The following is a 57,671-nucleotide window of genomic DNA, read 5'->3' on the forward strand; positions in this document are numbered from 1 at the left end:
CCCTGTCTCCCGGTCCGACGTACGCTTCCGTCTCCACGATCCAACCGGAGGCAATGCCGAGCTCCGTTTCCTTGACGAGCAGCATCCCGAGCAGCGATTGGGCCAATTCGAGCGTCGGCTTCTGGAAAAAAGAGAGGGATACGGGCTTGATCGTCATCGGATTCACCTCGTTTATGGTACATCTGTCTACTATACAATATAGCGTACAACGGCGCCCTTACGAAAACGGACCGAAAAGCCGTTATATGGCGAAAAATCAGCCATTCCGAGGGAGTTGCGGACTGGAGCGACGTTATCTTGCCGCTTAAGCGCCAAAGCGACCGGCTCTCCCCGCAATAGCGGCAGCTGGGTCCGCGCGCGGACCGGAATCGGCCGTCTAAGCGCAAATAGAGGCTCCTGGGTCCGCTGTCGCGCCTTTGAGGGGATGGAATGTTACTAGCGGTGGGGATGGCGGGATGGCGGGATGGCGGTTCGTGCGGGAAAGAGAGCGGGGAACGGGCCCGGAATACAACGCCAAGCCGCGCCAAGCCACTGGAAGCAGGGCATTCACGTAAAAAAACCTCCGTTCCGCCTAAGCGGATTGGAGGTCGAATGCCAAAAGATTCAAGCCGTCGCCGGAAAAAACAGACTGCACGCCAGCGCCAGCCGCACGCGTGCTGCCCCGGCTAGCTTCTCCGCAGCTCCAGCAGCACGACGCTGTGCCGCTCCGCATACACGGCGAGCGTTCCTTCCCCTTCGCCGCCAAGCGTATGCTCGGCCTGCAGCCGCAGATCGCTGTCCTTGTCCACCGTATACCGGCTGCAGACGTACGTCCCGCTCCCCGCCAAGGAGCTCAGATCCAGCCGATATTCCCGGCTCTCTGCCGCAAAATTGCTGATCAGCACCGCCGCTTCCCCCGCCGTCTTCGTTCGCGGCCGCGCAGACGTACAGCCCGGCCGTCTGCTCGACCTCCAGCTCGGCAGGCACCCGCCGGCCCAGCTCGACCAGCCGGGAGAACGCCTTGAACGCAAAATACGTCTTCTGCGGAACGCCGTAGACGTCGAACAGGCCGCAGTACATCGCCGACGGCTGGCCGTCGTAATAGTTGGCCACGTCGACGCGGCAATCCTGGAGTAGTGTCAGCGTCGCGGCGGCGAACGAAGCGCCCTCTACGCCCTTCTGCCGGTCGAAGGAATCGCGCCGGTAATATTCGGCTCCGCGCGTGAAGAAGCCGCGGTCGAGACTGGGATCGATGTTCATGTAATTCCATTCGTTGAAGTGGCTTTCCGCTTCGGAATAGCCGTACGCTTCCAGCCATTCCTCGACGAGCCCGGCGTTGGCCGCGACCTGCTCGGGATGGTCGGCATACGTGTGCCAGGAGAAAAAATCGAGCGGCAGGCTCCGTTCCCGGCAGTAGGCGAAAAAGCCGCGGGTGAAATCGTGGTTGACCATCGTCGCGGCAAATCCGCCGACCTTCAGCTGCGGGTCGAAGCGTTTGATCGCCACCGAAGCTACTTCATATAACGCATAGAACTGCTCGGGCGTACCGTCCCACATACAGCCGCGCGTCGGATTGTCGGGTTCGTTCCAAATCTCCCAGTAGCGGATATCCCATTCGTAGCCGTCCGCCCAGCCTTGATTGTAATGCTTGATAATACCGATGCAGATGCGCGCCCATTTGTCATAGTCGGCGGGCGGCGCCGTATAATATTTGATCGCCGTATGCTCAATGCTGACGCCAAGCCGGTAGATCACTTGCGCTCCGGTGTCCAGTACGGACCGGATGTAATCGTCCGTCCGGCGGAAATCGTAGCTGGCGGGATCTTCAGGGTCCCGGTCGAAGTCGGGAAAAATCGTGTTGATGTCCACCTCGCGCGGATGCGGCCAATTGGTATCGTGCAGCCGGGCATGGGGAATTCGGGCTTCCTTGAAATAGTCGCTCACGTCGATGAGCGTCCCGTAGCAGACCGGGCCGTTGTTGACTCCGTGCAGCGCCTTGACGCGTCCCGTCCCCGCCTTTTTAAAATCGAATCGGATATCCACCGCAACCACCATCGCTCGCTCCTCGCCGCTAAATCTGATATATGTTCGCTTTGCTCATCAATCCATAAGGAAGTACGGTGTACTGCGGCTCATCGCGCGTATGCTCCCGCGTGAAGAACGTCCAGTCCGTCCACGGATTGTGGCTGCCCCGCTGATGCAGGGGACCCAGCAGATTGCGGGCGCTTCCCGTCACTTCGATGTCGATGCGGTTCGTTCCCGCCCGCAAGTGCTCCGTCAAGTCGAGCCTGCCCGCCGCCTTCCACGGAATAAGCCCGGCCGACGTCCCGTTCACCCTCACTTCCACGGTCACTGCCCGGAAATCGTCCAGTTCGAGCACCCGGCGCCTGCCGGGCTCGATCGGCTCCAACGTACATTCGAAGTGATAGACGATGCCGCCGCAATAGTGATAGTAGCCTTGATGGCACCAGTCGCCGACATGAAGCAGCTCCGGCTCGGCTGCGATGCTGCGGCTGGCGTCCACGGCAAAATCGCCGATCAGATAAAAGTCCTCCAGCTCGAACGTCTGCCTGTACGCACAGCTGAGCAGCAGCTCGTTGCTTCCGGGCCGAACAACGGGCAGCCTGACCTTGACGAACGATTTGTCGAGATACCAGCCGTTCGGCTCGGCGGCCGCCGCTTCCCCGTTCAGACGGATGTCGAACGATTCCGCCTGCTCGAGGACGAGGAAAACGTCCGTTGCCGGAACTTCGTCGACCTGGAAAACGAATGCCAGCTCGACCGCCGCGCCGTCCCTTGGGTGGGGCTCGCCGATCCAGCGGTAGCGCTGGGGAATGCCGTTGTAGTGGACGGGCCGCATGCCGAGCGTCTCCCTGATCGCGCGCTGCGCCTCCCAGACGAGCATCGGCTCTGACCACCCGCCCCCGTCGAGCCGGTAGCGGCAGCGGTCCAGCACGAGCGCGTTGGGAGACGTCCGCGTGAACCGGCAGGCCGGGCCGAGCGTCGCTTCCGCCACCCGGTTGCGTTCATGGACGGGCACATAGGAGAAATCGCTCTCCGCTTCCAGCGGCGGCTCGCCCGTCCGGACGACGAACATCCGCGAGCCCGCCGGGCCGAAATCGGCCGTAAAGCGCATGCCGCCCCCGCTGCCGCTCCTGCCCGACAGAGACGCCCCCCGAACCGCAATGCCGCCCCCGAGCAGGTCCCATTCCTCCAGCTTGCCCGGCCGCTCCAGCGCGATCTCGACCTCGTGGCCGCTGTTGCGGTCGTTGTTGACGATAAACACGCCGTATCCGTCCTCCAGCTCCGTCATCAAATAGAGAAACGACGAAGCCTCGCTGCCGGCGCGGTCGCAAATGCTTATCCGGCGCGGCAGAGCCGCTTCCAGCGCGCGCACCGCGTCCCGGGGCCGGTCGACCGTCTCCGCGTTCGGATGGCTCAGCAGCGCCGACAATTCGCCGGAGCGCTCTCCTTCGATCATCGTCGGGACCGGCTCGACGACGATCACACGCCCGCCGCCGTCCAGGAAGGCAAGCAGCAGCTCGACCGTGCTTCGCCAGATGGAGGCGACGCCGGGCAGCACGACGACCTTGTAGGAAGCCAGGCCGACGGCGAGCGTCCCTTCCGCCGCCGAAGCAGTCTCGGCCATAATCGTCTCGTCGCCGAAGTCGAAGTCGTAATGCGACCCGAGCAGCGCGCGGACGACGCCGTCGCAATGCCGCTCCAGCCGGTTGGCCGCCAGCAGGCTCGGGTCGTCCCAGCCGAGATAGCGGTAAGGATCGCAGCCGACCATCGTCCATACTGTCGACGAGGGATGCAGCACAAGCACGTCGCGAACGGCCGGCCCCTGCGTCGTTACGGCGGCGATTCTCGCAAAATAGTCCTCTACCGCATGATTGTATTTCCACCAGGGCGTATTGTAGCCGAAAGCCGGCGGGAAATCGCGCTTCCGGCAACCCTTGAGCGAATATAGCGCGAGATGCTGGCAGCGGGCGTTCACGCCCATGACGTATTGCCAGTCGCCCACCCACTTCTGCCCTTCGAACGTGAATTCCCAGCCTGCGCATCCGTACATCTCGGACAGCACCCGCCGCTTCCCGTACTGATTGGCGACGCTCGTGCACTGCTTGACGGTCCAGTACTCCTCCGTCCGCTCCTCCAATATATCGATGCCGGGCACCTGCTGGTACCGGTACTGGGGCATGACCGCCCCGTTCAGCCGCGTTCCGATGCCCAGGTTATGTTCGACGAGATAATGGCCGGTCAAGGCGATGCCATTCGCCTCGCACCATGCGCCCAGCTGCCGCGAATAGGCGTCCCCGAACCGCTCCGTGATCGTTCGCCAGTAGTCGTGGCGGATTTTCGGCGCGCGCTCCCCCTTGAAAAAACAGCAGCGGAATCTCGTCCAGCAGGTCGTAGCCCCGACGTTCGCGGAAAAAAGCGGCGAATCCGTCCGTCCACGGCAGCCACGCCCTGTCCGTGCCGTGCGGCGAGCGGAAATCGGCGATATTGGGCTCGTCCGTGAAAATGCCCGGTACGGCTTGGCCGAACTCGTCGCCGACCGTACGCCGGTAAGGCTCGTACGTCGATTCGATAAAAGCGGCGACCGAAGCCGGATTCAGGTTGTCGGCCGGCGCTTCGCCGTTGAACCATTCGTCCGGTTCGGATATCTCCCTGCGAAAGAGAAGCAACAGCTCGCCTTCGCCGAGCGCGACCGTCCGGCCGTCGGCCGCGATCCGCTCGCAGCGCAGCAGCTCCGTGCCGTCCGCCTTCGCCAAAAAGACGGCGATGGCGCTCTTGTCGGCAACGACGCCCGCATCCGCCTTGCCGATCGCCTCCAGCGTGACCGCCTTCGCCCGGTACGCGTCGCCCTTCGCGGCGACCGTACCGCCGGCGCCGCCCGACGGGAACCGGTCTTCGTCGTACAGCCAGGCCTGCAGGCCGAGCCGATTTGCTTCGCGCACGCACGCTTCGATGCAGGCGAGCCATTCCTCGCCCATATATGCCGTCTCCAGCCCTTCGCGGGAATGCATGAAGAAGCCGCCCATGCCCTGCGCCTTCATTTCCCCGATCTGGCGGACCAGCTCATCGATCTCCAGCTTGTCGTTCCAGGACCAGAAGGGAACCGAACGAAGCGACGGGGAAGGGGTGGCAAACCCTTCCCGCATGTCGTCGATTTTCATTGTATTCACATCCTCGGCGTTCCCTTGTCCGGCAGCCCGGGCAAGGGACGGAGTCTCCCGTTCGGCAGGACCGACGGAGAGACTCCTTCAAATTTTTGAGCATAAAAATGAGGGGGGGCCCGTTCCGTCAGTCGGCGACGAACACGATATCGCGGAACAGATTGCTGTTCAGGTACGTGCTCGTCGGCATCGTGCCGAGCGCGGTCGTACCGACGCCGCTCGCCGCGTAGGTGACGAGGCTGCCGTTGTTGATCGGGCTGTCGAAGCCGTGCTGCGTATCGGCGTACAGCTTGTCCGTGCCGGTGGAGACGGCCACGATATAGTCCGTGTTGGCCGAGATCGCTTGCGGCGTCGGAAGCGTGAACTCCTTCCAGCCCGCCGCTCCCGTCGGCACGCTCCAGCTATAGGTCGTCGGCAGGATCATCGTGCCGGTGGCGACGTTCCAGATGCGAACCATATGGGTGCCTGTCTCCACGCCGTTGGTATAGATGCGCACCTTCGTGATTTTGCCCGCCACGCTCGTCTTGAACTTCGTGCCCAGCTCATACTGCGCGTCGTAGAAGTAATAGTCCGGCGTCTGCGTCGTGAAGATCGTCTGCGACGGCGTCGGAACGAAGACGATATCGCGGAAAAAGCTGCTGTTCAGGTAGGTGATGCTAGGCATCGTGCCGAGCGTCGTGCTGCCCACCCCGCTGGCCGCGTAGGTGATCAGATTGCCGTTGTTGATCGGACTGTCGAAGCCGTGCTGCGTGTCGGCGTAATACAGATCCGTGCTGTTCGTGACCGACACGATGTAGTCGGTATCGGCCGAGATGGCAAGCGGCACGGGAAGCGTGAATTCCTTCCAGCCGGCCGTGCCGCCCGGAATATCCCAATCGTACGCCTTCGGCAGCAGCATGGCGCCCGTCGCCGCGTTCCAGATGCGCACCGTGTGAATGCCGCTCTCCGCATCCTTCGTGTAAATGCGCACCTTCGTGATCGTGCCGGACACGTTCGCCTTGAATTTCGTGCCCAGGTCGTAGCGCGCGTCGGCGAAGAAGTTATTCGGCACTTGCGACGTATAAATCGACTGTCCCGGCTCCTGTACTTCCTCGATAACCGGATTCCATTCCGTCTTGTCGCCCGTAGCGCTCGATTTGGCGCTCGCGATAAAGGAAATTTTGTCGCCCGACTTGACCATCAGCGTGATGTCGTGGCTGAGACCGGTGGCATCGTTGTAAGCGAGCGTGCCGGACCAGAGCGGTGTCGCGTCGTTGTTTTTGACGATTTTGACGTCCACGCCGTCGCCGCCTGTGACGTCCGCTTTTTTTGGCCGTGCCGGTAATGCGGATTTTCTTGATGCCGTCGGACGTCCAGACGCGGTGAGCCGCTTGCCCGACATCCGGCAAGAGCCAGTTGTCGCCGATCTGCATGCCCCCCGTGGACGACTTCCAATAGCCTTGCCCGTACTGCCAGTTCGCGTTGGGCGCGTAATCGTACGGAATGCCGTAGCTCTGCGTCGTGCCGGCATCGTCGTAATCGTTCGGCGCAGGCGCCTCCTGCCAGACCGCGTTCGTCGAGCCGTTCACCAGATAGCTCCAGCCCGCCGCTCCCTGCGTCTTGTAAAATCCAGTGCGGCATAATGGATGATATTGCCCCCGGGCAGCTTGACGATGTTGTTCGCGTACACATGGTCGCGCGGCATCGATTCCGTGAGCCTCGGCGTCCGCTCGAAAATATGGTTGAGTGCTTGCGAGGCCGACGCTTTCACGATCGTATTGCCCGAAATCGTGCCTCCGTTGCCAAGATTCCAGCCGTGTACCATGAAGGCGGCATGCGGCTGGTTCGGGTCGATCTTGAGCCCGTTGTTGACGATGTAGTTGCCGATAATGCTCGTGTTGGAATTCTCGATCGGCATGCCGGTCACTTCGTTGCGGCCCCAGAACCCGTTGCGCGTCAGCATGAAGGCGTCGCCGTCGTTGTCGTGAATGTAGCTGTTCTGCACGGTAACGTCGGTGTTCAACCCCTCGAAGTCGACGCCGACGCCATCCGGTCCGTCCGGCGCCTTCGTCGAGCCGATCTCCACGTTGTCGACGGTGAAGTGATGCACGGCGTTGAACTGCAGGCCCGCCGATCCCCAGGCGAAGCCGTACAGATAGCCGGACCGCAAAATTCGGCTGTTCGTAAAGCTGCCGACGAACGGACCGGCGCCGTCGTAGTTGACGTGGCCGAACTGGACGCCCTCCCGATAGGAATCCTTGGCGGTGATGGAATCGATCGTAATGTTGTCGGCCCAGCCGACGTCAAGCGGCGCGTCGGTGTTGTTGATGGTCGTATTTTTGATCGTGATGTTCTGCAGGTGGCCGTACAGACCGCTGTCGAGATGCCTGCCGTGCGCATAGATGCCGATGGAATAGGCCGCGTATTGCAACTCGGCGGCGCGGGTGTCCGCGGACGGATACGGATGGATCGGCCATTTCGCGATGTTGTGCACGTAGCAGTCCTCGATCCACAGGCCGTCCTTGTTGGCGGTGTTGTCGTTCGTGTAGACGATGCCCATTTTGGTATAGGCGATCTCGATGCCGACGATTTTCCAGCCGGCGTTGTTCTGCAGGCGGATGCCGTACATGATGCCGTTGTTCGCGACATTCGTCGGGTCGGCGGCCGGTATGGCCGCTTCCGACGTATACGGCGTGATGCGGGGCCGCGCGCCGGTGCCGTACGAGGAAAGGGTGATCCAGTTGCTCGAGGTGCCGCTGCCCTTCAGGAACAGCGTCTCGCCCGTCCACGTATCGCCTTTTTTCAGCAAAATGGTATCTCCGGCGTTAAACGTCACCGAGGACACTTTCGTCAAGGTCGCCCAGGGAGCGGAGGCGCTCGTCCCGGGCCCGCTGTCGCTGCGGCCGGGGTCGGAGGAGCTGACGTAATAGGTCTGTGCGTGGGCTTCTCCTGCTGCGGCGAAGCCCGCGATCAGGAAGATCGACGCGAAAGCGAAGGCATAAATCCATTTTCTCGGAACGGATAGAAGAAAGGCCGCTTGAACCTTCATCATCAATAACCTCTTTTCCTTATCGAATGTGGATGCCGTTGATTCGCTTGCCTTAGTTCCCCGGCTTCGCGCCGGATGTGCGGGCGGGCGCGCCTGCCTGGCGCTCCGCTTCAGTGCATGATCCAGCCGCCGTCGACGTTCAGCGTCTGCCCTGTAACGAAGTCGCTGTCGGGGGGAAGCGAGAAAGACGAACGCCCCCTCTAGGTCGGCCGGCGTCTCGCGCCGGGCGAAGCTTTGCCGTTCCGCGAGCTTGCGCTCGGCCTCCTTCAGCGCTTCGGCACCGACCTTCGCCAGCTCCGTCTCCGTCAGCACGGCGCCGGGCGTCAGACAATTGACCGTAATGCCGTCGCCCGCCACCTCCCGGGCCAACGCGCGGGTGAAGCCGACGACCGCTCCCTTGGAAGCGACGTAGTGGACGAAGTTCGCCTGTCCGGTGAAGAAGGTGACCGACGAGACGTTGACGATCTTGCCGTAGCGCTGCGCCTGCATGTAAGGATGTACCGCCTTGGCGCACAGAAACTGGGAGCGGACGTTGACGCCCATCACATAATCCCAGTCGTCCGCCGTAATCTCGGTCCACCGCTTGCGGGGATCGATGCCCGCGTTGTTCACGAGAATGTGGACCGTTCCGCACCGGTCCGCAACCTCGCGCACCATTCGGCGCACCTCGTCCTCCCTGGACACGTCGGCTTGAACGAAAAACGCTTCGCCGCCGCTGCCGTTAATCTCGTCGACGACCGCTTCGGCCAGCTCCGGACGGGCGCGGTCGACGATCGCGACGACGGCCCCCTCCGCGGCGTAGCGTCTGGCGACGGCTGCGCCGATCGATTGGGCCGCGCCGGTGACGATGGCCGTTTTGCCGATCAACCGCATCTGGGCGTCCCTCCTTCGGAAGACGATCCGCCCTCCAGCGCGGGCCGCGCCAGCGCCGTATATTGGCGCAGGACGCCCTTGTGGGCGAAGGCCGGGCGGCTGCCATTGCGCCAGTCTGTCCCGCATCACCTCCTTCATGATGTCGGCTCCGCGCTCGATCCCATCCTCGCCCACAACATCGATGCGCCTGTTCGGAATATCGATGAGGATCAGGTCGCCGTTCCTCACGGCGGCGATGGGGCCGCCGTCCAGCGCCTCCGGGCCCAGATAGCCGACGCACGGTCCGCGGGTCGCACCCGAGAACCGCCCGTCGGTCACAAGCGACGTCGTGCGCGACAGGACGGGATCGGATGCAATCAGCTCGGAGATGAAGAACATCTCCGGCATGCCGACCGCCTTCGGCCCTTGGTAGCGGATGATAATGACGTCTCCGGGCCGGATCGTCTTGGCCACCAGGGCGTCCACCGCCTCCCGCTCGTTGTCGAACACGACGGCCGGACCTTGATGCCGCTGCATGTCCGCGGCGACGGCGAACTTCTTGATCGTCGCGCCCGCCGGAGCGAGGTTGCCCTTCAGTACGGCGAGAGAGCCTTCGCTCTTGAGCGGCTTTTTCAGCGGATAGATGACGTCCCGGCGGTTCAGCTTGTAATTGGCCAGGAACATCTCCGCGTAACGGGGCATCTCGCTCTTGCGGAATTCGTCCAGGTTCTCCCCGACGGTGCGGCCGGTCACGGTCAACGCGTCCGTATGGAGCAGTTCCCTGATTTCCTCCATGACAAAAGGGACGCCGCCCGCATACCAGAACAGCTCCGTCGGATAATGGCCGGCGGTTTTCGTATCGACCAGGACGGGCACCCGGCCGTGAATCTCGTCGAACCGGTCCGCCGACAGCTCGATGCCCGTCTCTCGCGCAATCGCGATCAGATGCATGACCGCGTTAAGCGAGCCGCCGATGGCGGAATGCACCATGATGGCGTTCTCGAACGACTGGCGGGTCAAAATGTCCGAAGGCTTGATGCCGGCGCGGGCGAGCCGCATCACCTGCTGGCCCGCCTCGCGGGCGGACCGGCGAATCTCGGCGTTCGTCGCCGGAATAAGCGCCGACCAGGGCAGCGCCAGGCCCAGCGCTTCGGCCATCGCCTGCATCGTCGCCGCCGTCCCCATATACTGGCAGGCGCCGCAGGTCGGACAGCAGGCGCGCTGGAAGGCGAGGAATTCCTCCTTCGTCATTTTGCCGCTCTCCGTCTCGACGCTCATATGCCACAGCTCTTCGTTGGAACGCATACAGGGCCCCGCGCCCATCGCTCCCCCCCGGAATATGGATCGCCGGTATATCCAGCCGGGCGATCGCCATCAGATGCGCCGGCACCGCCTTGTCGCCGGCCGACGAGAGCACCATCGCGTCGAACGGCGTCGCCATGGCGTGGATCTCCACCATCGAAGCGATCATATCCCGCGACGGCAGCGAATAATGCATGCCGTTATGGGCCTGCGCCACGCCGTCGCATATGTCCGTCGTCGTATACACGGCCGGCTTGCCTCCAAGCTGGTAGACGCCCTTCTCCGCCTCGGCGACGAGCTCGCCGAGATGATAGGAGCTCGGATGGCTCGAGCCCATCGTGCTCTCCACGAGCACCTGGATTTTATCCAGATCCTCTACGCTCCAATCCATCGACATGCGCAGCGCGTCGCCCTCGAAGCTGATCTTGCGCACTTTCTGGCTGGCGTACAGCGTCTCTTCGTTCGTCATCGCGCCCATCCTCCATTCGTCCGGCGCGGCGCTCGCATCCTGCGCGCCGCCGCTCGTTCGCTTTCGTTCATCATGATTGCCTCCAGTCGAAATGGTCGTCGAACGGGTACATCGGCCGGTCGATGTTGACGAAGTTCAGCGACTTGATGTTGGCCGTGCTCGCTCCCGGCGTATCCAGGATGTAGATGCGGGACGACAGCTTCTCGTATTCGGAGCGGAACTGGTTGGCGGACTTCACCAGCACGATATCCGCCTCCGCCGGCTCCAGACCGACGCTGCGGTACATGGCGGGATCGCCGGTGAAGACGGCGTTCTCCATCACGAGCAGCGACAGACCGCCGATCGCCAGCACGGCGCAGCGTCCCATATCCGCCTCCAAATTTTTGATGAAGCCGCCGCCGAAGCGGAACTTGCCGCTGCCGACGGCCGCGACCTCTGCTTCGATCTCCAGCGGCCGTCCCACCTCGGTCGATATCGAGTGGCCGACGGCCAGCTTGACCCGGCTGCCGCTTCCCGCCGCCGACGCCTTGCGCGCCGCCTCGGCGTCGACGACGGACAGCAGCGCCGTCCGGCGATGCTGCACGTTCAGCCGCAGCAGCTCGCGCAGCACGTAATTGCTGTCGCCCGGCGAGCCCGCTCCGGGGCTGTCCGCCGAATCGGAAAGGATGAACGGCCTCCCGGCGTCCCCGCCGTCCAGCAGACCGACGACCGCCTCCACCGTATGCAGCTCCACGTCGAACGCCGCCCTGCGCGCCCACATCATCGCCGCCAGTCGGTCCGCCTCGGCTTCCGCCCCGGCCCGGTCCGCCCCGACGACAACGACGGAGCAGCCCATCTCCTTCACGTCCAGCCAGGGCTGCACCGCGAACAGCGACGTGGCGATCGAAGCGCCGGCCCTCTCCCCGGCTTCCGCCTCCAGCCACAATTCCCGCATGGGCCCCCGGTACGTCTGCTGGTTTTCCGCAGGCACGATCATCGGCACTTTGCGGAAGGCGACCGCCGGGCTGCGGGAATTCCCGATGATATCGAACAGCAGGCAGGCCGCCCGATGGCCCGTTTCCATATAATCCACATGGGGGAACGTCCGGTAGCCGACGATTCCGTCCGCGAGAGCGGCGATCCGCCGAGTCACGTTCGCATGCGAATCCAGCGTGACGACGATCGGCATGTCGGGTCCGACTATCCCGCGGACATCCTCCAGCACCTCACCCGCGGCGTCGTCTTCGTCGTCGGCGCACCAGGCGCCGTGCAGCGCCAGCAGCACGCCGTCCGCCTGAGGCAGCCGGCCGATGCGGCTCAGCAGCATCCGCTTCAGCTCGTCGAACGGCGTCCGACCGATTCTTCCGGCGGAGACCGCGCCCGCATACAGCGTCGGCAGCAGCTCCACTCCCCGTTCCTGGGCCGCCAGATAGAAGCCGCTCAGCTCGTTGCGCGCCGTCCCTCCGTTCGCCAGCTCCTCGTCCACCGCCATATAATAGCGCCGGAAATCGTCCACGGTGACGGGCGCCGTACTGAACGTGTTGCTCTCCTGCACCAATCCGCCGACAATGACTCTCATGCCCGCAGCAGCTCCCTTCTTTTCTGTGTTCCGTCGATCGGCTGCGGCTTGTCCCGGACCGAAGTTCCGCCGGTATAACTCCGCCTGCTTGCAGGTTGCAATCGCGCGCAGCCACCCTCGTTTTCGTTTGCTCCTCAACGTCCGTTTACGTATGCTCCTCCGCGTCCGATCCGGCCGCTACGAAGTCGAACGAATCGCAGACCATCGCCCCGCCGCCTGCGAGCTCGACGGTGACGGCGCGATAGCCGCTAGTCAGCTCGCCGCTGTCGAAGACGACGCGGGAAGGCCCGGCGATCCCTGCAGCCAGATCGATCGTCGCGAGCAGCGTTCCGTCCAGGTTTACGCGGATTTGCCCGAGCGAGCGGTCTGTCGGACTCCACAGCCTGAACCGTCCGCCGTTATAATTCCATTTGACCCGGCTGCCGGCGCGGTCGGTCCAATACCCGAAGCCGAAGCGCAGCCGCTCGTCCGTCACCAGCGTCCAGCCTTCCGGCTCTGCGGCGCCGCCGTCTCTGGCGGGCGCATGGCCTGCGCCGATCATTCCTTCCGTCGCCAGACATGCCACCGTCAAGGGGGGCGCCCGCGCGGTCGAGCGCAAAGCGGTCGACCCGCATCGCGCTTCCCGCCCCCGCCAGCAGCCCGACCGCGCCGCGGCGAATCGCGATGCGCCCGGACCAGACGTTAACGCCGTTTATCGTCAGGCTCGTGCCTTCGGCCGCATAATGGAGCCGAATTTCGTCCGGCGCAGCCTCTGCCTCCGCCTTAGCCGATAGCGGCGCGTTCGCCCCCGCCGGCGCCGGCGGATAAACGCCCGCGGCCAGCGGCGCGACGCCTCCCGAATCGTCGTGGTCGGTCAGGCTCCAGCGGCCGTCCGACCATTGCAGCCGCAGCATGTCGCGATACATCAGCGGATGCAGCGCCGCTCCCGCCGTCGTGCTGTCGGGGCCGATCGGCGCCCGGCACGCCCAGCAGACGCTTTTTTCCCCGCCGGATCCGACCCTCGCCTCAAGCGCGAATTCGCCGAATTCAGCCGTCAGGAAGCCGAAGGCGTCGCCGTTCGGCGCGGACAGCCGGAACGTATCGCCCCTATCGATGTCCGCCCAAACGCATTCGGCGAAGTTGATTGTCCCGACATCCTCCTCCGGCGCCGTCTTGGCGGGGTAGATAACCCGGAAGCGCCCGTCCGCCTCCGGCAGACCGGCCAACGTCTGGCCCCATATGCCCTGCTTCTCGTGCGCCAGGTCCTCCGCATGCCACAGCGAGCCGTGCTTCATCATCCGCCAGGCCTCGGGCATATGAGCCCGCTCCCGCTCCGCCCGGTACAGCGCCTGAAAGCCGCGGTTCAGCGCCAGCGAAGTGAAAGGCGCGTACACATGCCGCTCGTCCTCGAAGGCGGGGAAGAACTCCACAATCGGCGGGTGGAATACTTGACTTTGCGGATGCAAAAGGAGCGCCGGCGCCGAGTAAGGCCCCTCCGGCCGTTCCGCCGTCATCGCCGCGAGCGCCCAGGTGCCGCCCCAGTTCTGCGGCGTGCTGGCCATCGCCACGATCAGCCAATCCCGCTCCCGCCGGATGAGCGACGAGGCGTACAATCGTTTGTATCGGCCGAGCAGCGGCGGCTGGTCCGACTCCCGGTGAACCGGCGCCGCCGCGATAGCGAACGGCCCCTCGGGCGTCGGGGCGACGGCGTAGCCGATCCCGCCGTCGGCATTGCCGGGCGACGCCCAGCCGAACACGGCATGGTAGCGCCGGCCGTCCCAGACGACGCACAGGTCGGCCGCGCCGCCGCGCCGGCCGTCCAGCGAGTCGTAGCCGTCCGGCGTTCCCTCCAGCACAGGGCCGACCGGCTGCCAGGATGCGCCGTCGTCCGACGAGCGCATGGCGACGACATGCAGGCTGTCGCCGGAAGTCTCCGGCGGCCAGTAGCCTTTGTAATAAAGCGATATATACACATAAAGCAGACCGGACACGGGGTCCCGGAACAACGTCCCGTTCACCGGCCACTCGAACGGAGCCGTACCCTTGTAGACCGGGTTCGCCGGAGACCGCACGAACGTGTCGAAGGACGGATCGCCGATGACGGGGTGCCGGAACCAGTCGTCCTTGCGGATATGGCGCGCATAATCGATCATGCTATGCCTTCACCGAGCCGGCCGTCAGGCCGGACACCATATACCGCTGGCCGAAGACGAAGAAGAGCAGGCTCGGCAGCGTGGCGATCAGAATGTCCGCGAACAGCAGGTCCCACTGCTGCTTGTATTTGCCGAAGAAGATGAAGACGGTCATCGGCAGGGGCCATTTGTCTCCTCCCGAGAAGTACAGGTACGTCGACACGTCGTTCCAGACGCCGATGAAGTTGAGGACGACGACCGTCACGGACACCGGGGCGAGCAGCGGCAAAATGATCGAGACGAACATCTGGTAAGGCTTGCTGCCGTCTATGATAGCGGCTTCGTCGATTTCTCTCGGTATGGTTTTCAGAAAACCGATATACAAAAAGACGCTCAAGGGCAGCGTATAGGTCGTAAAAATGGCGATCAGACCGAGATACGTGTTGTTGAGATCGAGAATGAGCATGGCGAAATAGGTCGGTATGATCGCGGTCGGAATTATGATGCCGGACAAAAAATACAGGCTGGCGAACCGGGCGAACCGCGTTCCTTTTCTCGCGATATAATAGGCGGCGGCTGCCGAGAACAGCCCGCCGATGAGCACGACCGTGATGCCGATGAACAGCCCGTTGTAGATGCCCGACAGCGCGTTGGACTTCTCGAACACCTTCGCATAGTTGTCGAGATGCAGCTGCTTCGGCCAGTTGTAGCCGAGCCGGTTGGCGTGGATCGTATCCTTCAGCGAGTTGACGACGACAATCCAGACGGGCAGCAGATAGACCGCCACGACGCCCAGCATGATCAGCTCCGCGAAAAGCTTCCACAGTTTTGCGAGTCTCGAAATCTGCATTAATATTCGACCTCCAGCTTGCGGAACAAGCCAAGCGTGATGAAGCTGACGAGGCTGATGACGACCGTGAACAGCAGTCCGGCCGCGGCGGAATAGCCGTACAAGCCCGTCGAGAACGATTTGAAGATGAAGGTGCCGTACACCTGCGTCGCATCGTTGGGCCCCCCGTTCGTCAGCCCGAACACCTGGCCGAACACTTTGGCGCCCCCGATCAGGCACAGAATGAAGTTGATTGTGATAGCAGGCATCGTCAAGGGCAACGTAATATTGAAAAATCTTCGAAAGCTGCCCGCCCCGTCGACTGTCGCGGCCTCGTAATATTCTTGCGGTACCGACTGCAGCCCCGTCAGGAAAATGACGACCGTAATGCCGATGCTGGCCCAGACGTCCATGGCGCAGATCGACAGCATGGCAAAACGCAGATCCGTCAGCCATTCCTGGGCGAGGAAACCGAGGCCGACGCTGCGCAGGAAGACGTTGATCGGCCCGAACTCCGGCTGGTACAGCGCGCTGAACACGAAGGCGATGACCAGCGGGTTGAATACGATCGGCGAGAAGATGATCGTCCTGTACAGATGCTTGAGCTTGATCTGATTGTTGAGAAGGATGGCCAGCAGGAAGCCGGCGACGATCTTGACGCTGGTGGTCAATACGGTGAAAATCAGCGTATTCTTGATCGAAATGGAGAAGATCGACGATTGGAACAGATCGACGAAGTTGGTCCAGCCGTTAAAGGCCGGCTTCAGCGGGTAATAGGAGGACCAGTCGGTAAACGCCATCGCGAACCCGGACAGGTTGGGGATGATGAAAAACAGGCTGAACAAGAGAAACGCCGGCAGGACGAACAATATCGTATACTGCTTCGATACGCCTTTTGAAAGCATGGCCTTACCGCCTTCCGTAATCGGCGAAGGCGCGCGCCGTTCGCGCGCGCCCGCGCAATCGCAAATTTTGTAGAGGCGCTCCGGCCGTTACCAGCCCGGCGTCTTGATCGTGCGGTTCAACTGGGCGTAATCCTTGTACCAGTCGTCGAACGCCTTGTCGATCGGCTTGTCGGCGAAGATGTCCCGGAACGGCTTGCCGCTGTCCGAGAAATTGAAGGTCGGGAAATGCTGTCGGAACACGTCGAGCGTGATCGGAATCTGGTTTGCGGTCGTCAGCTTGCTGCATTTCCTGCTGGAACGGATTCTGGTCGGTCGCATAGCCTTCGTACGGGCTCGCGCCTTGGTCGGGAGCGACCATGATCTTGAAGTTGTCCGGCTCCATGAGGAAGTTGATCAGCTCTTTGGCCTCTTCCTTATGCTTGCTGTTGCTGGGTACGCCGAAGGCGCGGCCCGACAGGTTGACGACGCCGCTGATATAATCGTCGCCGAGCGTGATCGGCATCATGCCGAGATCCTTGACCTTCTCGGGATCGGTCTTGGCGAGATCGGCGTACAGCCAGTCGCCCAGCACCGTCATGCCGTATTTGCCGTCCAGCAGCCCTTGATAGCCGTCGGGAATCTGCACGGTCATATGATTGTCGTTAATGTACGGCTTGAGCGCCAGCATTCGGTTGGCGAATTCGACCAGCGTTTTGACGTCGTTCGGCTTCTCCTCGTTTTTGACGATCTTCTCCACGTCTTCGTCGGGGAACGTATAGACGCCGCCGATGGCTTGCAGCATCTGGTACGTCCATCCCTCCTTGCCTGGAATGAACAGCGGCGTGGCGCCCGTCTGCTTGATTTTCTCCAGGCCCGCCGTCAGTTCCGCGTAGTTCATCATCGGCACTTTGACGCCGGCTTGCTCGAACACCTTTTTTGTTGTAAATGGCGCCGAAGTAGCCGAGCGGCGTGGCGTACGCTTCGTACACCTGACCGTCCTTGGCGGCGAACTGCCTGACGCTGTCGATCATCTTGTCCGCCCACGGACCGGAAAGCGGTTCCAGGAAAGTAAAAGGAACGTAGCCGTCGCCCACGTTGGCCTGGAACAGATCGGGCGCGTCGTCCGTCGACATTTTCGTCTTGAGGATGTTGATGAATTGATCGTCCGGATAGACGTCGAGCCTGACCTTGTTGCCCGTCGCCTTCTCGTAGGCGGCCAGCGCGTTCTTCAGGCCGACCGATTCGCCCCAGCTGTTGAAGGTGGAGAGCACCAGCTCGACCGGCTTCTTGGCTGGCGCCGGGCTGGCCGACGCGCCGGCATTGGACGCCTGCGAACCGGCGTCGCCGCCGTTGTTGTTCGCTTTATTGCCGTTTCCGCAGGCCGCCAGGATACCCATCAGGATGACGAACGCCAAGATGGCCGCCGTCGATTTGAGTCTGGAATGTCGCATGCTTCGAACGCCTCCGATAATCGTAATGTGTGCCGCCAGCTCGTTGCCCCCTTATGATAGCAAACGGCCAGAGCCGTCCGATATGGAAGATCGTTCGGGCGGTCTGGATTTTTGGACAGACATCCGGGGGAGCGGATTCGTTTGTGCTATACTGTGGGCAAGGCGGTGATCGGCATTGAAATTGAGGAATTCTTTGCAGGCAAAAGTCTTCTTCTTCTATTCCTTGGTATTCGTTGCGATTACGATCATGGCAAGCGTTCCCGCCTATCTCTATCTGAAAAAAGGCATCGAGAAAAACGCGCTGAACAATATCGACCAGACGGTGGCGACGATCAGCGGCAAGCTGGATACGAGCTGGGGCGAGTTCAACAGCATCAGCAAGCAGGCTTATCTCAGCACCGGAATCAACGGACGGACGGTCATTCAATATTTGGAGCTGCTGGCCGCCGACGGCAAATCGTACGATACGTACGAATCGGGCAAGGCGGTGGACGATTTTCTCGGCCTCATCGCGGCGATCTACAACGATATTCACCGGATCAGCATCGTCACCGCCCAGAACGCGGTCTATCTCCGCCCTTCCGTTCGCCAGCTGGCCAACCGGCCGCCGGACGATCCCGCCGAGCTTGACGCCGTGCGCCGATCGAGCGGCGAGACGCTGCTCCGTTACCGGGACAAGGACTATGCCGCCAATCCCGACGACGTGCCCGTCTTCGTGTTCAGCCGCCTGCTCAATCCGAAGCAAAACAAAATCGGCGTTATCGAGATGCAAATTGAAGTCGCCAAGCTCATCCCGCTCGAGCAGCTCGCGGCGATGCCGGGATCCCGGCTGCTCGTTACTGCGGGCGACCGCGTCGTCTACGCGCGCGCGGACGACCGGGACGGCGAGGCAACGGACGGCGAGGCCCCCGACGCTGCGGACGCCGCAGGGCAAAATGAATACGCCTTCAGGCAGACGGCGCCGAAGTCCGGCCTGTCCGTCGTGCTGACGGTGCCGCGCGCGGTCGTATTCGCGAAGCTCGACCTGTTCCGCAATGTGGCGGTCGCCACGGTCGTCGTCCTTATCCTCTTTTCGGTCGCCGTCTTTTATTACTTGTCCCGCGTGCTCACCCAACCGCTGGTGAAGCTGAAGAATGCGATCGATTCGATCGACCTGCAGGACGCGCAGCCAAAAATCGACAACAAATTCAGAATGAACGAAATTCAGAAAATCAACTTCTCGTTTCGCAACATGAACGACCGGCTGCAGCATTCGCTGGAAAAAATCGTCCGCTTCCGCACGCTTCAGCTGCAATCCCAGTTCGACACCCTGCAGGCGCAGATCAATCCGCATTTCCTGTTCAATATGCTGGGCATCATTCAAGCCTCGGCCGAGAGCGGCCAGCTCGAGCAGGTCAACATGCTGAGCCGCAATTTGTCTGAATTCATGCGATATTCCATCTCGATGGATTCCCCGACCACGACGCTCGACAAGGAAGCCTCCTTCACCGCGCAATACCTGGAATTGATGAAGACGCGCTACATGCACCTGCTGGAATACGAATTCGACCTCGATCCCGACATGCTGTTTATTTTCGTTCCGAAGCTCATCCTCCAGCCGCTTGTGGAAAATGCCATCAAGCACGGGTTCGGCGGCAACGCCCGCCCGCTGCGCATCTCCGTCGTCGGTCGGCTGGAGGGCGAATGGTGGGAGCTGCGAGTGCTCGACAACGGCGCCGGCTTCTCGGACGAGGGACTGGCCGCCGTCAACGGCAAGATCGAGTCGTCGCTGGCAAGGCTGGACGCGGACTTCGAGCAGATCCGCCTCGACCTGGGCGGCATGGGCATGGTCAGCACGATCGTGCGGATGAAGCTGCAGTTCCGGCATCAGTTCCGGTATGCGATCGGCAATCGGCCGGGCGGCGGGGCGCAAATCATGCTGCGCGGCACATTTAACGGATAGGGTGATGAAGCATGAACATCATGATCGTGGACGACGAGCCGTTCTTCATCGAACAATTCAAACGCAGAATCGAGGAACTGGGCAAGGAGCTGCAGGTCGAGCTTAACGTTGCGGCGGAATGCTACGATGGACGGGAGGCGCTGCGGCGCATCGCCGAGCGGAAGCCGGACGTCGTCTTCACCGACATTCAGATGACGGCGCTGAGCGGCATCGATCTGGCCCGGGCGATCCGCGAATTCGACGCGGAGCTGCCCGTCGTTGTCGTCAGCGCCTATCCTTCGTTCGACTATGTGCGGGAGGCGATCCGCTTCGATGTCGTCGACTATTTGCTGAAGCCGGTCGATCTGCACGCACTGCGCAGCCTGATCGAGAAGCTGCTGCTGCGCACGCGCAACAAGTCGTATCGGGCGCAGCGCGCCTCCCTGCTCGCGCTGCTCGGATCTCCCCATGCTTCCGAGGACGCAGACTCCGCCGTCCGTCCGTTGTTCGCCTTTCCGCTGTACCGCGCTTTTCTGGTGCAAAATATGGCCATCATTCAGGAGCATCCCGTGCTGGTGCCGGACGACGACGAGGAGGAGGAACGGCTGCGGGCGCTGCTCGCGGCGGAGCTGGGCGAGGACGATCGGCTATGGAGCATTCCGCTCGACGACGGCCGCTCCCAGCTGCTCGTGGCCGGCTTGCGCGAAGACGACCGGTCGAAGCTGGACCGTTTTCGCCGAGCCGTCTCCCTGCATTTCTCGAGAAACGGCGTCGCGCCTTCTGTCGGCTGCAGCGAAGCGTTCGGCGATATCCGCCGATTGGGGCAGCTGGTACCCGCGCTGCGCAACGTGCTGACCGAGCGGACCGTCATCGGCAAGCCGCAATGGCTCGACGCCTCCGCGCCGGAGCGGCCGCTCGCGCCGCAATTCACCAAGGTCGAAAAGAAGCAGCTCGAGCGGCTGCTCATTCGCGGCGATCATGCCGGAATCGCCAGTCTGATCCGCCATACGGTGCAGCTGTGGGAGACGGACGGCAGTCCGATGATCATCGTGCGGCTTCAGATCAAAGAAATCGTCGGCATTCTCGAAAACGACGAGCGCGAGACGAAAGGGTTCAAGCTCCGGAATTGGGATGCCCGGATCGAGGAGCTGCTGCAGATGGCCCGGTCGTTCGCGGAGCTGGCGGACGGCCTGATCGCCATGCTGGCCCGCAGCTTCGAATGGGAGCTCGACGAGCTGAACAGCGGAGATCTGGTTCGCTTATTTGCCAAGATCGAGCTGTACATCGCCGCCCATATCGGGCAGCCGCTGTCGCTGACGCAGTTGATGAACAAGTTCCACATTTCCAAAACGCTGCTCTGCGGCTTGTTCCGGGAAAACAGCGGCAAGTCGTTCGTGGAATACGTTACCGCCATGCGCATGCGCAAAGCCCAGGAGCTGATGGTCCATTTCCCGTCCATGCGCAACAAGGAAATCGCCGAAATGGTCGGCTATGCCGACCAAAACTATTTCAGCCGCGTATTTGCCGCCACGGCGGGCATGAGCCCGAGCGAATACCGGGCCCGTCATGCCGAATCCGGATGACGAAGTCTAATCTCTGGGGTGTTCAATACGCATGATATCCAGGAAGGGCAGCTTGGCGAGCTTCTCGAGCGTCTGAACATGAACCAATCTCGTGCGCGCGTCCAGCTTCACGATCCGGCCGCGTACCGGCTCCGGCTCGTCCCAGATCGTCAGCACGACCGTGCTTTCTTCCTGCATGGCTTCCACAAGACGCTCTCCCAATTCCTCGAGCTCGAATTCGTCGCGCGTCGGACGTTTGGCTTTATATTTTTTTACCCGGCTTTTTTTACTTCTGGCATGATGTACCTCCTTCAAAGTCAGTTCTCCTATTCTATCAAATATCGACGGCGTTATGGGAAAAAGGCGCTTGTGATATAATAAACCGAGTTTACTTAGAGAAACCTGGTGAGCGAATGGAAAGTACGGAACGAAAATATTGGGTGCCGGCGTTGGAGAGAGCGCATGAGGTGCTTCATTGCCTCGCGGCACGCCCTTCCCGGCTGCGGATGATGGACCTGGTGTCCGAGACGGGAATCAACAAAAGCACGATGTTCTCGCTTTTGCAGACGATGGAGACGCTGCATTGGGTAACGCGGGAAAAAGGCGAAACTTATGCGCTTGGCCCCGTATTCGCCACGCTGGGCCGCGCTTATTTCTCCGGCATCGATCTCGTCGCGCAGTTTCAGCGCCTGGCGGCAAGCGCGGCCGAACGGGTCGGCGAGACCTCGCAGCTTGCCCGCTTGGAAGGGACCCATATCCTGTACCTGGCGAAAAAGGAAGCCCCGGCGCCCGTACGGCTCGTCTCCGAGCCGGGCATGCGCATTCCCGCTTACGCGACGGCGATGGGAAAAGCGCTCCTGTCGCAGATGCCCGACGATCGGGTGCGCGCGTTGTTCGCGAACGCTCCGTTCGAACGGTTTACCGACAAAACCGTCCCGAACGTGGACGCGTTGATCGGGCAGCTCGCGCCGGTCCGCGAGCGCGGGTATGCCGTAGACGAGGAAGAGGTCGTGAACGGGATCGCGTGCATCGCGGCCGCCGTCAAAGGACCGGACGGCGTTCCCGTAGCGGCCGTCAGCTTCACGATGCCGCTCACCCGCTGGGAAGCGAAGGAGCCGGAAGCCCGGATGGAGGTGCTGCGGCTGGCGCAGCAATTGTCGTCGTTGCAATAAACGCAGATCCGCATTCGGTTAAGAACTCGTTTTAGGCGCCTCCGGCGCGTGAAAGCGGGTTCTTTTTCGTTGACCGGCGACGAGGCCCAATGCTATTATAGTTTTATATATTAAATTAAGTTTATTATATAAAACCAAAGGCGGGATATCTGCTATGCGGCTAAACGACAAAGTGTGTTTGATTACGGGCTCGGGCTCCGGCATCGGTAAAAGCTCCGCCCTGCGCTTCGCGCAAGAAGGCGCGACCGTCATCATCAACGATCTCGATCCGGCGAAGGGCCGGGAGACGGTCGACGAGATCAACGAGAATGGCGGCAAGGCTACGTTTCTCCCCGGCGACGTCACGTCCCCGACCGATATGGAGCGCATGGCGCAAGCCGCCCTTCAAGCGTTCGGCCGCGTCGACGTGCTCTTTAACAACGCCGGCATCAGCGGCGTCGGCGCGCTGCACGAGCTTGAGCTCGAGCAGTGGGACAGGGTGATGCGCGTCAATATCGCAGGCGTGTTTCTGCCGAGCAAATATGTGCTGCCGAGCATGATGGCGCGCAAATCCGGCTGCATCATCAACATGTCGTCCTGCATCGCCGAGATCGGGCTTGCCCGCCGCGCCTCCTACGCCGCCTCCAAGGGCGCCGTCCTCGCCTTGACCAAGTCGATGCAGGTGGACTACGCGCCTTACGGCATCCGCGTGAACGCGCTGCTCCCCGGCACCATCTTCACGCCGTTCGTCGAGAATTACTTGAAGACCTCCTACGACGATCCGGAAAAAGCGATCGAAGCCATCAAGAGCCGCCAGCTCAGCGGCGAGCTCGGCAAGCCCGAGGACGTGGCGAACGCCGCGCTGTTCCTCGCTTCGGACGAAGCCGGATTCATGATGGGTTCGCCGCTTTATATCGACGGTGGCGTCACGTTCGGCAAAAATGCATAATAGCTTTAGAGACTGCGAGAAGGAGACTTGAGCGATGAAATTCGTAACGATCAGAGAAGACCAGGAACTGGCGCTAGGCGTCGTCAAAGGGGAAGAAATCGTACATCTGCGCAAAGCGCTGGAAGCCGTGCCGGCGCAAGACGTGCCGACCGACGCGATGGCGTTGATCCGCGGCGGAAAAGAAGCGGTCGCTGCGGTCGAACGTTATATCGGCGTGCTGCCCGCAGGTCCGCAAGCCTACCTCCTGCAGGAGAGCGACGCCCGCTTCGGCCCATGCGTGACGAATCCGGGCAAAATCATCTGCATCGGCCTGAATTATCGCAAGCACGCCGAAGAGTCGAACGCGCCGATCCCGGCATATCCGATCCTTTTCAACAAGTTCAGCAACACGCTCGCCGCCCATGGCGACGATATCCCGCTGCCGAACCGGGTGACGAGCGAGGTCGATTACGAAGCGGAGCTCGCCATCGTCATCGGGCGGGACGCCAAGTACGTGAGCAAGGACGATGCGCTGGACTATGTGTTCGGCTACTGCTGCGTCAACGATCTGTCGGCCAGAGACCTGCAGATGCGCACGCAGCAATGGCTGCTCGGCAAATCGCTCGACAAGTTCAGCCCCCTCGGACCGTATCTGGTCACGGCCGAAGAAGTCGGCGATCCGAACGCGCTTGCCATGCGATCGATCGTCAACGGCGAAGTGCGGCAGGACTCCAACACCTCGGACATGATCTTCCCGTGCGACGAGATCGTCAGCTACGTGTCGCAGCATATGACGCTGTATCCCGGAGACGTCATTCTGACGGGCACCCCGGAGGGCGTCGTCCTTGGCCTTCCGCCCGCGGAGCGCGTGTACCTGAAGCATGGCGATATCGTCACGATCGAGATCGAAAAGCTGGGGTCGCTCACGAACCGGATGGTGGACGAGTAAAAAACGGCGCACGCTAAAACGCAAACGGGATGGAGCAGAGACATTTCCTGCTTCATCCCGTTTGCTAGTCGATTTGTATGCGCATGGGCTTCACTCGCTCGTCTACCGCTCACGCGTCACCCACTATAGCGCAAAATTGTACGCCTGTTGATTTACCAGTATCTAGGTCATGGTAGTGATAAATGGTGAGCCAAATAAACCACCCATTCGGGAGGCAAGGCAGCCAAGCTGATTAGTCGGTCAAACGCCGCAAAAGACAACCGTGCGCTGGGGTGAACCTGGCTATTTCCCTGCACATACACGTACTGAAGCAGTACGTATACGATCAAGGCGGTATATAATTGTCCGTAAACGGCATTCGGTGTCCTTCCAAATAGTTTGGGCACATTCAAATGCTGTTTAATCCATCGAAAAAACACTTCGATTTGCCACCGTTGTCGGTAGATTTCTGCAATTTTCTCCGCCGAGGGACGGTGCAAGTTGGTCACGAGAACAACCGAGTTGCCTTGGGGATCCTTTAGCTTCACGACCCGAAATCGATGGCGGGTCAAGCGCGCCTTTGTTCCGAGTTGGCAGGTCAAATCTTGCTCAATCGTATGTTTGTAGGGACGTTTTCGATCGCGATAAACAGGCTCATGCAGGAACGTGTTGTATCTCACCCGGATGACAAAATACTGCCGTTGCTCCTGCTCCATGTAGGTATCAAATTGCTTATGCTTTCCGTATGCACGATCCGCAACCAGAATGAAATTTGGGTCTGTTACCCTACTGCATAAGGTCGAATCATGCTGTTTTCCCGTCGATTCCGTTACACGATGGAGTTCGCCGGTCTCTGTCAACAAAGATACGTGCAGCTTAATGCCGCTCTTCTCTCCTTTGGCCGATGGCGCCCAAGGCAGTCGATTGTGACCGGCGGAAATGGTCGTTGAATCGACCGCCAGCGGCTCTTTCGGAAGCCGAAGACGCCGGCGCGTGGAATCAGGGATTGAAGAATGGGAGCTAACATTGTACGATGTTTCATAAGACCGTCTCACCTTCCGTAGGGTTTGTAGGGGTACAAACACTTTACAGGAGTGAGCGGTCTTTTTTGCTACCATTTTTTTGATAATCAACAGGCGTACAAAATTGCGCTATTCCAGCTTGCACGCTCGCCACTCGCTCGCCCGCCGCTCACGCGCCGCCCACTATAGCGCAAAATTGCGCTATTCTCGTACCAAGGTCCCCAGCCGAGGCGACACAGCCTCTCCGTTACAAGTCCTTTTGGTTCACGACGTTCGGAATCTCCCGTCCCTCGAGAAAGTCGACGATGCGCGTCGAAGTCAGATTGCGCAGCCGCGCTTCGGATTGCTCGGAGTACCAGGCGATATGGTTGGTGACGATCGTTTGCGGATGCGTCAGCAGCGGATGGTCGTCGGCCGGCGGCTCTTCCGTCAGAACGTCCAGGCCCGCAAAGGATATATCCCCGCGGTTCAGGGCATCGAGCAGGTCGCCTTCATGCACAAGCGGGCCGCGCGACACGTTAATCAGCACGGGGCTTTTCTTCATCTTGGCGATGGTCTCACGATTGATAATATGCTTCGTCTCTTCCACGTACGGGCAGTGCAGCGAGATCAGATCGGACTGCGCGAGCAGCTCGTCCAGCGATACGAGCTCGACGCCTTCGGGGACGCCCGCCTTGCTCAAGTAAGGATCGCTCACGACGATGCGGGCAGCCGAAGCCTCGCATGCGGGCGATCACCTGCGCCCCGATCCGTCCCATCCCGATCAGGCCGAGCGTCAGCTCCGACAAGGCGTAGATCGGCTTAAGATCGGGCATGCGCGTCCATTGTCCTCCGCGAACGAGCGTCGATGCCGGAAACAGCTTGCGGTGCGCCGCGAGCAGCAGACTGACGGCGTGAACGGCCACTTCCTCGAGGCAATAGTCCGGCACGTTCATGACGGTGATCCCGCGCTTGCTCGCCGCCTGGATCGGGATGCTGTCCAGGCCGATGCCTTCCCGGGCGATCAGCTTCAAGCTGGGCATCCGGTCGAGCAGCGCTTCCGTCACTTGCTGCAGTTGGACGACCAGCACCTCCGCGTCTTTGACCGTGTCGGGCAGATTCGCCGTCGCAACGCCGTCGTACACGTCCACCTCGCAGCCGGCTTGACGCAGGATACGCTCCTCGATCGTATAATCGACGGTCGAAAAATTGACCAAAGCAATTCTATTCATCTTGTGTTTGCCGGTCCTTTCCTTATAAGGAGTCCCTTCCGCGCCGAGGCCGTTAAAGCTGCGACAAAGCCCGCTCCACGTCCTCCAGCAAATCCTCCGCGTCCTCCAAGCCGATGGATAACCGCACCAGCTTGTCCACCCGGCTCTCGTATTCGGTGCCGACGACCTGCTCCCGCTGCCAGCCGATCGCCGTGGCATAAACGAGGCTCTCGAAGCCTCCCCAGCTGACGCCGATCTTGAACCACTGCAAGCGATCTACGAACGTGCGCACCGCCGGCTCGCCCCCGTGCAGCTCGAAGCTGAGCAACCCCGTCGGCCCGCTCATCTGGGACACGGCCAGCTCGTGCTGGGGATGGCCGGGCAGCAGCGGATAATTGACCCGCTCCACCTGCGGATGTCCGTCCAGCAGCGCCGCTACGCGCATGGCGGATTCGCCGTGCTGCTTCATTCGCAGTCCGAACGTGCGGAGCCCCCCGGTTGGCGAGCCAGGCGTCGAAGGGGGGCAGCGCGCCGCCGATCATGCCGATCTCGATGTCGGTCAGCTTCTGGATCGTATCCCGGCTGGAGATGACGACGCCGCCCGTCAAGTCGCTGTGACCCGACAAATACTTGGATAACGAATGCACGACGACGTCGAAGCCCCAATCGAGCGGCTTCAGCGTCGCCGGCGTAGCGCAGGTATTGTCGATGACGGACACCAGACCGTGCGCCTTGGCGATGTCGGTCGCGCCCCGAAGATCGATCACGTCCATGAACATCGTGGAGTACCCTTCGGTGAACAGCATGCGGGTGTTCGGCTTCAAGGCGCCGCGAACGTTGTCCAGATCGCGGAAATCCACGAAATCGCAGGTCACGCCGTACCTCGCCATCCAGCCGGACAGCATGGCGTAGGTCCCTCCGTAGATCGGGTAACTGCAAACGACATGATCCCCCTGCTTCAAAAAATGAAGCAGCGCGGCGGAAACCGCCGCCATGCCCGACGCGAACACTTTGGCGGCTTCCCCCGTTATCGAGCGCCGCCAGCTTCTTTTCCAGCATGTCCGTCGTCGGATTGCCCAAGCGGGAATATCGATACGGCGAGGATGTGTGCTTCATCTCGTCGTACGAATTCGCCGTAAACAAAGAATTCAGGAACAAAGGAGGCACGACCGCCCCATGAAAGGTTTCCTCGCCGTAATGGGCAAGCATCGTCTGCATGCGCATGGTACTTCACTCCGATTGATGTAATGGTAGGCCTTCGGATCTCCGGCTCGACGCTTCTTTGCGGCGTTACCCGCCGAAGGACACCGTCGCAAAACCTTGCGTGGCGGTCTTGAAGCGGAACACGCCCCCGGCGGCCGGCTCATCGAGCAATTGCCGTTCGCCGAGGCCTTGCCTGGCCGTCGTGATGTACAGCTCGTCCAACCGTTCGCCGCCGAACGCGCAGGAGGTGACGTGCGAAGCGTCGACGAGAACGGTCTGCAATCGCTCGCCGGTCGCGGGATTGCAGCGGACGACCTTGCCGCCCCCCCCAGATCGCGATCCAGAGCATGCCCTCCCGGTCGATGGCCATGCCGTCCGGGAGTCCCTCGTCGGTCCCGATGCGGACGGCCGTCCTTGGCGACGACAAGCTGCCCGTCCCCAGATCGTAATCGAACGCGACGACTTCGCGGGTCGTCGAATCGATGTAGTACATCGTCCGGTTGTCGGCGCTCCAGGCAAGGCCGTTGGAGATCGTGACGTCCGTCAGCACACGGCGGCAGCCCAGATCCGCTTCCAGGCAATAGAGCGCGCCGGACGGACCCTCTTCTTTTTCGTCCATCGTGCCGGCCCAGAACCGACCGGCCGCGTCGCACTTGCCGTCGTTGAACCGGTTGCCGGGCAGATGCGTCTCCAGCAAGACGACAGGTTCGGCCGAATTCGAGATCGGGTCGTATCGGTAGAAGCCTTCCCGCATCGCACACATAAAGCCGCCTGTCCGCGCGGGAACGAACGCGCCCACTTCCTGCGTCATCGCGACGCTGCGATGCTCCCCCCGAGCTCGGCGCCAGCCGGTGGATCTTCTTGTCCGTAATGTCGGTCCAATAGAGCCAACCGTTGTCCGAATCCCACCACGGCCCTTCGCTTAGCGTATTCCGAGCATCGTACAATAGCTCCGCCCGATCTGTCATCGCCGCCGCCCTCCCGTTTGTACGGATATGTTACGGTTTAATCGCCCTGCAAGATCCCGCGAAGCAGCGGCGTCAAGCCGTCCGCGATGCGCATATGGCCCAGATCGGTCGGATGAACGCCGTCAACGGTGCATTCGTTCCAGATCTCGCCCAGCAGGTCGGCCCCGTCGTGGAAATGAATGAAGCGATCGCCCTGACGCCGCAAGGATGCCACCAGCTCGCTCTGATAATCCCTTCTGACGACCCGGTCCTCATAGGAAGCCGTATTCGTATGCTCATAGCCGTAGGGAATCCGCGAGATCACGAGAATCGGCACTTCGGCGTGCTTGCCGCGCAGGATGCGCAGAAACTCGGGCATCGTGCGGATGAGGTCGTCCGCATGCACGTTGTTGGCGTCGTAATCCACGACGATTAAAGCCGGGTCTTCAATGTCGCCGATCATGCGCGCGATCTCGGGATCGCCTTTGCCGTTGCCGGAAAAGCCCAGGTTGATGAATTCCATATCGAAGCGGCGGCTCAGGATGTTCGTAAACGACATGCCCGGACGCGAAGCGCAGCCGCCCTGCGTAATCGACGTTCCGTACAGGACGACCTTGCGCTGCGTCGGATAAGCCGGAAATTCGAAAATGCCGGCCTCCGCGTTCATGCCGATCTGCACGTCGCGCACGCCCTGGAACAACGGGAAATTCAGCGTTACATAACGCATTTCAGGCTGCAGGTTGTCGAAAAAAACGTATTCGTATTCGGCTGCGTCATGCGCGAACCGGGTCGTCCCGTAATAAAGCTGAGCGCCCGGCTTGCCCAAATAACAGTCAAAGCCGTTGACCGCCGTCGCGGTCACATGCTCGGCGGTGTTCGGCGCGAACAGCTTGGCCTTGATGACCAGCCGGGTGGCGTCGGTCGCAAAACGAAGCTGTCCGCCCGACGTGTTGTCCGCCAATTCGTCCAATATATCGCGAATGACGCCGGTCTCGACGGTCGGCAGGCGGCGATACTTGCGCTCCGCGCCCCACCACGCGAACCCGGAGATTTGAAAAGGAGCGCCGGCCGGCGAGTGCCAGCGCAGCGCCTCCGCAGCGCTATTCGATCCGTTCATCTTCACTGCCTCCTTATCCTCCTGTAGCGGTACCGGCCGGGATCGTCCCGTGCGCGAGCTTTTTGTTCGATACGGCAACGCCGATGACGATCAGCGCGCCGCCCGCGATCTGCGTCAGCCGGATCGGGTCGCCGAGCGCGACATAGGCGACCAGAATCGCCACGAACGGCGGGATGTTCATGAACATCGCGCTCGTCGAGGCGCCGACCACGGCGATGCCCTGATTCCACCACAAGCCGGCCAGGCCCTGCGCGATCAGCGCGACGACGATCAGCATCGCCCACGAATACGCGCTGGAGCTGACGGTCGCATGGCCTTGCGCCCACTCGGCCCCCGCGGCCGGGAACAGCAGCGCCGTTCCGATGAGCGTCGAATAAATCGTGACGTCGATCGACTTCATCGTCTCCGCCGCCTTGCGGATCAGCAGCACGCTGACGGCCAGCGTGAGCATCGCGAGCAGGATCAGGAAGTCGCCGTTCGAGACGCTCGTGACCTTGCCGCCGTTCAGCACGATGATCGCGACGCCGACCAGCGCGGTCAAGGCGCCGGCCATTTTAAAGCCCGATACTTTTTCCTTCAGAAAGACCCATGCCAGCAGCGTCGTCGCGATCGGCGACAAGGCGATGATCAAGGCCGCATTCCCGGCGCTCGTATTCGTCAGTCCGACAAAGTAAAACAGCTGGTACATCAGGGAGCTGGTCAATCCGACCAATGCGAGCCACAGCCATTCGCGCCTGGTCGGCTTTTTCATTGCCCCGCTCGACAAGCCGACGCTCAGCAGGAACAGGGAAGTGACCACGAGCCGGGACAGCGCCAGCAGGATGGGCGAGAACTCCCGCAGCAGGTAGGCGCTCGCCACATAGTTGCTGCCCCATAGAATCGAGACGACCAGCAGCCGAAAAATGACCGTGCGCTGCACTTACAGCAGTTGGCCGATGCGCGGCTGGAATTGCGGATCCTGCGGATCGTAGAACACCATTTCCCGTTCGAAATTCTCGCCGAAGCGATCGAGCTTCGTGATGTCCAGGTCGATGCCGAAGCCCGGACGGTCGGGCACGGCGATGCTGCCGTTGTTGAAGACGAGTTCTTCGCGGAGCAGGTCGCCCTTCATGAACTTCAGGTGCGTATCGTTGGCGAACGGGAAGTTGCGCGAAGAAGCGACCATGTGCACGTTGCCGAGCGTGCCGATGCCCGTCTCGGCCCAACTGCCCGTCACGCACCAGATGCCCGCGTGGTTGGCCAGATCGACGATCTGCTTCGCCTTGAGGATGCCGCCCGCTTCGGACGGATACACCAGGAAGCACGCGCAAGCGCGCTTGTCGATGAGCCGCAGCGCGTCCTCGTACGTGGCGCAGCCTTCGTCCGCGATGATCGGCACGTCGACGGCGCGGGCGACGGCGGCCATGCCGTCCACGTCGTCATAGCGCGTCGGCTGCTCGACCATTTGCAGATCGTACTTCTCCATTTTGCGGATCGCCTTGATGGCGGTCGGCACGCTCCAGTTCTGATTGGCGTCGATGCGGATCTTCATCTTGGGCCCGACCGCTTCGCGCACGGCCTTGACGCGCTGCGTATCGAGGTCGATGTCCCGACCGACCTTCAGCTTCAGTTCGGAATAGCCCGCGGCGGCGAACTTGCGCGCCTCCTCGGCGTTGTTCTCCGGCTTGTCGATAAAAATGTAGCCCGAGAAGGCGACCTCCTGCTTCACCTTGCCGCCCAGCAGATTGTAGACCGGCGTGTTCAGAATCTTGCCGCGCAGGTCGAGCAGCGCCATCTCCACGCCTGCCATGCCGTAGTAGCCGATCTGCTTCCAATTGACGCAGTACTCCTCCAGCCGGTGAAGAATCGACTCCAGCTCCATCGGATCGCGGCCGATCAGGAACGGGGCGAACTCCTTGTCCACGACAGTCTGGATGACAGGTATCGTCGGTCCGACCGATTCGCCGATGCCGATCAGGCCCTCGTCCGTTTCGATCTGCACGATAAGCGAAGGTGCGCTGTACCGGGTGCCGCCCGACCATTTCTCGCCTTTGTGAAACGGAATCTTGATCATCTTGGTATGAATCGCCGTTATTTTCATGGCAGCTCGCTTCCTCCTAAAAACTTATGGTTGACTGACGATGATCTTGACCGCTTCATCCGGCTCGCTCCGGGCGAATGCGATCGCCTTGTCCAATTCCTCGAACGGATAGCGCTGGGTGATAAGCGGCTTCACCCGTACGCCGCCCGAAGCCATCAATTCGAGCACGCGCGGCCACACCTGCGGCGCGTTGGTCGAGCCGGCCAGCGTCAGCTCCTTCAGCACGACCGCTTGAATGTCCGCCTGAATCGGATGGCCGGGCAGCCCGAACAGCAGCAGCCGGCCGCCCCACTTCAGCAGCTCGATGCCGAGCTTGAGGGACGCTTCGTTGCCCGCGGCATCGATCGCGATATCCTGCGACTCCGCCGCCATCGCTTCCGAGGCCGTATCTGCCGACCGCAAATTGACGGTGACGTCCGCTCCGAGCCGGCGCCCGAGTTCAAGCCTTCCTTCCCGCATGCCGAACAAGCTGACTTTGCTCGCGCCGGCTGCTTTTAACAGCTGCACGTAATATAAGCCCGTCGGACCGTCTCCGATGACGGCGGCATGGCATCCCAGGCGAATATCGAGTTTATCGATGCCGCCCAGGCAGCAGTGCAGCGTCTCCGCCTGCGTGGCCTCCTCGAAGCTGACGGCATCCGGCAGGCGGTACAAATTCGCCGCCGGCACGACGAGATATTCCTGCCAGCCTCCGGGGAAGTGCAGCCCGATCTCGCCGGACCGCGCGCAGCGATGCTTGTTGCCGTTCAGGCATTCGCGACAGACGCCGCAGCCGATCAGCGGATCGATGCAGACGCGGTCTCCCGGCAGCCACCCGTCTACGCCGGGACCGATCCGCTCGACGACGCCGGCCAGCTCGTGGCCGAGCGGGAGCGGCGGTTCGCCGAAGCCGGCATGGCCGCTCATGATGTGCAGGTCGGTACCGCAAATGCCGATCGACGCGATGCGGATCTCCGCCTCGCCCGGACCCGGCTGCTCGCGTTCCGCTGCGCCGGACGTCACTTCGTTCAAGCCCGTCCATTGCCATATTCGCTTTTGCATGGTCAACCTCCGAGTTCGACTTGGGAATCGTATTCGGTCCACTTGCCCTCGGCGTCGATCGTCGCGAAGGACAATGGCTTCAGGCAAACGGGAAACGCATTGCCCGCCAGCGTCACCGTGCCGCGGTTTTCGGTCTCCAGCAGATTGTATAAAAGGACTGTCCCGATCGCTTCGAGCCAGATCAAGCCGATCCCGCTTCCCTCGACGAACCGGGGGAAACAGCCAGCCGTCCGCGCTTACGCGCCGTTGAAGCAAAAAGACATCGTCGTCGGTCGGCCGCGTCGTCGCTTTATGCGCCCAAAGCGTCAGATTGGCCGCTTGCGGCATCAACCGCTCCAGCGCCGCCTTGTTTTTTTCCGCGGCCGTCCGGTCGAACAGCACCTGCCGATAAGCAGGCAGCCTTTGTTCCCATTCCGCCGTCAGCTCGTAGTCGCCGAAAAACAGGAGCAGCTGTCCGCCTTCGCCGTCCTGATCCGCGCGGACCGGCTTGACCGGCAGCCCGGCCAGCACCGGCAGGCCGTTCGGGACGATCGGCTCCGCGCAGGCGCCGTGCGTGCCGTAGGCCAGGTGCACGGGGTAGCTCCTCTCCGCGCCCGCGATCGCCCGGTCCAGCGCGCGCAGCGCCGGAAGCGCTTCCGCGATCGCGTCCCAATAGCTTTTCTCCAGCACCCAGGTGCCGCTCATGAAGAGGACGTTCTCCAGCCCGGATGCGATCGCCATTTTCGCCTTGTACACCAGGTTATGCTCCTTGAGCGAGCGCGGCGGGAAAATGGTCGATTCGCTGTAGGCGAGCCGTTTGTCGAGAAAATTGAGATGGTAGGCGATGCCCAGCATTTCTTCCGCTTTGGCGTACGGCTTCGTAAAGCTTCCGTCGTTGAATTGGAGCTCGCCGACCCGGAACAGGGCGTCCGGAATCCGCTTGCGAATGGCGGGAATGTCGATCCCGTGCCGCTCGTCGCCGAAATGCATGACCATGATGCCGGCCTGGACGCCTTGTTCGTCCGTCGCTTCCATGACCGCCGTGACCTTGCTGCACTGGAAGGCTACCCAGTCCTTCGCCAGCTCCGCGTTCGTCTTTTTCGTCAGCTGCGCCATGAGCGATTCTCTCGTCTCCGAGCGATTATATTTCTCGTTAAATTCCAGCAGGCACGCATCGCAATAGCAGCCTTCGATGAACGCATTGAAGTTGCCGACGCGCAGATCGTCGTCCAGAAACACTTCCTTGAAGCCCGCCTCGCGCAGCAGTCTGGCGGCCTTGCCGTTGTCCTCGATCAGGCAGCGGTCGATCGCCCCGCAGAAGTACACCGTCTCTCCCAGATTGTCCACCCGGTAATGCCAGGTTTTCGGAATTTCCAGATCGAGATCGGGGTCGTCCGGATTCAAGGCATTGCCCGGGTGTCCGATCGGGACCGTGACCGCGCCCGTCTCGAAGCCGTGCGATTCCGCGAACGCCTTCGCTTCCTTCAGCTCTTCGAGATCGACCATTTTACCCGAGAAAAATCCGGCGATCCAAATTTTTTGAATGCCGGCTTTTTTTCATCTGCTCCGCCAACGCATCCCGCGTGGACCGGTCGATCAGCGGTTCATGGGCCATGCTGTATTGCAGCTTCATATTCTGCAGCCCCTATCGTTACGGAAGTAATTTGAAGTTCGGCATATAGCCGTGGATCCGGAAAGCTCTGAAGCCTTCGGCGTAGACGAACCCGGCTTGAAGTCCTCTGAATTTGTCGGTGATCTCCAGAATATCGAGCAGGCCGTGGGTCTGGTAAACGTCCATCCAGGCATATTGGCTCTTGTGCATCGTCAGCGCTTCTTTTTTTATTTCGTATACGTCGGTGATGTCCACGTACACCTCCGGCTCGAAGCCGATGCCGACCGCCGAGGCATAGTAGAAAAGAGACGGATTTTTGGCGATCGGCGGTTCGTCCGCGGGAATCAGCTTGCCTGGAATCGACAGCATGACCTCGCTCACGATTTTCCCGGTCACGGCATGATCGGTGCTCGGGTCCTGCGGATAATTGACCAGGATCACGTCCGGATTCGCCCAGCGAATCGCGTTGATGACCGCGCGCCTCGTCTCGGGCGTATCCTGCAGGCCCTGGTCGTCGAACCTCAGGAACTTCACCTCGGCGCCGAACAGCTTCGCGGCCTCCAGCTGCTCCTGCTCCCTCACCTGCGCGATTTCCTCCCGGCTGTCGTACTCGTTGGAGCCGATGTTCCCGCTTGTCGTAAGCGCGATAAAAATGTCGTGTCCCTGCTGCTTGTATTTCAGCAGCGTCCCTCCGCAAAACACCTCGATGTCGTCCGGATGCGCGCCGATCGCCAAAATGTTCATCCCAATCTCTCCTCGATTATCGAATGTTCCTTGCTCTCTAGCCTTTGACGGCGCCGGCGGTAATGCCCGACACCATGTACTTCTGCGCGAACATGAACAGGATCAAGCAAGGAACGATGCCTACGAGAATGTCCGCGAACACCAGGTTCCAGCTCTGGCTGTACTTCCCGAAAAACGAGTAGATGCTGAGCGGCAGCGGGTACTGCGTCGACTTGGAAAAGTACAAATAATAAGCGACGTTGTTCCAGACGGCGATAAAGACGAATATCGATACCGTAATGGTTACGGGCTTTAACAGGGGGAAGACAATTCGGAAATACAGCTGGTAGGGGTTGCTGCCGTCGATGATCGCGGCTTCGTCGATCTCGCGGGGAATCGTCTTGATGAACCCCGTGAAGAGGAAAATGCCGAAGGGGAGCGTGGCGGTCACGAAGAGAATGACCAGGCCGAGATACGTATTGTTCAAGTGGAGAATGCGCATTTCCAGGTAGATCGGAATGATCGAGCCCGGCACGATCAGGCCGGCGATAAAGTAGTTGTAAAAAAAAGGTTGCCAGCTTGCGCTTGATTCTGGCCAGATAGAAGGAGCACATCGAGGCGACGACCACGTTGGATACGACGGTGATCAGGCCAAGCAGCAAGCCGTTATACAAGCCTCTTAAAATGTTGGACTCTCTGAATACGACCGCGTAGTTTTCCCACACCGGCTTGGACGGCAGCGTAAGCCCCATGAGTCCCGCGCCCGTAGAATCCTTAAGCGAATTGGAAAACACCATCCAGATCGGAATCAAATAACAAAGGGCGACGGCGATCATCAAAATTTCCAGTATCGCCCGGGTCGGCGTCAACCTCCATCTCTTGAGCAGCTGCATTAGTATTCGACCTCCAATTTCTTAAACAAGCCAAGAAGCGTAAAGCTGGAGATACTAACCACAACCGTGAAGACAAGTCCCGCCGCCGCGGCGTATCCGTACATGCCCTGCGAGAAGTTGGCGAAAATGAAGGTGCCGAACACCTCGGTCGCTCCGTTCGGACCGCCGTTGGTCAGGCCGTATACTTCGCCGAACACGTTCAAGCCGGAGATCAGCACGAGCAGGGTATTGATGGTGAGCGCGTGCATCGTCAGCGGCAGCGTGATGTAACGGAATTTTTTGAGTCCGCCCGCGCCGTCGATCGTCGCCGATTCGTAGAAGTCCGCGGATACGGATTGGAGACCTGCGAGGAAGATGACGACCGTCGAGCCCAGGCCGACCCATACGCCCATGATGATGACGGAGTAAAGCGCGATTTTCGGTTCCGTCAGCCAGTTCTGGGCGAGCGACCCGAGTCCGACGCTTCTGAGGAAGGTGTTGATGGGGCCGTTGGTTGGATTATAGAGAGCACTGAACACCAGGGAGATGACGAGCGGGTTGATCACGACCGGCGAGAAAATGATGACCCGGTACGCGTTTTTGAACTTCACCTGATTGTTCAGAATGATGGCGAGTCCATAACCGAGCGCGATAACGAAGACGGTATGCAGCGCGGTGTACACAAGCGTATGTCTGATCGCGCCGAGAAACCCGGTCGACTCGAACAAATCCTTGAAGTTTTGCAGTCCGACGTACGTCGGCTTTAAGAGATAGAACGTCGACCAATCCGTAAACGCGGCTGCCAGCCCGACAAAGCTCGGCACGACCGAGAACACGGTGTAGAGGACAACGGCGGGAACGATAAAGAGGATGGGGTAATTTTTCAAAATCATCTTGGGAACCATGGCAACCACCTTTCTTAAAAAGGGATAATCCCCTGAAAGTCTCATAGGATTATCCCTTTTACGATTAATTAGAAACCTTCTGTTTTGGCGGCTTTGTTCACCTTGGCGTAATCCTTGTACCAATCGTCAAGCGCTTGCTCGGGCGCCTTGCCCGCCATCATGTCGTTCACGTGCTTGTTGAAGTCGCCCAGCTGGAAGTTCGGATCCAGGTAGCCGAGCAGGAACGGCGCCGCCGGAATGTTGTTCGCGGCGATCATGTCCGCCATCGACTGCTGGAAGTGATTCAGGCCGACCGTGAAATCCTTGTACGGAGAGATGCCCGAACCCTGCGTGCCGTCTTTGGAGTTCAGCAAAATGAAGTTGTCCTTTTGCGTCGCGTAGTTGATGAAATCGTTGGCCGCTTCCTTGTGCTTGGCGTTGACCGGAATCGAGAGCGCGGCCTCGTCCGTCGGCGGGAACGTCGCTGCGATGTAATCGTCGCCGAGCGTAAACGGCATGTAGCCGAGTTTTGCCGCTTTTGCCGCGTCTTCCTTTTCAAAATCGCCGTACGTCACGTCCGGATAGAACTCCATGGCGATCGTGCCGTCGAGCAGTCCTTTTTTGAATGATCGGCTGATCGGAGGACAGGTAATCCTTGGCGATGTACTTTTTTCAGGCTCACGTACCGTTTAATCATCTCGAGATATTCCGGCGAATCGGCCGGCTTGATCTTGTTCGTCGAGATTTGCTTCGCAAGCTCCGGATTTTTCGCGAATACGTAGGCGCCGCCGATCAGGTACGGCTGGTTCGCCGTCCAGGTCGATTTGCCCGCGAGACCGAGCGGCGTGACGCCCATCTCGAGCAGCTTGTCGGCGGCCGCGGTGAATTCCTGGAACGTCTTCAGCGGAACCTTGATGCCGGCCTTCTCGAAAACTTCCGTGTTGTAGATCAAGCCGTAGAAGCTGTGCGGCGCCGCCGGCGCTTGATACAGCTTGCCGTCGATCGTCGTGACGGCCGCGACCGTGGGGTCGATGCGGTCGAGGATCGGGCCGGTGATCGGCGCCAGGAAGTTGGCCGGAATGTAGTTGAAGCCTTTGTTGTGGAACAGCAGGTCCGGCGCGTCGTTCGTCGACATCTTCGTCTTCATGACGTTGAGGTACTGATCGTCCGGCACGACCTCCTGCTTGATCTTGTTGCCTGTCGCGGCTTCATAGGCTTTGAGCATGTCTTGAACGCCCGAGCCGGCCATCCAGGATGTCGGACCCATGAACGTCAGTTCGACGGGATCCTTGGCAGGTGCCGCCGATTCCGATGCCGCAGCCGAGCTGGCCGGCGCGGAGCCGCTTGGAGAAGCGCTTCCCGTCGCCGAATTGTTGCCGTTGTTGCCTCCGCATGCCGCCAGCGTCGTAGACAACGCTAGAACGAGACCGAGCGAGACCGATAACTTTCTCTTGTTTGCCATCGTCTGTAACCCCCCATCTGTTTAAAATGAATGCGTTAGTACCAGGCTGCCCCCCTCATTTTACTGTGATAACATTCCCTTGATATATAGAAAAACGTACAGGCTCTTCTTGAATATTGAACGCAGTTCGACAAGCTTGGACGTTATTCGCACGCAAAACGGTAAGCGCCCGATCCGACCTCCAGCTGCCAATAGCGATCGTCTTCTCCGACGATCCGCACGCCTTCCGCCGACGCCGCTTCGAGGCCGCCTTCCGTCAAACGGCCGCTTCCCGCCTTGGGTACGTAGACGAGCGCCGTCGTATTGACGGGCACCGTCACTTCGTGGACGAGCCCTTCGGCCGTCGTTCGCCACGCCGAGCCGATCCGTCCCCGCACCGTCTCGATCTCGCCGCCGGCGAACGTCATGTCGCCCAGGAGATACGGCTTGATGACGCTCGTCTTGTAGCCGTCCGACGTCGTCTTGACGCCGGCCAGATGCTTGAAGAACCAGTCGTCGATCGTGCCGAGGAAATAATGGTCGTAGGATCTTGTCTTGGCCTCCCACGCTTCCCAGAAGGAGGTGCCGCCTTCCGCCAGGCAGTAGCCCCAGCTCGGGAACGTCTCCTTCGTCGCGAGCGTATACGCGACATCGCCTCGCCCGTGCTCGGTCAGCACCGGCGCGAGATACTTCGTGCCGAAGCAGCCCGTATCCAGATGTCCGCCCTTGTCTTCCACGATATCGCGGGCCAGGCGGTCGACGACCCGGTCGATCTCGTCCGACGGCGCGATGCCGAACGCCACCGGGAGCACGTTGGACGTCTGCCGGTAGCCCGCTTCGATCTCGGTGTGGTATTCGGCGTCTTCGCGCGCATAGAACTTCTCGTTCACGACGCTCGCCAGACGCGCCTGCGCCTCGGCATAATAAGCCGCGTCCGCCGTCTTGCCCAGCACGCCCGCGATTTGCGACATCAAGGAGCAGCTGTAGCAGACGTAAGCCGTCGCCAGCAGCGTACCGCCCTCCGGCCCGATAAACGGCCCCGGCACCGCCCAATCCGCGTAGCTCTCGTCCGAGCTCACGCCGTCCTTGAGCCGGTCGAGCTCGTACTGCATGTAACGCTTCAAGCCGTCGTAATGCTTGCGCAGCGTCTCTTTGTCGCCGTAATACTCGTACAGCGTCCACGGCACGATGACGAAGGCGCTCATCCAGGCGGGCGTCGGCGTCAGATACAGGAACGGTCCCGGGCATGTATGCGCGACCTCGCCCGCCGGCTGCTGCGAGTCGGCGATGTCCTGCGTCCACTTGGCGAAAAACGCGGACATGTCGAAGTTCATCGAAGCGCACTCGGCAACCGCTTGCCCGTCGCCCGTCCAGCCTCTTTTCTCGTGGAACGGGGTGTCCGTCGGTATGCTGTGGAAGTTGTTCAGCAGCGTATTCTTCATCGCCGCGTGAATCCGGTTCAGCAGCTCGTTCGAGCTGTCGAAGGCGCCGATCGCCGCCAGATCGTTGTGGAAAACGCGGGCTTCGACGGACACCGGCTTGACGGCGCTCTCGATCTGGATGTAGCGGAAGCCCTTGTAGCTGAACTTAGGCTCCCAGATCTCGACGCCTTCGCCCTTGGCGATGTACACGTCCTCCTGCGGATTTTCCCAGAACTGATGGTCGTAGCCTTCCTTCCATATATCGAGCGAGCCGTCCTCGCGTTGAATCTCCCCGTAGATGAGCTTCACGCTCGTGCCTCTGGGCGCCTCCACCGCGAGCTTCGCCCAGCCTGCCGTGATGAGGCCGGCATCGTAGACGTACACGTTCGGCGCGGGACTGAGGGCATACGCGCACGGGATCGTCTCCACGATACGGATCGGCGGGACGAAGGCGGATTCGACGCTTCCTTCGTACGGCGCCATCGTGTTGACCTGCGTCCAATCGTCGTCCGCATAGTCCGCAAGCTGCCAGCCGTCGCGTTCGAGCCGGGCATCGTACTTGTCGCCGTACCAGATATTGTCGTCGACCGTCGGGCCGTCCGCCGTCCGCCAGGAGCCGTCGGTGGCGATCGTATCGGCCGTACCGTCGGCGTATTCGATCCGCAGCTGCGCCAGCACCTTCGGCTCGATCGTGCCCGTGGCCGGATCCGGCCGGCTGAAGTTGTCGCCGATCCAGTCCTTGCCGTAGGCGTAATGGCCGCGTCCGAGCTCGATCGCGAGGCAATTCGCCCCTTCGTTCAGCAGCTCCGTGCCGTCGAACGTAATCGCATACGTACGCTTGGGGAATTGCGTATAGTCCGGCTGCAGCAGTCCGTCCCCGAGCCGGCGCCCGTTCAGATGCGCTTCGAAGTAGCCCAGGCAGGCGATATGCAGCCGGGCGGACTTTATCGCTTTTAACGCGTGGAACGTCTTGCGGAGCAATGGCGCGGAGCCGCGCCGGCGAATGTCGCCCCACGGCGCGTCGCCGTAAGCCGCGATCGTCCGCGCATGCGCCCAGGCGGCATCGTCGTGATCGGCCCGCTTCCACGCCGGCGCCGCCGCGTCCGTCGCCGCCGCCTCGGCCGATACGCGCCACGTGTCGTCCGTCAGGATCGTCTCGGCCGAGCCGTCGTCGTAGCCGATCTCGAACTTGCCGATGATCCCCGCCTCGTTCGAATCGGCATGCTCCACGAGCCAGGACAAGACGTTGTCTCCGTCCCTCAGCTTGGCGGTAAAGTCGATATGGACGAACGGGGACGTCCAATCTTGCTTCCAGCGCGCGTTGAGCTTCGCGATCGTGCTCCCGTTCGCGAAGACGGTGAACCGCGATCCGGCCGTGCCGTGGAACGTCGCGCTGCGAATCGTCCGGCCCGCCGCCGCCTTGAACGACCTGCGGAAATGGACGAGCCGCGGCGAAGGGCTCGCGGCGCTAGGGGCCGGACTTTCGGCGGCATCGCCTGCAACATCACTGGCGGTATCGTTGGCGGTATCGTTGGCGGCCGGGCTATCGCCAGGACTAACGGCAGCGCTGTCCGCGGGCAGGTCAAGGGAATGCCACGCCCACTTGGCGCCCGTCAGCGGATTGCGTGCCGCAGCGCCGCCGATCCATTCGCCGATCCACGCTTCGGGCCGCAGCAGACCCGTCTCGAACCAGACGGGCGCGCTCCATTCGGAAGCCGCTCCGTCTTTGTCCCACGCCATCGCCTTCCAATAGTACCGGCTTCCCGATTCCAGCGGCTCGCCCGCGTACCGAATCTGCAGCGTCTCGTCCGATTCGACCTTGCCGCTGTCCCAGCATTCGCCCGCTTCGCGGCCGAGCCGCGCCTCGTCGCGATCGACGACGATCCGGTACGCCGTCTGCCGCTCGGCGCGCCGGTCCGATGCCAGCTTCCAGCTGAACAAAGGCTGCGCGCTGCCGATGCCGAGCGGGTTGACGGTATTTTCCGTCTTCAATTCGTAAAGCGCCAGTTTGCCGCTCATTCGATTCACCTCTCCCCAGGTCTCATTGCGTATAGAAAATCCGGCTTTGCCAGACGCCCACATTGTCGACCGACAGCGAAGACCGCCCATCGCCGGGCAGCGCCGTGCCTTGCAGGTGCTTGACGCTCGTGCCGTCGGGCAGCAGCTCGTAGATGTCCTTGCCTGCCGCCTGCGGATAGCCGAGCTTGACCTCGAACGGTCCGGTCTCGTCGTACGAAGCGTTCAGCAGCAGGATCAGCCAGCCGCGCTCGTCGGCCGCATATTTAACGAACGGAACGACACGCAGCGTGCGGTCTACCATAGCCGGAAGCGCGCCGTCGCACAGCCAATCGCCGATGCGGAGCAGCTGCTTGCGCTTGAAGCCGGAATGGATCATCTGCCATGGCGCATACCCCTGAACGGCGACCTTGCCGCCCAACTCGTTTTCGTATACCGTCGACACGGGACCGAGTTCGTCCTTCGTATAGCTGACGAGCCTGCTGAGCACCCTCGTATTGCCGCTTGTCGGCTTCAGCACGTAAGCGAGACCTTTTTTCATCGAAAACCGGACGTCGCGCTGCTCGCCCGCGTCGTCTCCGTTCAGCGGATCGTCGGTCAAGATCTCCGTCACGCCGTTGTCGTACGTCCGCGCGATCGCCGCGCCGCAATATTCGCCGAGTCCCCTCGCCGTGAGAATCTCCAGCGACTTGCCGTCCATCAGTACGCCGCCGCGGAGCATCTCCCGGAGTTCTTCGGTCGTATAGCCTTCCGCAGCCTTCTCGCTCAGAATGGTGCCCCTGGCCTCCGCCGCATTCATCGACAGCGGGAACCCGATCTCGCTGAGCGCGTAAAAATCCAGGCTGTTGTCGACGGACAGGCTGTCGAACCAGTTGCCGTTGTCCACCGTTCTTCTCGCCTCGTGAAGCGGGGACAGCGCCGGGTACATGCCGCCCGTTCCGTACGCGCCCGCGATCCGCTCGATCTCCGCCCAGCGCGGGCGAATCGCTTCGATCGCGTCCATCAGCTCGTGATACTCCTCCAGCGAGCCAAGCTCTCCCCTCAGCGCGTCGAAGGCGACGCCGTTGCAGCCCGACACGATGGCGGCCGTGCATTCCTCGATGGTGATGCGAATCGACTTGGACAAGCGATGGAACGGGAAGTTTTCCAGCTCGTACTGGATGTCGTTTACGAATTCGGGATAATGGGCGATCTGCCGGTTGATCTCATGCGCCTTGCGCACGAGCCCGAACGGCTTGGCGTCGTCGAAGAACCCGCCGCCGGGCCTGGCTCTGCGCGCCTTCAGCGCGGAGAACCAGCCCGGATAGTCGACGCCCGTATAGGTGGAAATGCCGAGACTGACGGTCATGAGGCCGAGCTCGATCCCGCCGTCTACGCGATGCACCGCCGCTTCGATATGGGCGAGCAAGCGTTCGATCGATTCGGCGTTCTGACGCACCCACCGCTCCCTCGCCTCGCCGCCTTCGGGAGCGTTCAAGACGTCGACCAGCTGCTCGCGCGAGTACGACGTGCCGTACTTTCCGTTATAGATGTCGACGCATGTCGGGCAGAAGCAGGCATAATCGGTCGAGCCGAGACCGAACATGCGAATGTCGTCGTCGACCCAGACGAACGACGGTCCGGCTTCCGCGACGAGCGTGTATTTGCGATCGATGTATTCGCGGAACGCTTCCGAATTCGGGCAGAAGGTGCTTCGGGACACCGCGCCGTCCCGGCCTACGGTCGGCTGGAACGGGATCGCGGGCAGCCAGTCCCACGCTTCGTCGAAGTGACCGAGCGTCGCCAGCATGTTGATGCCTACGTTATGGAAGCCATTTTCGCGCAGCCGCGTCAGGCGGTCCTTCATGATGCGGCACAGCTCGCCGAACCGGTCGAGCGGGTTGTAGCCTTGATGCCAATATTCGGTGAACAGCATGATCTCGTCGACGGCGTTGCGATGCTGGATTAAAAAGTCGAGCAATTCCCTGAACCGTTCCTCCGATTCGTATCGGGGAACGAGAATGCGGAAGCTTAGCTTCATCGGGATACCGCCTTTTGGATTGGATTTACGGCTGGACGCCTATCGCGCTTCATTCGTTGCGCGCCCATTCCGCGCCCATTCATTGTAGAACCGCTTTCAATCGCCAGGAATAGAAAATCGTCCTGCGCCGTCTTCAAATATGTACGCTTTTGACGCAAGCCCATGCGGCCCCGGCAGCTAGAAATCGCTCAATCGGAGCCGTTCACAAAAGCGGGGCCGAAAGCTATTCGCCGGGCCGGTTCAGGCTTTCGCGGTACCGGGTGGGACTCATCTCGGTAACGGTCTTGAACACGTGGCTGAAATAGTTCTGATCCGTATAGCCGACGATCTCCGCGATTTCCTTGTTCAGCATTTTCGGATAATCGCGCATCAGGTCCTGCGCGACCTTCATGCGAAGCGTGGTTAAGTATTCGACATAGGATTTTTGGCTGTAATCGCGGAAAAGATTGCAAATGACCGTACGGGAAACGTGGAAATGGTCGGTAAGCGTCTGCAGCGAGAGCGGTTGACCGATATTGGAGGAAATGTACATCTCGATCTGGTCGAACAATTGCCTGGCGTCCCCGTCGCCTGCGCGCGCGCCCGCCAACCCGAACGCGCTGGCCAGCATCGTGAAGAACGCTTCCTTCAGCTCGCCGAACGTGCGGCACGTATCGACGAGCTCCTCGATGCGCGTCTCGAGCGTCTTGTACTGCGACACGGACGAGGTGCGGTATTGCTGCTCGAACAAGTGAACGATCCGCTTGAGATGGATCTCGGCGATCATGCTCGTGCAATCGTTCCGCTCCCAGTTGTCGAACAGGTCCGCGATGAGGCGCTTCAAGCCGGGTTCGTCCCGCTTTTGCAGCAGCAGCACGAACCGCTTCTCGTCGGTCGCGGAGAACTGCGCGGCAGGCTCCGCGAAGGCGGCTTCCAAGGCGATCGCGCGGGGCTTGCCGATGACGATCCGTTCGGACAGCGCGACGAACAGCCGCTTGTGCAGGCCGCGGATCTCCTCGAGCCGTTCGAACGGGCCGCTGTAGACGATCGTGGGAAGGACGCCCTCGCGCGCGCAAAGCTGCTGGGTCGCCTCGAGCAGCCGCGGGAATCGGCCTGGATTCAGATCGAACAATCCGAGGATCAGCAGGATCGACTTGCGATCGTCGGACGGCAGGAACCAGCACCGCTCCCGCTTGTCCAGACGCTCGCCCAGCTCGCGGCGCATCGGCTCGAAGTCGACGTCGTCCTTGGGCATCAGCAGTCGGACGTCGTACAGCGCCTCGACGTTTTGAATGAGGAGCATCCGATATCCGTCGAAAGGAAAGAGCGCCTGCACGGCGGCGTTCTCGAGCGCCCCTTCCAGCGTCCCGCTCAGGATCCCGTGGATAACTTCCTTCGATCTGTTGTAGCTGTGATTCTTGTTCATATCCAGCAGCTTGAGCAGCACCTCGCGCAGCGCCGCCGTATCGACCGGCTTGAGCAAGTATTCCACCACGTTCGCCTTCATCGCTTCGCGCGCGTATTCGAACGTCGGATAGGCGCTGATGACGACGACGTGAACGGACGGAGAGCGGATTTGAATCTCCTTGGCCAGCTCGATGCCGTTCACGGCGGACATCTGGATATCGGTGAATACCGTGTCCGGATTCGTCAGCGGCATCTGCTCCAGCGCCGATTGTCCGCTGTAGCATTCGGAGACGATCTCGAAGACGGCGCCGAGCTGCTCGCTAAGCTGCAGGATGCGCGCCCTGAGCTTCTCGATGGAGAACGGATCGTCGTCGACAAGCATGATGCGCATGCGCTTCCCTCCTTGATGTTGCGTGCGAAGCCGCGGGAGCGGGCTTACCGTCTGATTGGCCCCTCCAAGCGAATGCGGACGCCCGGGGCATCCTCCAGGTTGGCGATCTCGTACGCGAAGTTGTCCTTGAACATGAACTTCAGCCGGCCCATCGAATTGGCGACGCCCATGCCGCCTTGGGACATCCCTTCCCCTTCGGCGCTGGACAGCATTTGCTTGAGATAGTCCTCGACCTTCGCGATGACCTCGGCCAGCCGCCGCTCGCCGATGCCGACACCGTTGTCCTCGATCTGGATGATCCAACGGGCGGATTCGATAGAGGCGGCGACGACGATCTCCAGGCTGCCCGTAGATTCGTTGAAGCCGTGCTGGATGCTGTTCTCGACGAGGGGCTGCAGGATCAGCTTGGGCACGACGAGATTGTTCAGCATCGGGATCCACCTCGATCCGGTAATGAAGCTTGTCCACGAAGCGGATTTTCATCAGCTCCAGATATTGAATCGTGAACGCGATCTCCTTCTCCAGCGTGATGATCGGGGACTGCGTGGAGATCGAGTACCGGAAAAAGCCGAGCAGATTTTGACTGAGCGCGCTCACCTGATCCAGATTGCGATCCTCCGCGCTGGACTGGATGAACCCGAGCATGTTGAACAGAAAATGCGGATTGATCTGCGCCTGCAGCATGTCGAAGTGCGCCTGCAGCTGCAGCGTGCGGAACCGGACGGTGTCCTCCAGCGAATTTTTAAGCCGCTCGCTCATGTTCCGGAAGGAACGGTTGATGAGATGAATCTCGTCCATCGCGTATTTGTTGTCCATCCCCGGCTGTTCGTCGCTCTCGTCCAGGCTGATCCGGTCGATCGACTGCTTCAACTGCTTGAGCGGCCGGGTCAGGATTCTCGACAAAATGTAGAAGAGCGCGACGGAGATCAGAATAAGCAGGAGCATGGCGGCGATCGCGACGTTGCGGAAATGGACCAGGGAAGCGAAAACGACCTTCTTGGGAACGGTCAGCATGACGGAAAAACCGGATGGATCGTTCGGTTTGTAGAACACGTACTGTTGCTCGCCGGACGACTTCGCCATGAACGGATACTTTTTCGCCGCGGACTCCTGCTTCAACCGGCCGTATTCCTGCCGCTTCTCCTCCGCCAGTCCGCTTCGGCCGCTCTCGGTCGAATAAATGATCGAATCTCCGAAAAACACGTTCAGCTGCGCGCCTTTGATCTGGCGAAGCGTCTCCATGTCCACAAGCTCGTTCGCCTTGACCATGACCTCGAGCATCCCGGCTCTCGTCTCCCACGGCAGCAGCATGCGGCTGAAGACGAATACGGGGTAGCCGTTCGCCGCATTCCAGGGATCGCGCTTCTCGTAGCTCAGGAGCGTCTCTCCGTTGGTGGCGGCGATCCGCTTCAGCTCCTCGTATTGCTCGTACGGGCCGACGGAAGTGGGATCGTCCTCGCTGTCGGATATGAGATCGCCCTCCATCGTGAACAAACGGATATTGACGGCGTCGGGGTATACGGTCGACAGCATCGTGACGAAGCTTTTGAGCGCGCCCCGCAGCTGGTAGCGCTCGTAAAAGTCCTGGGAGCCCGCGAGCCCGTTCAAGTAATTGACGGCCGGGCTGTCGTTCGCGATCGACGACCAATAGAGCAGCTTGCTGAGCACGTCGAACTGATTGATGCGCTCGTCGAGCCGATCCTTGATTTTGGAGACTGTCTCGTCGAATCTGGAGATCGTATTTTTCTCGATATTGCTGTGCAAGTATACGTACATCGGCATGCAGACCAGCAGAATGATCGCGACCACGATGAGCGAATACGTCAGGAAAAACTTCGTATGCAGACTGTTCCAAAACCGCATGTCGCCGCATCTCCTCCCCAGCTCGCTTCATGGGCGTTCGTATGGAATTGCGCCCATTCTATCACGTCGAAGCCGGGTTGCGCAGCTGCGGCGATCGTACGGCTCAGGGCTTTAAAAAAATTTTGGAAAATCGGCTAATGCCTTCCGCCAGCTCGCGAAATGCGGCCGGGCCTTCGTTCAAAGGACGCGTCTCGGTCCATCCCTCGATCGCGATGTCGCCCCGGATCAACAGGTCGACCGCTTGCCGGAAATCTTCGGGGGAATACGTATAGGAGCCGATCAGCGAGATTTCCTGCCTCACCAGATGGTTCATGGGCAGCTCCGACCTGCCCTGGCCCAAGCCCACCATGATGACCGAACCGCCCGGATCCACCAGATTCATCGCCTGCTCTCTCGTCGCCTGCACGCCGACGCAATCGACGGCGACCGGGATGCCCCGCGGGAAGAGCGCCTCGCGCCGCTCCTCGATTGACCGCGGAGAGAGACCGATCGCGCCCATGTTTTCGGCGTGCGCCAGCCTTGCCGGCTGGAGGTCGAGCACGACGATGCGGCCGATGCCCATCTGCCTTGCAGCCGCCGCGCACAGTAGTCCGATCGGACCGGCGCCGAAAATGAGCAGATCGTCGAGCGGCCTGCACTTCAGCTTGACCGCATGGATCGCGACGGCTAGGGGCTCGGCCAGCGAGGCCAGCGAAGCATCCATCTCCTGCGGCACCCGAATCGCGCTATCGACCGGTACGGCGACATAATCCGCGAAGGCGCCCGGCCGATGTATGCCGACGATTTGGCGGTTGCGGCAGATGTTGTAATCTCCCCTCAGGCAGCTCGCGCAGGCACGGCACGCGATCAGCGGGTTGACGACGACTTTGTCTCCGATCGACAGCCCGCTCGCCTGATCGCCCAGCGCGGCGATTCGCCCGCAAAACTCGTGCCCCATGACCAGCGGCGGCACGCGAACGCTGCTGTGGCCCAGATACCCTTCCAATTCGCTGCCGCAGATGCCCACGCTCTCTACCTTGACGAGCGCTTCGCGGGGGGCCGATGCCCGGCGCATCGATTGCTTCCAATGTCAGCTTTTCCGCTCCCTGATAAATCAATGCCTGCATGCTTCCACTTCTCCCGTCCGCCGCGGCTATTTAGCCAGATATCCGCCGTCGACCATCAGGTCTTCGCCGGTGATGAAGGAAGCGTCGTCCGACGCGACAAAAGCGACGACGCCCGACACCTCCTCGGCCGTTCCCTGCCGGCCCAGAATATGAAGCTGCGAGATGCGCGCATCTTCCGCTTCCGGATCGATGCCGAGCTGGACGCAGCTGTTCTCGAACGCCTCGGTTCGGATATAGCCCGGGCAGACGCTGTTGACGCGGATGTTGAACGGGCTCAGATCGATCGCCCAGCACTTCGTTAAGCCGCGAATCGCGAACTTGGTCGCATTGTACGTCGCGAAGCTGCTCTGCCCGACGAAGCCGCTGACGGAAGACAAATTGACGATGGCCCCGCCGCCCGCCTTCTTCAGGAGCGGCAAGCCATGCTGGGTGACGAGCGAAGTCCCGATGACGTTGACGTCCAGAATCGCTTTCCAATCCTGCGACGTCGCTTCTATGCCTTTTAGGATGAAGCGGGCCGCGTTATTGACCAGAATGTCCAGGCGATCCGACACTTCCGCCACGCGGCGGAAGGCCGCCTCGATCTGCCGCTCGTCGGCGATATCCGTCTGCGCGAAGTACACGGGATTGCCCGTCTCTTGCTCGATGCGCCGTGCCGTGTCTTCGCCGTCCGGCTTCAGATCGAAGCTCCATACGATGCAGCCCTCCTCGCTCAGGCGCCGGGCGATCGCTTTGCCAAGTCCCTGCGCCCCGCCGGTCACGACGGCCGTCTTCCCTTTTAGTCCTCGCACGTCGCCTCTCCCTCTCCAAGCCGCGTCGGCTCCGGCGTTACGATGCGCAGCGTCGCTTTTCCCGCAAGGCCTGCGGGCAGCGGCGCTTGAACCTGCTGTCTTTCTTTATGGCCGTACAGGCGTCTGTCGCGAATTTGTTTGATCTTTTCCGTAAAATAAGGCCAGCTTTCCGACAGCGGCCCGTCCGGCTTCGGCTCCTGCAGCGCCGGATCGAGCATATGATTGATCCATACGTTCGTGACTTTGATGCACAGCGCATTGTCGCCTTCCGCGAGCCAATCCGTCACGTCAAGCCGTCTCGGCGCTTTCCACAGCACGCCGGCGCTGCGGCCGTTCACGTATACCTCCGCTACCTCGCGGACCTCCTCCAGATGCAGCCATACCCGCTGGTCCGGCCGAAGCGCCGGGATCGCGATCGTTTTCTCGTAAAGCGCGCTGCCGCAGTAATATTGCACGTCCGCGAACCGCTCCCAGGTTTGCAGCCGCTCCAGCGCTTGCTCGAAGCCCGCTTCGGGAATGCGCAGCGTCCAGCGGTCCGAGATGTCCAACGTCTCGGCAGCTTGCCGCGCTTCCGGCAGTTCGCCGTTATCCCCGGCGCCGGCCGCGTCCGCAAGCGTATCGTCGAACACCACCAGCAGCGACTGGTACGGTTCGAACGCGAGCTCGAGCGCTGCCGTCCCGGACGCCTCCGGAAGCCGGATGGATCGCAGCGTCCGGCGCGTCATCGGATCGAGCACGGCGGCCGATCGGCCGCCGTATTTAAAGCGGAAACGCGCCTGCCGTTCTTCGCCGCTCACGTTCGCCACGAAGTACACGTGTCCGCCACGATGAATCCGGTGCACGTACCCGATCGTCTGCGCAGCCGGGGCCAAGCCGTCCGTCTCGCCCGCCAATTCGATCTCGACGTCCGGCGTCTCGGCTTCCTTCAGCCGCGCTACGAGTTCGTCTTCGCTTTCGACGACGATCGTTTTTCCCTTTCCGACCGTCCTCCACGCCCCGTCTTCCCGATCGAACAATTCGTTCATCAGCACGTCGAGACGCCGATTGTTCGCCTCCCTGTCCTTATAGCCCGGCGCCGTGCGCGGACGCGCCTTGACGGCGATCAGCGTGCCGCCTTCGGACACGTACTCGAGCAGCCTGGCGGCCGTATCGAGCGGCAGACGGGTGACGTTAGGCAGGATCATCGCTTTGTAGCGGCTTGCGCCCAGCGCAAAGCTTGCGTCGGTTATGCTGGACAGCCGGGTAACGGCTTCGTCGTTGAGAAAGTCGAAGTAGTAGCCCGATTTTTGCACGCGGTCGACGAGGCTTTTGCCGATATGTTCCTCCAGCTTCATCGCCAGATGCAGTTCGGCCAGCGGCATGGCGGACCAGATGTCGGCCTGCGGCAAGTAGATCCCGACCTCCGCGTAGCTCTCCCCGGCTTGCAGGAACGCGGACACCGTATGAATGTAAGCGGACAGAATCGGGTAATATTCCCACCACGTATTGTTATGCGAAATAAAGGACGAAGCGTAAAAAGCCCAGCCCGGCTTCCCTGCCGACTCCGGCGAATAGGAGTAGCCGTGATTGACGATCTGGTTGATGCCGTCGAGAAAAACCGCGTCGACCGCCGCTTTCATCATCTCCAGCGTTTCCATGAACCGCGGCGAGCGGAGCCAGGTGAACGTCTCGTTCGTGATGACGGGCCGGCCGTATACGTGACCGGCGGAAGAGGCCAGCCTGCGATGCACGGTGTTCACTTCGTATTTGTCGTTCGCGCCGAACGTCTCGCCCTCCGGATAATCCGCGGCCGCGTAGGCCTGCAAAATATCGCCCCAGGTGCCGTGCGCCTGAATTCTCGTTTTGACGCCCTTCGCGTGGCTCCACGCGGTAAAGTTGCGGAAGAAATTGTCGATCGTAAGCTCCGAAAACGTCTTGTAGTAGTCATAGCGGATGTCCGCCGTCAGCTCGCCGATATTCCCCCACAAAGCCGGCATGAACGGCGTCAGCTCGTAGCCTCTGCGCGCCGCGAATTCCTCGGGCAGGATCGACGTCCAATTGTTGCCGCCGAGCTCGATCGAGTCGCAGAAAAAAGCCCGAATGCGCCCTTTTCCCAGCCTCTCCAGCAACGGATCGCCGAGCTGCGCGAAGTAGAAGTCGGATACGTCCTTGCGGCAGTGGTCGATCGCGTAGCCTTCCATCCCCGGCGCCGGTATGCCGACCTGCTGCTTGTACATGTTCGTGATAAAGACGTAGATCTTCCAATGCCCCTCCGGGACGCTGACCTTGTTCAGGCAATGGCCCCATTGCCAGCCGTGCAGCCAGGTCGTGCCCAGCCGATCGGTAATATCCTGAAGCGTATCCGGGCGCAGCTCGCCGTTTACGAACTTGCCCATGACGGCCCGGATCGGCTCGCCGGGAAGGATCGTCGTGAAGTCCTGCTCGTATTCGGCCGGTCCGACGACATCGATCTGGTAGGGAATCAGAATCTCGGGCGCCATGTCGTACGGGACGAACGGACCGCCGAACGGCCAGCCGGAGCACAGCGTGATATCGACGAAAAGTCCCAATTCCGCCGCGGTCGCAAGCGTATAGTCGAGAATGTCCATAAATTCAGGCGAATAATAGACGCGATTTTTAATGCCCTGCGCTTCCGCATCCTCCTGGAGCGGATAAGTAATCTGAATCTCGACGCCGCCCAGCCCGGCTTCCTGCATAAAAGACAGCTCGCGGCGAATTTCTTCCTTGGATACGGACGCGCCGTACCACCACCAACGCGTGAAGCCCTTCGCTTCGGTCGGCGGACGATGCAGCAATTCGAGGCAATCGTCTAAATGTGAGATGATAGGACACCTGCCAGTCGTATAGTTTGAAGAGCATGCAAGATCATTTGAACAGTTTTTCGTCCAGCCGGTCCAAATCCGCGCGAAGAATCTCGAAATGCTTGCGCATGAACCGCTTCGCGGATTTAACGTCTCCGATCTTCATGGCCTCGAGAATCTGCCGATGCAGCGGCTCTGTATCGCGGCCGAAGACCGGGGCGTCGACGGCGTCGATGACTTGAACGGACCATAGATTTTCCAGATCCTCGATCGATTGGAACAGCTTCAGCAACAGCCGATTGTTAGCGCCTTCATATAAGGTTTTATGGAACAAATAGTCCTCCTGCCGGGGAATCTCCCCCTGCTCGCGCTTTCGGTCGTACTCGGCGATGATCGCTTCCAGCTGTTCGAGGCAGGCCCGCTGGCCTTGGCTCACGATCTGCTCGATGGCGTACTGCTCCATCATTTCCCGCAGGTCCAAAATTTCCAGCAGCGATCTTTTCTCGTTCGAGACGCGCAGCTTCAGATCGGCGATCTCCCCCGAGAATCGTCTTCTCGGCGCGCAGATACATCCCGCTGCCCGGCCTGATCTCGATCATGCCGTAGCCCTCGAGCTTCTTCATCGCCTCACGGAACGAAGCCCGGCTGATCTGCAGCTGCTCGCAGAAAAACCGCTCGGGCGGCAGCCGGTCGCCTTGGCTGAGACCGTGGTCCGCAATGTACTTCAACACTTCCTCCGATATCGACTCGTGCAGCTTTTGCCGCTTTAAAGGTTTGAGCAAGAACCGTTTCTCCAATCTCCGTGAATTAGTAAGTTGTCTGACCAATTTATTGTTAACATATTTGATTTTGAAGGAAGTGTCAATCGTTTTATGGGCGTTGACGCAAAAAAAGGGACTTCCGCATTGGAAATCCCTTTTTTCCCGTCACCGGAACGGCGCCGAAACCGTACGTCCGATATCGCGCAGCAGCGTCGCTACGTCTTCGGAAAAGTTGCGAACCGGATGCCCGTCCAACGGCTTCATTTGCGATTGAAGCGTCTGGATGCGCGCATGATAGCGTTGGTCGGACGTGACGTGAACGGTATAGCCCGGTTCCGACCGCGCCACGGTTTCGCGCACCTTGTTTTCAACGTCTTTCGCATTTTCTCCTTGCTTCACGTCAATGCCGACGATCGCATCGCGGTTGTGCACGATGACGGTGGCTTTGCTTACGCCTTTGACCTTGTAGACATGCTTGGCGATTTTATCCGAAGCCGCCTTCTCGGTAGAAGCGCCCGCGCTTTCTTTGAGCATGTGATCGTCGGCCGATCCGACATTGTGTTCGTACGGCTTCACCGACTTCGTTTTCATTTGGCCGCAGCCCGTCATCGACAAGACCAGCATGGCCGACAATACCGCAATTCCGTATATTTTGAACAAGCTTTCCCACCTCCTGGCCGTTAATATGCGCCGGGAGGTTAGCGTTCATGCGTTCATGCGGTAAAGGTGGCAATATTTATCGCTTATCTCTCCGGCTGTCCTGGACATTTTAATTGCGGGGTGCTATATCCCCATCAAACATTCGGGAGGTTCGACATGAAAAAAAGCAGTTGCCGCGGTTTTGACCGCATGTATGGTGTTGACTGCAGGTTCGGCCGCCTATGCCGCAGCGCCTGTCGCCGAGAAGAAACATGAACAAAAGATGCATGCGAAGTCGCTCCATCAACAAAAGATGCATCACAAAAAAATGCAAGAGCACAAGCTGAAGGCCAAGTCCCAAAAAGGCCATATGATCATGCCGAAAGCAACCGGCAAATCCAAGGGCCTTCATTCTAAAAGCTTGCGGGCCAAGGAAATTTCAAAGATGCCTAAAACCGGCTTCGGCGGCGCCAGCGAGCAAACGGAATAGAAAAGAAGGAGGGGGGGGCGCCGCCCCTCCTTTACCCTTTATGAAAAAAATCCACAAACATGCGGTCGCTCTCGTATTCGTCGCCGTTCTCGCCGGCTGTTCGGCCGTTAAAGAAAGCCAGCCTTACCCTCCGCACGATTTTCGGCCGCCGGAAATGAATAACAGAACGTTCGATTCAACAGACGCGGCCGACATCGATATCATTCATCAACCGTTAGCCGTTCGGGCGCCGAAGAAAACAACCGATCCCAAAGGCATCGTTCCTGCCCGCATTTATATTCCCGCCATCGACCTCCATGCGGACGTCCATACCGTGAGCGTCACGGAGAACGGGCAAATGGACGTTCCCAAGGACGACAAAACCGTAGGATACCTGCTAAACGGCGTGTACCCCGGCGCGATCGGAAACGCGGTGATGGACGGACACTATGATAATTATAAAGGGGCAGCCGTATTTTTTGACTTAAAGCGGCTTCGCCAAGGCGATCGGGTGATCGTAAAAAATAAAAACGGGGCGACGATTGAATTCGCCGTTGAATCGGTACGTTCCTATAGAACCGCCGATGCTCCGATTGCCGCCATCTTCGGAAAAACGGACGAAGCCCGCCTGAACTTGATCACCTGCTCCGGCAAGTACAGCCGCTCGAAGCAGGAGCATCAGGAGAGATTGGTCGTCTACGCCAAGAGGCTCGCTTAACCGCTGGATTATGCAGGATTACGAAGGACTACGCAGGACTATGATGCAGGAATTCAAGAAGCGCTATATGTTTATTCCCGAAGCCGACGGCTTCGGGTGATTGGTGCGCTTTCTCCCGCGCTCCCCACGCTTTTTAATTTTTAGCCTTGGGATCGCTTCGCAGTAAAGTCTTGATTCTGGATATGTAGCCCCCGAAGCGCGTGCTGATCTCCGCACGGAGCACCTCGCGGACGATGCCGAAGCGCTCTTCGTATCCCCGGCACACATATCGGTGGTAGATGACCAGGTCGACTTGCTCGTCGGACAGGATCCGAATGCGGCGTTGGCCGAGCTCGCGACGGAGGGCGTACAGGTCTTTGCTGATCATGTCCATGATGGCCTGAGTCGCGGCGATATGCAGCTGACTCATAAAATTGCCGGACCGTTTGCTGTCGTCGATGCTCCGCTGGGCCATCGTCAGCATATGCGGAAGCAGGATGACGTCCCGAATCATGACCATCTCCTCCGTGGTCGGATGCCCGGCCGCCCGGGCCGGCTCGCTTACGGCCGCCCCCGACCGCTCGGCGTCGTATTGTTCCTGGTGCTCGGTGAGCAGCATCTTGGAGCCCCAGCGCTCGTTGCCGTCGAGTTTGCTCATTTGTAGTGCCCTCCGATCTGCTCGGCCCGCTCGCGGGCGACGCCGCTCTCAAGCATAGAAGACGCGCGCATCACGGCTGCAGGGCCGTACCGGTCCTTAAGGCGATCGGTCGCGCGTTCGATGCTCGTCGTCTTCGTGCGATCCTCGAATAACGTCAGCTGATCCACCGAGTCGTCGGCAAGACCGCCAAGCGTGATGGATAGTCTGGCGACCGGCATGCCGGACCAATGCTCGCGGAGCAGCCGCAGCGCGGCGGCGGCCACTTCGTGCGTCAGCGCCGTCGGCTGCTGCAGCTTGACCTGCCGGCCGAAATACGATGATCGCGTACCGTCCGTCTCCGCGGCGCCGACATGAACCGTATCGCCCATCACGCCGTGACGCCGGGCGCGCCGGCATACCTCGATCACAAGCTCGAGCAGCACCACCTCGAGATCCTCCAGCTTGCGGTAGAGGTGCGCGCGGAGCGCCTTGCCATGCCCGATCGACTTCAGCTTCTTCCGGATGCCCGCCACGACGGGACTCGGATCGATCCCCCGCGCCGTCTGCCAGTAATACTCAGCCTGAATGTCGCTCTGCTTGCCCATCTCCCGCCGCATCTTCCGCTTGAAGTCGCCGAGCTCGAGGCGCGCGACGTCGCCGATCGTATGGAGCCCCATGCGGACGAAGTGTCTGGTCATTCTGGAGCCGACCATAAACATCTGATGAACGGGCAGCGGCCAGAGCTCCCGCTCCATGTTTTCTTGATTAAGCACGAAGACCCCTTCCGGGCGCTTCTTCGCAAAGTTGTCCGTAGCCGTCTTGGCCAGAATCTTGGTCGGCCCGATGCCTACCCGCGACCAAACGCCGGTCGAAAGCTGGATCCGCTGCTGGATGCTGCGCGCCACTTCGGCGGGTTCGCCGAAGTTGGAGAGCGAGCCGGTGACGTCCAGGAATTGCTCGTCGATGCTGTACGGCTCGACCTGGTCCGTGTACATCTCGTAGATCCGCGTCATGAGCAGCGAGATCTGGATGTACGTCCCCATTCGCGGCCGAACGACGACGAGGTCCGGACACTTGGCCAGCGCCTCGCCGACCCGCTCGGCCGTCGTGACGCCCCGTCCTTTAGCGATCGGGCAGGCTGCGAGGATGATGCCGTTGCGGCGGGCCGGGTCGCCCACTGCCACGGGCTTATCGCGGAGCTCCGGCCGCGCCGCCTTCTCGATCGATGCGTAGAACGACTGTCCGTCAATAAGAAAAATGGTCCGCTCAGACATGGCGACGCACCGGCTCGGCAGCCAGAACGCGGTCGGCTTTGAACGACCGCGGCTCCCCGCTGCCGTGATCGAACACGATGACCCGGTCTCCCCGAAGCGAGCGGATCGTAACTTGTCGTTGAGTGATCTTATGGTTACGGTCCTCGTAGATCATCTCTACGGCCCGGCCGATGTGCTTATCGAGGTTCATGGCGATCACCACGCTTGACGAGATGGATGGTACGCGACCGATTCGGCGACCAGCTGACGATTCCGCGCTTCCGAAGCCGATCCAAGTGACCGTGCGCTACGCTGAGCGAGATAAAGGATGCATCTGCAATCTCTCGCACCGTAGGCGGATACCCCAACTTGTCTGTTAATGCCTTAATCGCCCATACCACGTTCTCTTTTGTCTCCACGATGATCGCCTCCGTAACGAACGTTTGTTCGCAATAATCATAATACGAACTAGCGTTCGCAATCAAGGACAAAAATATACACGGGATGGAACGGATTGGACAAAAATTAAAAACCGCCCAGCGGGAGCTGAGCGGATGAACGTATCACTTTTTATCGTTTCGACCTAGCATTAAGGCAATGATAAAAGATAGCTGGAGAATAACGATAGCCATGAGGAGGACAACTAAATCTTGTATATTGTGAGCCAACTGGCTCCCTAAAATGGCAACAAGAAACGAGACTCCAAGGACTGCAAGAAAGTAAAAGAAAGTTTTAACGAGATCTCCCCCCTTTAATATAAAGGGATTTGCAGAGTTACCAACGCGATAACCTACATAGAACATAATAAACCAAAAGAAACAGTCCTAGAAGATAATAAACTGTTTTTCTGAGAAGTTCGGGTAACAAAGCCGCAGTCCAGTATAACGTCTTATTATTTGTTTTTGCCGTATACCAGAAATAAAGAATTAACGATAAATAAAGGATAAATTCAGATATTAATTCAAATTTGCTCATTAGTTCTCCAATCGTTAATGTTCTAAGTGGGGCGCGTTGACAGCTGTAAAGTCAACCAATTAGTAGAAAAGGCTAGCTTCAAGAAAACAACGAAGGTACAGGATAATTTATCGTACTGGGTCGCCAGTCGCCTGTGTGCTCGAGCTCAAAAAAAGAGGCGTTGGACCTTAAACAGCCACCAATCGGTTTTTCATTGAA

Annotated in this window: 46 protein-coding genes and 8 pseudogenes (1 of these 54 cut by a window edge); 7 read left to right on the plus strand and 47 right to left on the minus strand. The window is 60.5% G+C overall.

What is annotated here, in order from left to right:
- The 14 genes and pseudogenes from OMP40_RS02475 to OMP40_RS02540 form a co-directional block, all read right to left on the minus strand.
- Positions 1-157 carry the 5' portion of a DNA-3-methyladenine glycosylase gene (locus OMP40_RS02475; RefSeq protein WP_277528846.1) on the minus strand. Its footprint begins 437 nt before the window's first position, so 157 of the gene's 594 nt are visible here — the first part of the coding sequence; its start codon is at positions 155-157; the stop codon falls past the left edge of the window.
- Positions 158-603: 446 nt separating this feature from the next.
- A complete protein-coding gene (locus OMP40_RS02480; protein ID WP_277528848.1) occupies positions 604-2,034 on the minus strand; it encodes a GH39 family glycosyl hydrolase in 1,431 nt (476 codons plus the stop codon).
- Positions 2,035-2,050: 16 nt separating this feature from the next.
- A complete protein-coding gene (locus OMP40_RS02485; protein ID WP_277528849.1) occupies positions 2,051-4,246 on the minus strand; it encodes a hypothetical protein in 2,196 nt (731 codons plus the stop codon).
- Positions 4,218-5,162 (minus strand): hypothetical protein, encoded by a 945-nt coding sequence (locus OMP40_RS02490; protein WP_277528852.1) that lies wholly within the window; start codon positions 5,160-5,162, stop codon positions 4,218-4,220. Before OMP40_RS02490 ends, OMP40_RS02485 begins: the two co-directional genes overlap by 29 nt.
- Positions 5,163-5,289: 127 nt before the next feature.
- A complete protein-coding gene (locus OMP40_RS02495; RefSeq protein WP_277528854.1) occupies positions 5,290-6,441 on the minus strand; it encodes a DUF4082 domain-containing protein in 1,152 nt (383 codons plus the stop codon).
- 285 nt (positions 6,442-6,726) lie between these two features.
- On the minus strand, positions 6,727-10,365 hold the full coding sequence (locus OMP40_RS02500) for an SDR family NAD(P)-dependent oxidoreductase (RefSeq protein WP_338130998.1): 3,639 nt from the start codon (positions 10,363-10,365) through the stop codon (positions 6,727-6,729).
- Between the two features lies 1 nt (position 10,366).
- Positions 10,367-10,822 (minus strand): annotated as a pseudogene (locus OMP40_RS02505) (dihydroxy-acid dehydratase domain-containing protein); the annotation flags it as partial.
- A 61-nt stretch (positions 10,823-10,883) separates the two neighbouring features.
- Positions 10,884-12,371 (minus strand): M81 family metallopeptidase, encoded by a 1,488-nt coding sequence (locus tag OMP40_RS02510; RefSeq protein WP_277528857.1) that lies wholly within the window; start codon positions 12,369-12,371, stop codon positions 10,884-10,886.
- Positions 12,372-12,516: 145 nt separating this feature from the next.
- Positions 12,517-12,846, minus strand: a complete 330-nt coding sequence (locus tag OMP40_RS02515) for a hypothetical protein (RefSeq protein ID WP_277528858.1) — start codon at positions 12,844-12,846, stop codon at positions 12,517-12,519.
- Positions 12,770-14,503, minus strand: a complete 1,734-nt coding sequence (locus tag OMP40_RS02520; RefSeq protein WP_277528859.1) for a glycoside hydrolase family protein — start codon at positions 14,501-14,503, stop codon at positions 12,770-12,772. The genes OMP40_RS02515 and OMP40_RS02520 overlap by 77 nt, the downstream gene beginning before the upstream one ends.
- 1 nt (position 14,504) lies before the next feature.
- Positions 14,505-15,332, minus strand: a complete 828-nt coding sequence (locus OMP40_RS02525; protein ID WP_277528861.1) for a carbohydrate ABC transporter permease — start codon at positions 15,330-15,332, stop codon at positions 14,505-14,507.
- Positions 15,332-16,216, minus strand: a complete 885-nt coding sequence (locus tag OMP40_RS02530; protein ID WP_277528863.1) for a carbohydrate ABC transporter permease — start codon at positions 16,214-16,216, stop codon at positions 15,332-15,334. The genes OMP40_RS02525 and OMP40_RS02530 overlap by 1 nt, the downstream gene beginning before the upstream one ends.
- A 4-nt stretch (positions 16,217-16,220) precedes the next feature.
- Positions 16,221-17,096, minus strand: a complete 876-nt coding sequence (locus tag OMP40_RS02535; RefSeq protein ID WP_277528864.1) for an ABC transporter substrate-binding protein — start codon at positions 17,094-17,096, stop codon at positions 16,221-16,223.
- A 37-nt stretch (positions 17,097-17,133) separates the two neighbouring features.
- Positions 17,134-17,646 (minus strand): annotated as a pseudogene (locus tag OMP40_RS02540) (extracellular solute-binding protein); the annotation flags it as partial.
- A 175-nt stretch (positions 17,647-17,821) separates the two neighbouring features.
- On the opposite strand from OMP40_RS02540, the gene OMP40_RS02545 reads away from it, so the two are divergent.
- The gene (locus OMP40_RS02545; protein ID WP_277528867.1) at positions 17,822-19,588 is read left to right on the plus strand and encodes a sensor histidine kinase; all 1,767 of its coding nucleotides are present in this window, start codon (positions 17,822-17,824) and stop codon (positions 19,586-19,588) included.
- An 11-nt stretch (positions 19,589-19,599) separates the two neighbouring features.
- Entirely contained in the window at positions 19,600-21,150 is a 1,551-nt protein-coding gene (locus tag OMP40_RS02550; RefSeq protein ID WP_277528869.1) for a response regulator, read from the plus strand.
- A gap of 6 nt (positions 21,151-21,156) precedes the next feature.
- Here the strand turns inward: OMP40_RS02550 and OMP40_RS02555 are convergent, their stop codons facing one another.
- Positions 21,157-21,444, minus strand: coding sequence for a YolD-like family protein (locus OMP40_RS02555; RefSeq protein WP_277528871.1), 288 nt, complete (start codon positions 21,442-21,444; stop codon positions 21,157-21,159).
- A 98-nt stretch (positions 21,445-21,542) separates the two neighbouring features.
- Between OMP40_RS02555 and OMP40_RS02560 the strand changes: the two genes are divergently transcribed.
- The 3 genes from OMP40_RS02560 to OMP40_RS02570 all read left to right on the plus strand — a co-directional run bounded on the left by OMP40_RS02560 (position 21,543) and on the right by OMP40_RS02570 (position 24,157).
- A complete protein-coding gene (locus tag OMP40_RS02560) occupies positions 21,543-22,301 on the plus strand; it encodes an IclR family transcriptional regulator (protein ID WP_277528872.1) in 759 nt (252 codons plus the stop codon).
- A gap of 154 nt (positions 22,302-22,455) precedes the next feature.
- Positions 22,456-23,229: an SDR family NAD(P)-dependent oxidoreductase gene (locus tag OMP40_RS02565; RefSeq protein ID WP_277528875.1), complete on the plus strand. Its 774-nt coding sequence runs from the start codon at positions 22,456-22,458 to the stop codon at positions 23,227-23,229.
- Positions 23,230-23,263: 34 nt separating this feature from the next.
- Positions 23,264-24,157 (plus strand): fumarylacetoacetate hydrolase family protein, encoded by an 894-nt coding sequence (locus tag OMP40_RS02570; protein WP_277528877.1) that lies wholly within the window; start codon positions 23,264-23,266, stop codon positions 24,155-24,157.
- 167 nt (positions 24,158-24,324) lie between these two features.
- On the opposite strand, the gene OMP40_RS02575 is transcribed toward OMP40_RS02570, so the two are convergent.
- From OMP40_RS02575 to OMP40_RS02695, 28 genes and pseudogenes are all read right to left on the minus strand, one after another.
- The gene (locus tag OMP40_RS02575; RefSeq protein WP_277528878.1) at positions 24,325-25,191 is read right to left on the minus strand and encodes an IS4 family transposase; all 867 of its coding nucleotides are present in this window, start codon (positions 25,189-25,191) and stop codon (positions 24,325-24,327) included.
- Positions 25,192-25,405: 214 nt separating this feature from the next.
- On the minus strand, positions 25,406-25,840 hold the full coding sequence (locus tag OMP40_RS02580) for a 2-hydroxyacid dehydrogenase (RefSeq protein WP_277528880.1): 435 nt from the start codon (positions 25,838-25,840) through the stop codon (positions 25,406-25,408).
- Between the two features lie 34 nt (positions 25,841-25,874).
- Positions 25,875-26,369: pseudogene (locus tag OMP40_RS02585) on the minus strand (NAD(P)-dependent oxidoreductase); the annotation flags it as partial.
- Between the two features lie 52 nt (positions 26,370-26,421).
- Positions 26,422-26,823: a PLP-dependent transferase gene (locus tag OMP40_RS02590; RefSeq protein WP_420871887.1), complete on the minus strand. Its 402-nt coding sequence runs from the start codon at positions 26,821-26,823 to the stop codon at positions 26,422-26,424.
- Between the two features lie 73 nt (positions 26,824-26,896).
- Positions 26,897-27,343 (minus strand): annotated as a pseudogene (locus OMP40_RS41080) (PLP-dependent transferase); the annotation flags it as partial.
- A pseudogene (locus tag OMP40_RS41085) lies at positions 27,312-27,572 on the minus strand (PLP-dependent transferase); the annotation flags it as partial. The pseudogenes OMP40_RS41080 and OMP40_RS41085, both read right to left, overlap by 32 nt.
- A gap of 66 nt (positions 27,573-27,638) precedes the next feature.
- The gene (locus tag OMP40_RS02600; RefSeq protein ID WP_277528884.1) at positions 27,639-27,833 is read right to left on the minus strand and encodes an SMP-30/gluconolactonase/LRE family protein; all 195 of its coding nucleotides are present in this window, start codon (positions 27,831-27,833) and stop codon (positions 27,639-27,641) included.
- A gap of 97 nt (positions 27,834-27,930) precedes the next feature.
- A pseudogene (locus OMP40_RS02605) lies at positions 27,931-28,362 on the minus strand (SMP-30/gluconolactonase/LRE family protein); the annotation flags it as partial.
- Positions 28,343-28,519: pseudogene (locus OMP40_RS41090) on the minus strand (SMP-30/gluconolactonase/LRE family protein); the annotation flags it as partial. The pseudogenes OMP40_RS02605 and OMP40_RS41090, both read right to left, overlap by 20 nt.
- Positions 28,520-28,556: 37 nt before the next feature.
- A complete protein-coding gene (locus OMP40_RS02610) occupies positions 28,557-29,615 on the minus strand; it encodes an SGNH/GDSL hydrolase family protein (protein ID WP_277528886.1) in 1,059 nt (352 codons plus the stop codon).
- A gap of 13 nt (positions 29,616-29,628) precedes the next feature.
- Complete coding sequence (locus OMP40_RS02615) at positions 29,629-30,534, minus strand: DMT family transporter (RefSeq protein WP_277528888.1); 906 nt, start codon at positions 30,532-30,534, stop codon at positions 29,629-29,631.
- On the minus strand, positions 30,535-31,695 hold the full coding sequence (locus OMP40_RS02620) for a mandelate racemase/muconate lactonizing enzyme family protein (RefSeq protein ID WP_277528890.1): 1,161 nt from the start codon (positions 31,693-31,695) through the stop codon (positions 30,535-30,537).
- Between the two features lie 24 nt (positions 31,696-31,719).
- Entirely contained in the window at positions 31,720-34,221 is a 2,502-nt protein-coding gene (locus OMP40_RS02625) for a zinc-dependent alcohol dehydrogenase (RefSeq protein ID WP_277528892.1), read from the minus strand.
- 1 nt (position 34,222) lies between these two features.
- A complete protein-coding gene (locus tag OMP40_RS02630) occupies positions 34,223-34,348 on the minus strand; it encodes a hypothetical protein (protein WP_277528893.1) in 126 nt (41 codons plus the stop codon).
- A gap of 18 nt (positions 34,349-34,366) precedes the next feature.
- Positions 34,367-35,071, minus strand: coding sequence for a PIG-L deacetylase family protein (locus tag OMP40_RS02635; protein ID WP_277528894.1), 705 nt, complete (start codon positions 35,069-35,071; stop codon positions 34,367-34,369).
- 37 nt (positions 35,072-35,108) lie between these two features.
- Positions 35,109-35,651, minus strand: coding sequence for a carbohydrate ABC transporter permease (locus OMP40_RS02640; RefSeq protein ID WP_277529226.1), 543 nt, complete (start codon positions 35,649-35,651; stop codon positions 35,109-35,111).
- A 291-nt stretch (positions 35,652-35,942) separates the two neighbouring features.
- Positions 35,943-36,827 (minus strand): carbohydrate ABC transporter permease, encoded by an 885-nt coding sequence (locus OMP40_RS02645; protein ID WP_277528896.1) that lies wholly within the window; start codon positions 36,825-36,827, stop codon positions 35,943-35,945.
- A gap of 68 nt (positions 36,828-36,895) precedes the next feature.
- A complete protein-coding gene (locus tag OMP40_RS02650; RefSeq protein ID WP_277528898.1) occupies positions 36,896-37,399 on the minus strand; it encodes a type 2 periplasmic-binding domain-containing protein in 504 nt (167 codons plus the stop codon).
- Complete coding sequence (locus OMP40_RS02655) at positions 37,378-38,268, minus strand: ABC transporter substrate-binding protein (protein ID WP_277528899.1); 891 nt, start codon at positions 38,266-38,268, stop codon at positions 37,378-37,380. The genes OMP40_RS02650 and OMP40_RS02655 overlap by 22 nt, the downstream gene beginning before the upstream one ends.
- A 143-nt stretch (positions 38,269-38,411) precedes the next feature.
- Entirely contained in the window at positions 38,412-41,687 is a 3,276-nt protein-coding gene (locus tag OMP40_RS02660) for an alpha-L-rhamnosidase (protein ID WP_277528901.1), read from the minus strand.
- Between the two features lie 22 nt (positions 41,688-41,709).
- Entirely contained in the window at positions 41,710-43,704 is a 1,995-nt protein-coding gene (locus tag OMP40_RS02665; protein WP_277528903.1) for a hypothetical protein, read from the minus strand.
- Positions 43,705-43,927: 223 nt separating this feature from the next.
- Entirely contained in the window at positions 43,928-47,344 is a 3,417-nt protein-coding gene (locus OMP40_RS43035) for a histidine kinase (RefSeq protein ID WP_277528906.1), read from the minus strand.
- Positions 47,345-47,447: 103 nt separating this feature from the next.
- On the minus strand, positions 47,448-48,398 hold the full coding sequence (locus OMP40_RS02675) for a zinc-dependent alcohol dehydrogenase (protein WP_277528908.1): 951 nt from the start codon (positions 48,396-48,398) through the stop codon (positions 47,448-47,450).
- Between the two features lie 78 nt (positions 48,399-48,476).
- Positions 48,477-49,241 carry an SDR family NAD(P)-dependent oxidoreductase gene (locus tag OMP40_RS02680; RefSeq protein WP_277528910.1) on the minus strand — a complete coding sequence of 255 codons (765 nt, stop codon included), beginning with the start codon at positions 49,239-49,241 and terminating at the stop codon, positions 48,477-48,479.
- Complete coding sequence (locus tag OMP40_RS02685) at positions 49,229-52,036, minus strand: glycosyl hydrolase (protein WP_277528912.1); 2,808 nt, start codon at positions 52,034-52,036, stop codon at positions 49,229-49,231. The genes OMP40_RS02680 and OMP40_RS02685 overlap by 13 nt, the downstream gene beginning before the upstream one ends.
- Positions 52,037-52,106: 70 nt before the next feature.
- Positions 52,107-52,523: a FadR/GntR family transcriptional regulator gene (locus tag OMP40_RS02690; RefSeq protein WP_277528914.1), complete on the minus strand. Its 417-nt coding sequence runs from the start codon at positions 52,521-52,523 to the stop codon at positions 52,107-52,109.
- Positions 52,524-52,620: 97 nt separating this feature from the next.
- Positions 52,621-52,869: pseudogene (locus tag OMP40_RS41110) on the minus strand (FadR/GntR family transcriptional regulator); the annotation flags it as partial.
- Between the two features lie 99 nt (positions 52,870-52,968).
- Entirely contained in the window at positions 52,969-53,463 is a 495-nt protein-coding gene (locus OMP40_RS02695; RefSeq protein WP_277528916.1) for a YhcN/YlaJ family sporulation lipoprotein, read from the minus strand.
- A 193-nt stretch (positions 53,464-53,656) separates the two neighbouring features.
- On the opposite strand from OMP40_RS02695, the gene OMP40_RS02700 reads away from it, so the two are divergent.
- Together OMP40_RS02700 and OMP40_RS02705 are read left to right on the plus strand one after the other, a co-directional pair.
- Entirely contained in the window at positions 53,657-53,932 is a 276-nt protein-coding gene (locus OMP40_RS02700) for a hypothetical protein (protein WP_277528917.1), read from the plus strand.
- A 154-nt stretch (positions 53,933-54,086) separates the two neighbouring features.
- Entirely contained in the window at positions 54,087-54,629 is a 543-nt protein-coding gene (locus OMP40_RS02705) for a class F sortase (protein WP_277528918.1), read from the plus strand.
- Positions 54,630-54,762: 133 nt separating this feature from the next.
- Here OMP40_RS02705 and OMP40_RS02710 read toward each other — a convergent pair whose 3' ends face one another.
- The 4 genes from OMP40_RS02710 to OMP40_RS02725 are packed head-to-tail and all read right to left on the minus strand — an operon-like array spanning position 54,763 to position 56,917.
- On the minus strand, positions 54,763-55,266 hold the full coding sequence (locus OMP40_RS02710) for a hypothetical protein (protein WP_277528921.1): 504 nt from the start codon (positions 55,264-55,266) through the stop codon (positions 54,763-54,765).
- On the minus strand, positions 55,263-56,519 hold the full coding sequence (locus tag OMP40_RS02715; RefSeq protein ID WP_277528923.1) for a DNA polymerase IV: 1,257 nt from the start codon (positions 56,517-56,519) through the stop codon (positions 55,263-55,265). The genes OMP40_RS02710 and OMP40_RS02715 overlap by 4 nt, the downstream gene beginning before the upstream one ends.
- Entirely contained in the window at positions 56,512-56,709 is a 198-nt protein-coding gene (locus OMP40_RS02720) for a hypothetical protein (protein ID WP_277528925.1), read from the minus strand. Before OMP40_RS02720 ends, OMP40_RS02715 begins: the two co-directional genes overlap by 8 nt.
- The gene (locus OMP40_RS02725; protein WP_338130999.1) at positions 56,696-56,917 is read right to left on the minus strand and encodes a LexA family protein; all 222 of its coding nucleotides are present in this window, start codon (positions 56,915-56,917) and stop codon (positions 56,696-56,698) included. Before OMP40_RS02725 ends, OMP40_RS02720 begins: the two co-directional genes overlap by 14 nt.
- Positions 56,918-57,671 lie beyond the last annotated feature (754 nt).

This window comes from Cohnella rhizosphaerae, assembly GCF_029525575.1.
Classification (GTDB): Bacteria; Bacillota; Bacilli; order Paenibacillales; family Paenibacillaceae; genus Cohnella; species Cohnella rhizosphaerae.

Coding starts and splice junctions, on each gene's coding strand:
- OMP40_RS02480 (WP_277528848.1), bottom strand. CDS start 2,034: ATGGTGGTTGCGGTGGATATCCGATTCGATTTTAAAAAGGCGGGGACG.
- OMP40_RS02490 (WP_277528852.1), bottom strand. CDS start 5,162: ATGAAAATCGACGACATGCGGGAAGGGTTTGCCACCCCTTCCCCGTCG.
- OMP40_RS02500 (WP_338130998.1), bottom strand. CDS start 10,365: ATGGGCGCGGGGCCCTGTATGCGTTCCAACGAAGAGCTGTGGCATATG.
- OMP40_RS02510 (WP_277528857.1), bottom strand. CDS start 12,371: ATGAGAGTCATTGTCGGCGGATTGGTGCAGGAGAGCAACACGTTCAGT.
- OMP40_RS02520 (WP_277528859.1), bottom strand. CDS start 14,503: ATGATCGATTATGCGCGCCATATCCGCAAGGACGACTGGTTCCGGCAC.
- OMP40_RS02525 (WP_277528861.1), bottom strand. CDS start 15,332: ATGCAGATTTCGAGACTCGCAAAACTGTGGAAGCTTTTCGCGGAGCTG.
- OMP40_RS02530 (WP_277528863.1), bottom strand. CDS start 16,216: ATGCTTTCAAAAGGCGTATCGAAGCAGTATACGATATTGTTCGTCCTG.
- OMP40_RS02535 (WP_277528864.1), bottom strand. CDS start 17,096: ATGATGAACTACGCGGAACTGACGGCGGGCCTGGAGAAAATCAAGCAG.
- OMP40_RS02550 (WP_277528869.1), top strand. CDS start 19,600: ATGAACATCATGATCGTGGACGACGAGCCGTTCTTCATCGAACAATTC.
- OMP40_RS02560 (WP_277528872.1), top strand. CDS start 21,543: ATGGAAAGTACGGAACGAAAATATTGGGTGCCGGCGTTGGAGAGAGCG.
- OMP40_RS02565 (WP_277528875.1), top strand. CDS start 22,456: ATGCGGCTAAACGACAAAGTGTGTTTGATTACGGGCTCGGGCTCCGGC.
- OMP40_RS02570 (WP_277528877.1), top strand. CDS start 23,264: ATGAAATTCGTAACGATCAGAGAAGACCAGGAACTGGCGCTAGGCGTC.
- OMP40_RS02610 (WP_277528886.1), bottom strand. CDS start 29,615: ATGAACGGATCGAATAGCGCTGCGGAGGCGCTGCGCTGGCACTCGCCG.
- OMP40_RS02620 (WP_277528890.1), bottom strand. CDS start 31,695: ATGAAAATAACGGCGATTCATACCAAGATGATCAAGATTCCGTTTCAC.
- OMP40_RS02625 (WP_277528892.1), bottom strand. CDS start 34,221: ATGGTCGATCTCGAAGAGCTGAAGGAAGCGAAGGCGTTCGCGGAATCG.
- OMP40_RS02630 (WP_277528893.1), bottom strand. CDS start 34,348: ATGAAGCTGCAATACAGCATGGCCCATGAACCGCTGATCGACCGGTCC.
- OMP40_RS02635 (WP_277528894.1), bottom strand. CDS start 35,071: ATGAACATTTTGGCGATCGGCGCGCATCCGGACGACATCGAGGTGTTT.
- OMP40_RS02645 (WP_277528896.1), bottom strand. CDS start 36,827: ATGGTTCCCAAGATGATTTTGAAAAATTACCCCATCCTCTTTATCGTT.
- OMP40_RS02650 (WP_277528898.1), bottom strand. CDS start 37,399: ATGGAGTTCTATCCGGACGTGACGTACGGCGATTTTGAAAAGGAAGAC.
- OMP40_RS02655 (WP_277528899.1), bottom strand. CDS start 38,268: ATGGCAAACAAGAGAAAGTTATCGGTCTCGCTCGGTCTCGTTCTAGCG.
- OMP40_RS02660 (WP_277528901.1), bottom strand. CDS start 41,687: ATGAGCGGCAAACTGGCGCTTTACGAATTGAAGACGGAAAATACCGTC.
- OMP40_RS02665 (WP_277528903.1), bottom strand. CDS start 43,704: ATGAAGCTAAGCTTCCGCATTCTCGTTCCCCGATACGAATCGGAGGAA.
- OMP40_RS43035 (WP_277528906.1), bottom strand. CDS start 47,344: ATGCGGTTTTGGAACAGTCTGCATACGAAGTTTTTCCTGACGTATTCG.
- OMP40_RS02675 (WP_277528908.1), bottom strand. CDS start 48,398: ATGCGCCGGGCATCGGCCCCCCGCGAAGCGCTCGTCAAGGTAGAGAGC.
- OMP40_RS02700 (WP_277528917.1), top strand. CDS start 53,657: ATGGTGTTGACTGCAGGTTCGGCCGCCTATGCCGCAGCGCCTGTCGCC.
- OMP40_RS02705 (WP_277528918.1), top strand. CDS start 54,087: ATGAATAACAGAACGTTCGATTCAACAGACGCGGCCGACATCGATATC.
- OMP40_RS02710 (WP_277528921.1), bottom strand. CDS start 55,266: ATGAGCAAACTCGACGGCAACGAGCGCTGGGGCTCCAAGATGCTGCTC.
- OMP40_RS02715 (WP_277528923.1), bottom strand. CDS start 56,519: ATGTCTGAGCGGACCATTTTTCTTATTGACGGACAGTCGTTCTACGCA.
- OMP40_RS02720 (WP_277528925.1), bottom strand. CDS start 56,709: ATGAACCTCGATAAGCACATCGGCCGGGCCGTAGAGATGATCTACGAG.